General features: G+C 50.2%; 49 protein-coding genes. 36 read left to right on the forward strand and 13 right to left on the reverse strand.

The window, feature by feature from the left end; translation table 11 throughout:
* Nucleotides 1-740: RNA-guided endonuclease InsQ/TnpB family protein (locus FD07_RS01105; protein ID WP_156403278.1), on the forward strand; the 740-nt coding region annotated here is incomplete at its 5' end.
* Nucleotides 741-1,571: 831 nt separating this feature from the next.
* Here the strand turns inward: FD07_RS01105 and FD07_RS01110 are convergent.
* Together FD07_RS01110 and FD07_RS01115 are read right to left on the reverse strand one after the other, a co-directional pair.
* Nucleotides 1,572-2,507 carry a C39 family peptidase gene (locus FD07_RS01110; protein ID WP_020088415.1) on the reverse strand — a complete coding sequence of 312 codons (936 nt, stop codon included), beginning with the start codon at nucleotides 2,505-2,507 and terminating at the stop codon, nucleotides 1,572-1,574.
* Nucleotides 2,508-2,904: 397 nt separating this feature from the next.
* Nucleotides 2,905-3,462 (reverse strand): cysteine hydrolase family protein, encoded by a 558-nt coding sequence (locus FD07_RS01115; RefSeq protein ID WP_020088416.1) that lies wholly within the window; start codon nucleotides 3,460-3,462, stop codon nucleotides 2,905-2,907.
* Nucleotides 3,463-3,721: 259 nt separating this feature from the next.
* Here FD07_RS01115 and FD07_RS01120 point away from each other — a divergent pair, with 259 nt between their 5' ends.
* From FD07_RS01120 to FD07_RS01135, 4 genes are all read left to right on the forward strand, one after another.
* The gene (locus FD07_RS01120; protein ID WP_020088417.1) at nucleotides 3,722-4,039 is read left to right on the forward strand and encodes a PadR family transcriptional regulator; all 318 of its coding nucleotides are present in this window, start codon (nucleotides 3,722-3,724) and stop codon (nucleotides 4,037-4,039) included.
* Nucleotides 4,032-4,676, forward strand: coding sequence for a DUF1700 domain-containing protein (locus FD07_RS01125; RefSeq protein ID WP_020088418.1), 645 nt, complete (start codon nucleotides 4,032-4,034; stop codon nucleotides 4,674-4,676). Before FD07_RS01120 ends, FD07_RS01125 begins: the two co-directional genes overlap by 8 nt.
* On the forward strand, nucleotides 4,673-5,644 hold the full coding sequence (locus FD07_RS01130) for a DUF4097 family beta strand repeat-containing protein (protein WP_020088419.1): 972 nt from the start codon (nucleotides 4,673-4,675) through the stop codon (nucleotides 5,642-5,644). The genes FD07_RS01125 and FD07_RS01130 overlap by 4 nt, the downstream gene beginning before the upstream one ends.
* 131 nt (nucleotides 5,645-5,775) lie before the next feature.
* Entirely contained in the window at nucleotides 5,776-6,774 is a 999-nt protein-coding gene (locus FD07_RS01135) for a tRNA dihydrouridine synthase (protein WP_020088420.1), read from the forward strand.
* Nucleotides 6,775-7,000: 226 nt separating this feature from the next.
* Here the strand turns inward: FD07_RS01135 and FD07_RS01140 are convergent, their stop codons facing one another.
* Both FD07_RS01140 and FD07_RS01145 read right to left on the reverse strand, forming a co-directional pair.
* Nucleotides 7,001-7,279 carry a hypothetical protein gene (locus FD07_RS01140; RefSeq protein ID WP_020088421.1) on the reverse strand — a complete coding sequence of 93 codons (279 nt, stop codon included), beginning with the start codon at nucleotides 7,277-7,279 and terminating at the stop codon, nucleotides 7,001-7,003.
* A gap of 228 nt (nucleotides 7,280-7,507) precedes the next feature.
* Entirely contained in the window at nucleotides 7,508-7,780 is a 273-nt protein-coding gene (locus FD07_RS01145; protein WP_020088422.1) for a hypothetical protein, read from the reverse strand.
* A gap of 196 nt (nucleotides 7,781-7,976) precedes the next feature.
* Here FD07_RS01145 and fabV point away from each other — a divergent pair, with 196 nt between their 5' ends.
* The 8 genes from fabV to FD07_RS01185 all read left to right on the forward strand — a co-directional run bounded on the left by fabV (nucleotide 7,977) and on the right by FD07_RS01185 (nucleotide 17,409).
* A complete protein-coding gene (gene fabV / locus FD07_RS01150; RefSeq protein WP_027825880.1) occupies nucleotides 7,977-9,167 on the forward strand; it encodes an enoyl-[acyl-carrier-protein] reductase FabV in 1,191 nt (396 codons plus the stop codon).
* A gap of 272 nt (nucleotides 9,168-9,439) precedes the next feature.
* Nucleotides 9,440-9,886, forward strand: a complete 447-nt coding sequence (locus FD07_RS01155) for a flavodoxin domain-containing protein (RefSeq protein ID WP_020088424.1) — start codon at nucleotides 9,440-9,442, stop codon at nucleotides 9,884-9,886.
* A 28-nt stretch (nucleotides 9,887-9,914) separates the two neighbouring features.
* Entirely contained in the window at nucleotides 9,915-10,433 is a 519-nt protein-coding gene (locus FD07_RS01160; RefSeq protein WP_020088425.1) for a GNAT family N-acetyltransferase, read from the forward strand.
* 303 nt (nucleotides 10,434-10,736) lie between these two features.
* Nucleotides 10,737-12,107, forward strand: coding sequence for an amino acid permease (locus tag FD07_RS01165; protein ID WP_027825881.1), 1,371 nt, complete (start codon nucleotides 10,737-10,739; stop codon nucleotides 12,105-12,107).
* A gap of 504 nt (nucleotides 12,108-12,611) precedes the next feature.
* Entirely contained in the window at nucleotides 12,612-13,274 is a 663-nt protein-coding gene (locus FD07_RS01170) for a hypothetical protein (RefSeq protein ID WP_020088427.1), read from the forward strand.
* A gap of 250 nt (nucleotides 13,275-13,524) precedes the next feature.
* Entirely contained in the window at nucleotides 13,525-14,166 is a 642-nt protein-coding gene (locus FD07_RS01175) for a WxL domain-containing protein (protein WP_020088428.1), read from the forward strand.
* 57 nt (nucleotides 14,167-14,223) lie between these two features.
* Nucleotides 14,224-15,258, forward strand: a complete 1,035-nt coding sequence (locus FD07_RS01180) for a DUF916 and DUF3324 domain-containing protein (protein ID WP_020088429.1) — start codon at nucleotides 14,224-14,226, stop codon at nucleotides 15,256-15,258.
* Nucleotides 15,259-15,270: 12 nt separating this feature from the next.
* Nucleotides 15,271-17,409 (forward strand): WxL domain-containing protein, encoded by a 2,139-nt coding sequence (locus tag FD07_RS01185; RefSeq protein WP_020088430.1) that lies wholly within the window; start codon nucleotides 15,271-15,273, stop codon nucleotides 17,407-17,409.
* Between the two features lie 1,264 nt (nucleotides 17,410-18,673).
* Here the strand turns inward: FD07_RS01185 and FD07_RS01190 are convergent.
* Entirely contained in the window at nucleotides 18,674-19,909 is a 1,236-nt protein-coding gene (locus FD07_RS01190; protein ID WP_020088431.1) for an ArgE/DapE family deacylase, read from the reverse strand.
* 181 nt (nucleotides 19,910-20,090) lie between these two features.
* Entirely contained in the window at nucleotides 20,091-20,900 is an 810-nt protein-coding gene (locus FD07_RS01195; protein WP_020088432.1) for a MerR family transcriptional regulator, read from the reverse strand.
* Between the two features lie 100 nt (nucleotides 20,901-21,000).
* Between FD07_RS01195 and FD07_RS01200 the strand changes: the two genes are divergently transcribed.
* Complete coding sequence (locus FD07_RS01200; RefSeq protein WP_020088433.1) at nucleotides 21,001-21,945, forward strand: zinc-binding dehydrogenase; 945 nt, start codon at nucleotides 21,001-21,003, stop codon at nucleotides 21,943-21,945.
* Here the strand turns inward: FD07_RS01200 and FD07_RS01205 are convergent.
* Nucleotides 21,942-22,361: an Lrp/AsnC family transcriptional regulator gene (locus FD07_RS01205; protein WP_020088434.1), complete on the reverse strand. Its 420-nt coding sequence runs from the start codon at nucleotides 22,359-22,361 to the stop codon at nucleotides 21,942-21,944. The genes FD07_RS01200 and FD07_RS01205 overlap by 4 nt on opposite strands.
* A gap of 441 nt (nucleotides 22,362-22,802) precedes the next feature.
* Here FD07_RS01205 and FD07_RS01210 point away from each other — a divergent pair, with 441 nt between their 5' ends.
* The 5 genes from FD07_RS01210 (at nucleotide 22,803) to FD07_RS01230 (ending at nucleotide 28,610) form a co-directional block, all read left to right on the forward strand.
* Nucleotides 22,803-23,735, forward strand: a complete 933-nt coding sequence (locus FD07_RS01210; protein WP_020088436.1) for an ABC transporter ATP-binding protein — start codon at nucleotides 22,803-22,805, stop codon at nucleotides 23,733-23,735.
* Nucleotide 23,736: 1 nt separating this feature from the next.
* Nucleotides 23,737-25,257 (forward strand): ABC transporter permease/substrate-binding protein, encoded by a 1,521-nt coding sequence (locus FD07_RS01215; protein ID WP_020088437.1) that lies wholly within the window; start codon nucleotides 23,737-23,739, stop codon nucleotides 25,255-25,257.
* A 19-nt stretch (nucleotides 25,258-25,276) separates the two neighbouring features.
* Nucleotides 25,277-26,227: a zinc-binding dehydrogenase gene (locus tag FD07_RS01220; RefSeq protein ID WP_020088438.1), complete on the forward strand. Its 951-nt coding sequence runs from the start codon at nucleotides 25,277-25,279 to the stop codon at nucleotides 26,225-26,227.
* A 365-nt stretch (nucleotides 26,228-26,592) separates the two neighbouring features.
* The gene (locus FD07_RS01225) at nucleotides 26,593-27,717 is read left to right on the forward strand and encodes a vitamin B12 independent methionine synthase (protein ID WP_020088439.1); all 1,125 of its coding nucleotides are present in this window, start codon (nucleotides 26,593-26,595) and stop codon (nucleotides 27,715-27,717) included.
* Between the two features lie 206 nt (nucleotides 27,718-27,923).
* Nucleotides 27,924-28,610 carry a glycerophosphodiester phosphodiesterase gene (locus FD07_RS01230; RefSeq protein ID WP_020088440.1) on the forward strand — a complete coding sequence of 229 codons (687 nt, stop codon included), beginning with the start codon at nucleotides 27,924-27,926 and terminating at the stop codon, nucleotides 28,608-28,610.
* Between the two features lie 89 nt (nucleotides 28,611-28,699).
* Here FD07_RS01230 and FD07_RS01235 read toward each other — a convergent pair whose 3' ends face one another.
* Nucleotides 28,700-29,254: an NADPH-dependent FMN reductase gene (locus FD07_RS01235; protein ID WP_020088441.1), complete on the reverse strand. Its 555-nt coding sequence runs from the start codon at nucleotides 29,252-29,254 to the stop codon at nucleotides 28,700-28,702.
* A 79-nt stretch (nucleotides 29,255-29,333) separates the two neighbouring features.
* On the opposite strand from FD07_RS01235, the gene FD07_RS01240 reads away from it, so the two are divergent.
* The 13 genes from FD07_RS01240 to FD07_RS01300 all read left to right on the forward strand — a co-directional run bounded on the left by FD07_RS01240 (nucleotide 29,334) and on the right by FD07_RS01300 (nucleotide 43,917).
* Nucleotides 29,334-29,780 (forward strand): MarR family winged helix-turn-helix transcriptional regulator, encoded by a 447-nt coding sequence (locus FD07_RS01240; RefSeq protein ID WP_020088442.1) that lies wholly within the window; start codon nucleotides 29,334-29,336, stop codon nucleotides 29,778-29,780.
* A gap of 535 nt (nucleotides 29,781-30,315) precedes the next feature.
* Complete coding sequence (locus FD07_RS01245; protein ID WP_020088443.1) at nucleotides 30,316-31,164, forward strand: aldo/keto reductase; 849 nt, start codon at nucleotides 30,316-30,318, stop codon at nucleotides 31,162-31,164.
* Between the two features lie 319 nt (nucleotides 31,165-31,483).
* A complete protein-coding gene (locus tag FD07_RS01250; protein WP_020088444.1) occupies nucleotides 31,484-32,431 on the forward strand; it encodes a phosphate/phosphite/phosphonate ABC transporter substrate-binding protein in 948 nt (315 codons plus the stop codon).
* A 90-nt stretch (nucleotides 32,432-32,521) separates the two neighbouring features.
* Entirely contained in the window at nucleotides 32,522-33,274 is a 753-nt protein-coding gene (gene phnC, locus FD07_RS01255) for a phosphonate ABC transporter ATP-binding protein (RefSeq protein ID WP_020088445.1), read from the forward strand.
* A 10-nt stretch (nucleotides 33,275-33,284) separates the two neighbouring features.
* The gene (gene phnE / locus FD07_RS01260; protein WP_020088446.1) at nucleotides 33,285-34,079 is read left to right on the forward strand and encodes a phosphonate ABC transporter, permease protein PhnE; all 795 of its coding nucleotides are present in this window, start codon (nucleotides 33,285-33,287) and stop codon (nucleotides 34,077-34,079) included.
* A gap of 1 nt (nucleotide 34,080) precedes the next feature.
* Nucleotides 34,081-34,893 carry a phosphonate ABC transporter, permease protein PhnE gene (gene phnE / locus FD07_RS01265; RefSeq protein ID WP_020088447.1) on the forward strand — a complete coding sequence of 271 codons (813 nt, stop codon included), beginning with the start codon at nucleotides 34,081-34,083 and terminating at the stop codon, nucleotides 34,891-34,893.
* 2 nt (nucleotides 34,894-34,895) lie between these two features.
* Complete coding sequence (locus FD07_RS01270) at nucleotides 34,896-36,452, forward strand: bifunctional metallophosphatase/5'-nucleotidase (protein ID WP_027825884.1); 1,557 nt, start codon at nucleotides 34,896-34,898, stop codon at nucleotides 36,450-36,452.
* A 282-nt stretch (nucleotides 36,453-36,734) separates the two neighbouring features.
* The gene (locus FD07_RS01275) at nucleotides 36,735-37,019 is read left to right on the forward strand and encodes a type II toxin-antitoxin system RelB/DinJ family antitoxin (RefSeq protein ID WP_020088449.1); all 285 of its coding nucleotides are present in this window, start codon (nucleotides 36,735-36,737) and stop codon (nucleotides 37,017-37,019) included.
* Nucleotides 37,009-37,347: a type II toxin-antitoxin system PemK/MazF family toxin gene (locus FD07_RS01280; protein ID WP_020088450.1), complete on the forward strand. Its 339-nt coding sequence runs from the start codon at nucleotides 37,009-37,011 to the stop codon at nucleotides 37,345-37,347. Before FD07_RS01275 ends, FD07_RS01280 begins: the two co-directional genes overlap by 11 nt.
* Nucleotides 37,348-37,590: 243 nt before the next feature.
* Entirely contained in the window at nucleotides 37,591-40,341 is a 2,751-nt protein-coding gene (locus FD07_RS01285; RefSeq protein WP_020088451.1) for an HAD-IC family P-type ATPase, read from the forward strand.
* Between the two features lie 284 nt (nucleotides 40,342-40,625).
* Entirely contained in the window at nucleotides 40,626-42,044 is a 1,419-nt protein-coding gene (locus tag FD07_RS01290; protein ID WP_020088452.1) for a C69 family dipeptidase, read from the forward strand.
* 162 nt (nucleotides 42,045-42,206) lie between these two features.
* Nucleotides 42,207-43,205, forward strand: coding sequence for a GW dipeptide domain-containing protein (locus tag FD07_RS01295; protein WP_020088453.1), 999 nt, complete (start codon nucleotides 42,207-42,209; stop codon nucleotides 43,203-43,205).
* 100 nt (nucleotides 43,206-43,305) lie between these two features.
* Nucleotides 43,306-43,917 carry a sugar O-acetyltransferase gene (locus FD07_RS01300; protein WP_020088454.1) on the forward strand — a complete coding sequence of 204 codons (612 nt, stop codon included), beginning with the start codon at nucleotides 43,306-43,308 and terminating at the stop codon, nucleotides 43,915-43,917.
* A 54-nt stretch (nucleotides 43,918-43,971) separates the two neighbouring features.
* Here the strand turns inward: FD07_RS01300 and FD07_RS01305 are convergent, their stop codons facing one another.
* Nucleotides 43,972-44,541: a sugar O-acetyltransferase gene (locus FD07_RS01305; protein ID WP_020088455.1), complete on the reverse strand. Its 570-nt coding sequence runs from the start codon at nucleotides 44,539-44,541 to the stop codon at nucleotides 43,972-43,974.
* Nucleotides 44,542-45,101: 560 nt separating this feature from the next.
* On the opposite strand from FD07_RS01305, the gene FD07_RS01310 reads away from it, so the two are divergent.
* Nucleotides 45,102-46,031: a DMT family transporter gene (locus FD07_RS01310; RefSeq protein WP_020088456.1), complete on the forward strand. Its 930-nt coding sequence runs from the start codon at nucleotides 45,102-45,104 to the stop codon at nucleotides 46,029-46,031.
* Nucleotides 46,032-46,569: 538 nt separating this feature from the next.
* Nucleotides 46,570-47,217 (forward strand): FusB/FusC family EF-G-binding protein, encoded by a 648-nt coding sequence (locus FD07_RS01315; protein ID WP_020088457.1) that lies wholly within the window; start codon nucleotides 46,570-46,572, stop codon nucleotides 47,215-47,217.
* Nucleotides 47,218-47,613: 396 nt separating this feature from the next.
* On the opposite strand, the gene FD07_RS01320 is transcribed toward FD07_RS01315, so the two are convergent.
* Together FD07_RS01320 and FD07_RS01325 are read right to left on the reverse strand one after the other, a co-directional pair.
* A complete protein-coding gene (locus FD07_RS01320) occupies nucleotides 47,614-49,629 on the reverse strand; it encodes a heavy metal translocating P-type ATPase (RefSeq protein WP_373878999.1) in 2,016 nt (671 codons plus the stop codon).
* Between the two features lie 137 nt (nucleotides 49,630-49,766).
* Entirely contained in the window at nucleotides 49,767-50,216 is a 450-nt protein-coding gene (locus FD07_RS01325) for a CopY/TcrY family copper transport repressor (protein ID WP_020088459.1), read from the reverse strand.
* A gap of 215 nt (nucleotides 50,217-50,431) precedes the next feature.
* On the opposite strand from FD07_RS01325, the gene FD07_RS01330 reads away from it, so the two are divergent.
* Together FD07_RS01330 and FD07_RS01335 are read left to right on the forward strand one after the other, a co-directional pair.
* A complete protein-coding gene (locus FD07_RS01330; protein ID WP_020088460.1) occupies nucleotides 50,432-51,691 on the forward strand; it encodes a D-alanyl-D-alanine carboxypeptidase family protein in 1,260 nt (419 codons plus the stop codon).
* Nucleotides 51,692-52,480: 789 nt separating this feature from the next.
* Nucleotides 52,481-53,905 carry an MFS transporter gene (locus FD07_RS01335; RefSeq protein WP_020088461.1) on the forward strand — a complete coding sequence of 475 codons (1,425 nt, stop codon included), beginning with the start codon at nucleotides 52,481-52,483 and terminating at the stop codon, nucleotides 53,903-53,905.
* Nucleotides 53,906-54,274: 369 nt separating this feature from the next.
* On the opposite strand, the gene FD07_RS01340 is transcribed toward FD07_RS01335, so the two are convergent.
* On the reverse strand, nucleotides 54,275-56,851 hold the full coding sequence (locus FD07_RS01340) for an ABC transporter permease (RefSeq protein WP_020088462.1): 2,577 nt from the start codon (nucleotides 56,849-56,851) through the stop codon (nucleotides 54,275-54,277).
* An 8-nt stretch (nucleotides 56,852-56,859) separates the two neighbouring features.
* Nucleotides 56,860-57,561, reverse strand: coding sequence for an ABC transporter ATP-binding protein (locus FD07_RS01345; RefSeq protein ID WP_020088463.1), 702 nt, complete (start codon nucleotides 57,559-57,561; stop codon nucleotides 56,860-56,862).
* Between the last annotated feature and the right edge of the window lie 110 nt (nucleotides 57,562-57,671).

The following is a 57,671-nucleotide window of genomic DNA, read 5'->3' on the forward strand; positions in this document are numbered from 1 at the left end:
TGCCACCGAAGATTTTAGTTCAAGCTGATGATATTAGAATTGGGACCACAACAGTTTCAATGGATGCTGTCGGCCATTACTTTGTGTCCTTGCAGATGGGTTCGGAACACCCTTTCGTTTCAAAACAATCAGTCGTTGAATCTAAAGTCGGCATCGATTTGAACCTTGATAATTTTCTGACGGACTCCAATGGGCAGGTAATTGATAACCCACGTTACTACCGGACTATCAGAGGAAAATTAGCAGAAGCCCAGCGGAAACTGTCACGTCGGGATAGACGAGCTAAGAAGAGCCAACGATGCTTATCAGAATCAAAGAATTATCAAAAGCAACGGTCATTAGTGGCTAAATTGCAGCTTAAAGTCGCTAACCAACGCAAGAACTTCCTGCACCATGTCTCTACGGCCTTGATCAAAAACCACGATTTAGTCGTAGCTGAAGAACTGCGGAGTAAAAATATGTTGCGAAACCACGCTTTGGCAATGAGTATCGCGGACGTTGGCTGGCGAACTTTACTGGGTATGCTGTCCTACAAAGCTGATTTTTACGGTCGGAGATTTTTGACTGTCAACCCTCGAAACACAACGCAAACTTGTAGCCATTGTGGGTACATCATGACTGGTAAGAACAAGTTGACGTTGACTGATCGTAAGTGGACATGTCTTAGTTGTTGCACGTTTCATATGCGTGATCATAACGCGGCTAAAAACATTTTAGCAAAAGGTTTAGCAACACTATAAGGAATGAGTCCGCCTGGCAACCTGCGGACCTAAAAGGCTTTGGTAATTAGCGGATAAGTCCTATTCGTAGGCAATCGTTGTATCTAAGCAAATTGTGGTCACCATGCCATGGGGTGTGGTTCTCACAAGCGTCCGTTTTTAAACGGGCGTGGTTGACGCAGGCTTTCTGGTCCGGCCACACACCCAAAACGCGGAAGTTGACCTGTCCGGTTTGTGGGGAGACTAATTACTGTGTGGAGGTCCTGGGGAGAGTTAAGTAGCGGTAAGTGCAATGTGGTTCACAATAGTCTAGTTTGTTCAAAAGAAATATCCTGGTCAGCGGGGAAACTGACCAGGATATTTCGCATTTAGAGGAAGAGTGGTACTTTCAAAATAAAGAGGAGAAGAACCTGAACATGAGTCGTTTGCACTTGACCGTTGGAAATACCCGAGTTTGGTGAGGGGTTAGCAAACTGAAAGGCAGGTGGCCAATGCCATTCAACAGAGCTTAGTTTACAAGCAATCGTTCGGAGAAACTACGGTGTTACGGTAAGGATTAGATAAGAAATTCTTAGATTGGTAGAAGAGTGCGGAACAGGGCGTTTAGGTCCTGAGCATTAACGTCAATAAGGGAAAAATTCTGGGCCTGGATTTTTCCTTACTGGGGTTAAGCGCAGGGACCTGCCTTGTGGAACACGTTTCGACAGCGTGAAATTAGAGGGAGAATCTTTGAATAAGTAGAAAAGTCTCAACGCTACAGTTAAGGAAGAAAACTGCAGCACAAAAAGCCGCTACACAACAGTCATCCGATGTGTAGCGGCTAATAGAATATTTTTAGTTGATCACAACCAATTAATAGATCGTGATAGCTTGCTTGCCATATTCCTTGTTGAAGTGAGAAACAGATTCCCAGCTAATAGCACCGTGGTCGTACTTCATGTTCTTACCACCGGTACCGGCCTTAGCAGTTGAGCTGTAGTAGAGGGGATCGTTAACCTTGAACTTACCATTCTTGTAGCCAACGATAACCTTGCAATGGTTCCGCTTCTTGTCGGCATTCTTTTGGTAGGAAGAGTAACCGTAGAACAAGACAGGGTAACCACCTTGAACGTACATTTTGATGGTGTTGGCGTTAGCTTTGGAAATGTTTGCGGTCCGCTTCGTCCAGTGGTGAGAGTACTTGGTTAATGCAGCAGCGGTAATAACGTGGCCGAAGCCAGCACCGGTGTAGACATTACCCTTTTGACCACCTTTGGTTGGAACCATTGGTAAATGATTCTGTGCGTAACGTAAGTTAACTTTCACACCACGGTAACGGAGTAGCATGGTCATCGCAGCTGAAGCACAACCCCAAGGTGCAAAGACGGGTTTATATTGACTGACATAAGGAACTTTCATAACCTTGCTTGCCTTGCTAGTGGCTACAGCGTGAGCGTTAACGTAACCTAAGTAATTTTTCTTTGAGTTGTAGAGCCGGTAATAAGTCCGACCATTACTCAATTTATATTTGCCGTTTGCTTTGTAGGCCTTGTGGAAAAGCTTATTTGAAGATGAAACAGCATGCCACTTGTTTTGATAGACCTTATAACCCTTCTTAACAAAGTGAATTTCGTGCTTATATGATTTCCAGGACTTGCTGGTTTGTTCTGGAACCGTTTTCGTGGCGGCGTTGGCGGTAACTGATGCGGGTGCTGTCAATGGGATGTTGACAGTGCTGCCAACCGTAATGATAGCGAGTAGGGCTGCCCCATTGCGGAGTAGTCTTTTGCTTAGACTAGTTTTAACCATTGTGATTCCTCCTGTATGTATGTTTGTCACAGCCTTGATTATACATCAAAAATGTTTCGAGCGATGACATTATATATATAAAACTTTAAGTTAAGCTTGTAAGGAATTTTGCACTATAGAATTCCTTACAAGATTTTTATCTTTTTTAATTGCGAAAACGTTGTGGTATAAGGGAATGTAGAGAAGATAAGAAACAAAAAGGCTCTAGGATAAAGAAAAAAGTAATATTATAATTTCATTATTCTGATATATTTTGTAAGCACTGATACCGGCTAACATTGAGATGCTTTAGATTGAAAACGATAATTGGCAGAAAGATGAGTGTATACGATAGCACAAAGGCTGCATTCTCATGGTTTAGAGAATGCAGCCTATCGTCTTACTTTTCAAAATTTAGTTAATCCACAATCTTCGCACCCAGCGCCGTCTCAAAGTGGGTTAGCGCCCAGTCGTGTCCGACCTGGTTGAAGCTAGCCACAGCATTGCGGTGGATCACCAGCTGATAGCCCAGATTATAGGCGTCGACCGCCGTGTGAAGCACGCAGATGTCCGTGCAGACACCGGTTAAATGAAGAGTATCTACGTGACGTTCACGTAGACGCAGATCGAGGTCGGTGCCAGCAAAGGCGCTGTAGCGGGTCTTGTCGAACAGCCAGACATTGTCATCTGCGGCATGCTGATCGACCCAATTCTTGACCGGACCAAAGAGTTCTCGGCCCCAAGTGTTGCGGACATTGTGGGGTGGGAAGAGCTTGGTCTCGGGGTGGTAGGGATCGTTGGGCGTGTGGACGTCCGTGGGCAAGAGCACCCAGTCGCCAGCCTGATGCATCTGATCCGCCAACGCAACGATTGCGGGAGCTAGTTTTTGTCCAGGCTCACCACAAGTCAGGGCGCCCTTATCCGCCACGAAGTCGTTGGTGTAGTCGATAATTAACAATGCTTGATGATTGGTCATATCTGATCGTCTCCTTACCTTGTTTGGGCTAGTATGCCGAGCAAGACCGGCGTTGTCAATAAGGTTGGTCATTAGTAAATTAATAACTAAGTCGAATTCATTAATAATGTCGGATGATCAGTAGGATGGTAGCGGACTTACGACAAGGCCTACTATTTATAAAATAACTGTCAGAAAATATTGACACACAGCCAGGAGTTTCGTATACTGTTGGTGAATTTATATTATATCGCGTATAATATTATGAGGAGGAAAATATATGGCCATTCAGGTACCGACCGAGCTTCTTGATGGTAGTGTGTTGGGCCTGCTGACACAGCAGGATCACTACGGTTACACGCTGACCCAGGAAGTACGGCAACTCTTGCCAATCTCGGAATCAACCCTATACCCTGTGTTGCGGCGGCTGAAGAAAAATGGCTGGCTAGACACTTACGACGAACCCTTTCAGGGGCGTAATCGGCGGTACTATCGGTTGACGGATAGTGGTCGGGAGCGTTTAGCAGAAATTCAAGGGGACTGGCAGGACTTCAACCAGGCAATCTCACAGTTATTGGAGGGAAATACGCATGAATGATTACATTCAGGCCATTGAAAAGTTGCTGGGCCAGCTAACGACGGCGGAGCAACAGGACGTGGTGGAATACTATCGCGAGTACTTATTAGATGCCGGAATTGAAACGTATCAGCAGGCTGTCGACGAGTTGGGGACACCCAAGTCACTGGCACGCAAAGTCTTGGCGGATTATTCAATTCGAATGAGTGAACAAGGGACTAAGGAAACGGGCGCAACGGGACAATCACGGTCCAATGTGCAGGCGACTAAGAATAACGTGAGAACAGTCTGGCTGATTGTCTTAGCATTGTTGTCAACGCCAGTCACGATTCCAATTTTGATTGTGATAGCAGCTTTATTATTTGCGATGGTGGCCGTGCTGGGGAGTTTGGTCGTCGCTGTAATCGCAATTGTGTTTAGTGTGATGGCCGTCGGGGTAGTAGGTGTTGTTGCAGGACTCTTCGTCATTTGGCAGACGCCGTGGACGGGACTTTTTTACCTAGGAATCGGGTTATTTTCGCTAGGAGCCTGCATCATCGGGTGGTTAATTTTGAAATGGTTCGGGAGTAAAGTTGTTTGGGCACTGTCATGGGCGGCGAAGGGGATCTACCGTCGCTTCATTCCGCGGAGTCGAGCAGAACGGGGGCGTAAGCTATGAAACGAAGCTTAAAAATCGGGTTAACATTAATGGTCTTGGGGGCCGCCTTATTCGGCATTGGTTGGATGAATCACGGCGATAAAGCCGTCGTCTGGAATAGGTCAACGCGGGGATTTAAAACAATTCAGAAAGTCAAACGTAGCTATCATCCAGGAGATTACCAACGGATCGTGGTAGATTCGCGAGCGCCGGTCACAATTAAGGATGGCGATACCAATCGCGTGACTGTTAGCTACATTGATGGCGCTTCTGGCTTGCCTAAGGCCAGTGTGACCAAAGGGACACTGCACATCAAGGGTGGTGTCTCGTCTCAACGCTTGAACGTCTCAATCTTTAGCGTGTCGGACCGGACGGCGACCAGTGGCGGCGTGCTGATCACCGTGCCGCGAGATAAAAAGTTAGACAGCATTGTCGTGAAGACGGGCAGCGGCAGTCTCTCTCTGCGCCAGTTGCGGGTCAAGCAAGTGGCCATTGAAAACACGGATGACGTCAACCTCTACGCACTGCGGGTCGATCGGAACGTTACAGTCTATTCAACCGATGGTGACATTTACGCGGATCAAGTGCGGGCCAAACAGTTGCGAGTCAACGCTGACGACGGGGATATGGGCATCTCGAATAGCCAGTTAACGGCAAATGATAATCAGTTTACCTCGACCGACGGCGACGTGCGGTTGTCGACCAGTCAGCTGGGAGGTGGCCGTATCGATTCGAACGATGGGGACATCAGCCTCCAAAGTAATCGAATCGCGCAGAAGCTCAAGGCGCGCACGAACGATGGGGATATTCACGCGGATATTGCCAAGTCAGCGGGTGCTAAAGTCTTCTCACAGGATGCCGATATGAGCGACATCACAGTTCTCGGCAAACACCGCCACAGCGGTTACTGGTTACGGCGGGAAGCCAAGTCGCAGTATCAATTAACGGCGGGCGACGGCGATGTGCGGGTTTCAGATGAAGCGGATTAAGCAGTATTAAGAAGGGCTGTGCCTTGCGCACAACTCTTTTTTTCTGGCTTCTGGGGCGAAACGTGGTAGAATGTAATGACTGCTTTATACCGGATTAAACATCAAATACAAGTACTAGAGGAGATTTTATCGTGTCTGATTCATCATCTTACTGGCAAAATATCGCGGATCATGCCAAGGCCGAAGACCGGCCCTTCTTCAGTTTGGCACCAATGGAAGCTGTCACGAACGCCATCTTTCGGCGCGTCGTGGCCCGGGCGGCCGCACCCGACGTCTTCTTTACGGAATTTACCAACGCCATCAGTGTGACCCATCCCAAGGCCAAATTCACGGTTGCTGGCCGGCTCTACGTGGCACCTGAAGAGGCCCACATGCCGGTTGCCCAGTTGTGGGGTAACGACGAAGAAGCCTTTGCCCGTGCGGCAGAGAACGTGAAGGAACGGGGCTACGAAGCCATCGATATCAACATGGGTTGCCCGGATTCAACTGTCATCAAAAATCACGGTGGGAGTGATCTGATTCGCAACTTTGATAGCGCGGCGGCCGTGATTGCCGGTGCCAAGACGGCCGGCTTGCCCGTAAGCGTGAAGACGCGGTTGGGCTACAGTCGCTTGGATGAGTGGCGTGATTGGCTGACCTTCCTGTTCAAGCAGGATATTCCGTTACTGACGATTCACCTGCGGACGAAGAAGGAAATGAGTCGTGTGCCCGCCCATTTCGAACTGATCGATGACATCGTGAAGTTACGTGATGAGGTAGCGCCCCATACCCTGCTACAGTTAAATGGGGATATTGAAAACTACCAAGAGGGTCTGGCTTTGGCCAAGGCACATCCCGGCGTGGACGGTATCATGATTGGCCGTGGCATCTTCACGAGTCCGTTTGCCTTTGAGAAGACGCCGCAACACCATGACGTCAAGGAATTACTCGGGCTGTTGGATTACCAACTCGACCTCTACGATGAATTCGAGCAACGGTTCGACACGTCGCGGTTTGCCTCACTCAAGCGTTTCTTCAAGATTTACGTGCGGAGTGAACCCAACGCCGCTAGCTTGCGGAACGCAATGATGGAGACCCACACGACCGATGAAGTACGGCAGTTGCTAGCGGATTCGGAATTTACGAAATAGCATTGACTGACAAAAGGTCCTGGGGAATTTTTCCTCGGGACCTTTGTTTTAACAAAATTAGTTGATTGCTTGAATGAATCGTGAATTGGCGGTGATGTAGTAGCCACCGGCGACTGATCACCCGCACGAGAGGTGAACCTAACACTCCTGATAGAGATGTGTAAAATTAAAGGGCGCTAACTCATCACGAGTTGGCGCCCTTAAACAATAGCTGATGTAATTAGTCTTAACGTGCCCGGTAGATACTGCTAGTGAAGCCAGTTGAGGCAGCGGCTTCGTCGTTAGCAGCTTGAACCAGTTTCTTTTGCGTGTCGGTGAGGCGACTGTCGCTCCACTTGCGAACGGCGGCGTTCTTGGCGTCTTCAGACTTGTATGTCTTGCCGTTGAACGTGTAATCACCGGAAGCTTCGACGTTATTGGCGCCGATAGCGGCTGGAATGGCAATGGCAACGATGACCACTGCAACTAAAGCGATAATGGATTTTGCGAGTTTACTCTTAAACATATTGAAAATTCCCCTTTACTTATGCCTGATTTCCGCTGAACTCTGATGAGCAGCTCAACCATCATACCGTAAGTTAGTTGGTCTATGCAACTAGTAATTTTCGCCGGTATGACGGGCGATTAGCGCAGAATACTGATGGCAAAATAAAGGCATCGCTTCCATAATATTGTAAAAAATAAAGCGATAGCGCTCCATGGGGAGTGGCTACCGCTGTTTTCAAGAATCAAGTTAGTTACTGAAGCTGTGGCTGAGGCGGGTAGACGTTGCGGCCTCGCGGTTGGCAGCTTGGACCAATTGCTTTTGCGTTTCGGTTAGGCGTTGGCTTTGCCAATGCTTGGCTGCCCGTTGCTTAGCCGTCGCAGATTTGTAGGCTTGACCGTTGAAGGTATAGTTGCCTGAAGCCTGAGCGTTGTTCGCGCCCAGAGCGGTGGGAATGGCGATGGCCACGATGATTGCGGCGACTAGAACGGTCAGTGACTTGGTGAGTTTACTTTTAAACATGTTTGAATTTCTCCCTTGAATTGCTGAGGTATAGGACATAACTTGTTTATCATACCCAAGTTGGTTGAGCGATACAACTATTAAATCGCCTCCCGAGAGTCGCCCAGTCAGTGGCAAAGAGTGGTGAGTCAACCAAGGTATCGCTTTCATCAAAAGAGTGCTAAATTAGAGAAAAATGGAAGGTTCGGTGACCAACATGCAACTATCCGAAAAGATTACGGGCAACGTTTCCCGTTCGGTCAATCCGCATGGCTTAGAACGGATGATGGCCCAGCAGATTGAAACGGTGCGGCAGCGGGGAGCCTACGCCGGGGCAAAACGCGCGTTGATTCTTGGTGGGTCGGCCAGTTACGGCTTAGGTAGTCGACTGACAGCGGCGTTTGGACAGGGCGCTACCACGATTTCAGTCGGGTATGCGCGACCACCCCACGATGATTTTCTCGGAGCGGCTGGCTGGTGGAATCAGGTGTATTTCAAACAGGCTGCGGAACGGGCCGGCCTCGTTGCGCAGAACTTCAATGCCAATGTCTTTCTAAATAGTACGAAACAACTGGTGATTGACTACGTTCGGCAGCGTTTGGATGGGCCAATCGACCTGTTGGTGTATTCGATTGCGGCGCCCAAGCGGATCAATCCTGAAAATCCGGATGAGGTCTGGCGTTCCGTGATTAAGCCGATTGGTGCACCAGTTACCGATTTTTCAGTTGATTTGGAACGTGAAGAGTTGGTGAAACAAACAATAACGCCCGCAACCCCGGAAGAGATTGCAGCAACCACCCACGTCATGGGTGGTGAGGACTGGGAATTGTGGGTGACGGCGCTCAGGTCAGCTGGTGTTCTGGCACCCAATTGTAAGACAATTCTATTCTCCTATGAAGGACCGACAGCGACTGCGGCGATTTATCACGATGGGACGTTGGGGCAGGCAAAACGCGCGGCTGAAGCCAGTGCACGGCGGTTGCAGGCGAAGCTGGGTCCGACCGGTGGGGAGGCCCTGATCAGCGTGAACCGTTCAGCAACGACTAAGGCTGCGGCGGTCATTCCGGGATTCTCGCGGTATTGCTTAGCGTTGTTACAAGCAGAACAGGTCACTGGCACCCATGAAACAACCGTAGAACACCAAGATCGGCTGTTTCGGGACATGGTTTACGGTCGGCAGCGTCAGGTCGATGAATTGGGTCGGTTACGGCCGGATGCTTGGGAACTCGCGGCCATGACGCAAGATCAAGTTGCCCGTATTCTGCCCAAGATTACGCCCGCGACTTTCACACGAAATTTACCAGGTTACCAACAATATCGGCGGGAGTTCCGCCAGTTGAGCGGCTTTGATGTTCCGGGAGTGACCGCTGATTTTGATCTGACCGAGCTGAACCAATGGCATGACTAGGTGTTCCATAAGCCCGTCATAATGCCTTTTTAGCACTAACCTTATGTAAGCGAAGCCAAATTATAATTTTCTGAGAGTCGTTGCTTTTTGCTAGGGAATCGACGAAAAAAGGTCTATAATACTCAGCAGTCTATGGCGGCTTCCATTGCGAATGCGATGAGGGTGCTACATCATTTGACCGTCGATCTATGCAGTTAGTGTGGCTTAACCGCTAACCGAATCACAGACGCGTCACAATCTAATGCTTAAAATTAAGGAGAACTTACACAACTATGACCCCAAATATTCAAATCGTTTTTGCCAGCATGTCAGGCCGTAACCGCGCCATTGCTGGTCACCTACAAGCACAATTGGCTTCTAAATCCCAAACTCTCGTGACCGAAATTTCTCAGGCGGATGCCTTTGAATTGCCCCAAGCGGATGCCGTCATCGTGGTGAGTTACACTTATCATGATGGTGATTTACCCGATGAGGCTCAGGATTTCTTTGAAGACCTCAAGGAAATTGACCTGGAACGCACCAAGTTCGCAGTTCTGGGTTCTAGTTCTAAAAAACACATCCACTTTGGTCGGGCCGTGGATTACTTAACGATGCAATTAAACTCCAGTAACGGCGAACAGGTAGCGGACTCCGTCAAGATCGACCAAGATCCCGATGACGCTGACTGGGCACGTGTTGATCAACTCGCACAACGCGTTTTAAAGAGCGTCGAAGATTAATCGGAAAATTTAACGAGGTGAAACCAGTATGTACTTACGTAAAGCAAAACCAGAAGAAATCGATTTAGTGTGTGACATCATTGAAGATGGCAAGAAGCAACTCGCTGATGCCGGAATCGACCAATGGCAAAATAACTATCCCAACCGCGCCGTCATCAAAGGTGACATTGAGGACGGTCGGGCCGTTATTTATAACAGTGATGACCACGAAACGTTAGGGGTCGCCGCTGTGATCGAAGCACCGGACCACGCCTACGACACGATGAAGGGAGAATGGCTTTCCGACACCAAGGCATACGTCACGGTTCATCGGGTCGCTATCTTCTCGCATCATCAGGGTAACGGCTACGCCTCGCAGCTCTTCCGGGACCTCTTCGACTACATCGACGAGCACCATCCCGCGGCACGGAGCATCCGAATTGATACCCACCGGGACAACTTGAAGATGCAACACTTGATCGAAAAGTTTGGTTTCAAAAAGGTTGGCCAAATCGACGGCGTCTACCACCCAGACGATGTCTGCTTCGTTTACGAAAAGCTTATCTAGGTAGGGTTGGCGGGAAACCGTTAGTCACCAAACGAACCGGGCTTAACAAAATATTTATACGAAAAAATAATTTTAACGGAAGCCGTTACCGGTCTAGTGCCGGCGGTGGCTTCTTTTTTTATACATCAAGTTTGAATAAACGCCGCCGTTGCGGCATAATTGGGATTGGAATTTGTGAATACTTTCCTGGGAGCTTAAAAAGCAGTTGCTTAATTGCTCAGAACCAGGTAGCATATTCTCATATACTTTTAATCTTTAAACTGAATAATCCCTGATAATAGGGGATAGAAAGAAGGAATTAGATTGCAAAGAAGACTAAGCGCACGCCAAATGCAGATGATTGCGTTGGGCGGAACGATCGGCGTTGGATTATTTATGGGGTCTGGTTCCACAATCAAGTGGACGGGACCTTCCGTCCTCATCGCCTATATTATCTCCGGTGTTTTCTTATACTTAATTATGCGGGCCTTGGGGGAAATGCTCTACGTTCACCCCACAACCGGGTCCTTCTCAACTTTTGCTTCCGAATACATGCACCCAGTTTTTGGGTATCTCACGGCTTGGAGTAATATCTTCCAATTCATTGTCGTTGGGATGAGTGAAATGATTGCTTTGGGCGGTTACTTCCGTTTCTGGTGGCCGAACTTGCCGGACTGGATTCCTGGTCTAGTGGCGATTACCTTTCTATGTATCGCTAACTTGATTTCGGTCAAGATGTTTGGGGAGTTGGAATTCTGGTTCGCCCTGATCAAAGTGGTCACGATTGTGCTGATGATCATTGCTGGCCTAGGGGTCATCCTCTTTGGTTTTGGGAATGGCGGTCACGCGGTCGGTATCAGTAACCTGTGGACGCATGGTGGTTTCTTCACCGGTGGCGCCAAAGGGTTTATCTTCGCGTTGGCTATTGTGCTAGCGTCGTATCAGGGGATTGAGTTGATCGGGGTCACGGCTGGTGAAGCCGAGAACCCCCAGCACACGCTGGTGACGGCGATTCGGTCAACGGTTGCCCGAATCCTGATCTTTTACGTGGGGGCCATCTTCGTTATCGTCAGCATTTACCCATGGAACCAATTGAATCAGATTGGGTCACCCTTCGTGCAGACGTTTGCTAAGATTGGGATCACTGCAGCTGCTTCGATCATTAACTTCGTGGTGATCACGGCCGCACTGTCCGGGTCGAACTCCGGGATTTACAGTGCCAGTCGGATGGCGTTTACCTTGGCGGAAAAGCAACAGTTGCCACGAAAAGTGACGCTGCTGAATCGTCATGGGGTGCCCGTATATGCCGTTATCGCGATTTCTATCGGGATCGGTATCGGGGTCGTGTTGAACGTGGTCTTACCGATGTTCTTCAAGGATGCCAGCCAGATTTTCGTTATGGTTTACAGTTCCAGTGTTCTACCCGGTATGGTGCCGTGGTTTGTGATTCTGATCAGTGAGATTGAATTCCGTAAGCAAAATCCAAAGGAAATGGCTACCCATCCGTTCAAGATGCCGTTTGCGCCGTGGTCGAACTACGTAACGCTGGTCTTCCTGGCGATTACGCTGATCTTTATGTTCCTGAATCCTGAGACGCGGGTATCGATCCTGGTTGGGGTGGTCTTCCTGGCTATCATGACCATCATCTACTTCAGAAAGTACCAACCCCGCGAAAACGAGGAAAAGACTTTATAACTGACCAACAATCGTCGCCTGCGGCTGCCAGAATTCTGCCTGCTGTGGGGACCGGTCCAAGCCAAAGGGCGGTCTTGAACCTCGACTTGAAGCCGTCAAAGTTCAGCCGTCTTCAAGCTCGTCCCATGACCTAACCTGGCCTAAAACGCCAGCTAAGGTCATCGTCACGGCCGGCGCCATCCTGTCCTCCTCCGGCGGGACAGTCGTTAGTCAGGTAATTGTCTGTCATCGCTGGGGAATTGCATCGTTTTTTAATAATCGTAAATCATCAATAGTCAGCTAGTCGTGACACAATTTGTGTTGGATTAGCTGGCTATTTTTAGTTGAAAATGACTATAATATCTTTAGCGTGTTTCAATTGATCTTGAAGTTGAACGGATACTTACCCGAAATGAACGGTCAGTTTTCGTTGGTAGAGCGTCCAAATTTGCACGGATTTTAGGTGTGATTTTATCCAAATTTGGCAGGATTTACCGTCAAAAATCGAAGGAAATGGGGCAAATTATGAGTCGTCCAGGGAATTATGGTAAGTCGAGTCGTCTCAAACAGTTGCGGCAAATTCGGCGGCGTAAACAGCAACAAACCAGTCGCACCATTGGCTGGGACCAGGTTGAGGACTTTTTGCTCGGCCGCTATCACTTGGTGCAGGGGAGCAAGCTCCCGCCAATCGTTGATGCCACCGTCCAGCGCTTCTTCAGTGAATGGCTCCAGACGGCGCTGGCTCAGGGTGAAGGCCAGGTTCAGTGGGACGTCACAGCCCTAACGGCGACAACCCTACAACGTATCGGCAATCAGGTGCCGTGGCAGTTCTACGGGCTACTGGCCGGACAGGCGCTGCGGTGGCAACGGCTGCTCGTACGTGAAGGCCCAGTCGTACCGTTAGCGACGCCACGTCAGATCATCTCACCGCTCAGCGAAGCCGCATGGCAACAGCTTTTGGCCGACCAATTGGCGGTGAACTTATTAACGGTCAGCGCGGTCTCTGTGACCGTCAAACAACGCCAGCAATTGGCAGGTAGCTTTCTAGTCGCCAATCAGCTCCAATGGCCTGCCGTAGCGGCGCTATTTGCGCCCTTAGGTTTCCAGGTAACGCCGGGAACCGATCAAAAGACTACTCAGTGGCTTAATGATTTAAGGGGCTTAACGGTGGGCGATTTCCATCACTAAGTGACTAGGTACGAAAGGTCGGCGAAAAGCTGGCCTTTTTATTTACCACCGGGTATCATCATCTAGTGAATCAAGCATGTAGAGACAAGTAAGACACGGCTTCGGACAGACGGCTGGTGAACAAGGTGGCCAGCACGGAATAATTTAGTCTGTAACGTCACGGGTGGCTTAGCCATTACCGGGGCCATCCATGTTTGCTAAAACGGGTAATCGGGAGGTATAAATTTAGCAAATATGAGGAGTGAGTATCATGACTCGAAAGTTAATGAAGGCTACATTGCTATGTGGTGTTGCAGCCTTAGCACTGGGCATCGGTGCGGTACCAGCCTATGCGGTAACGACCGACACGTCGAGTAGCGACAGTGATAGCAGTAGTAGTGTAGGTCCAACCTCACAAACGACTACGACCACGGCTGAATTCGATACGAGTTCCACCGCAGCGATTGCACTGGACTCGGCACCTAATATCGGATTTGGCGCCAACGCCACCCCAAACGGCAAAATTGATATGACGTATAACGCAACAACGGCGGACAATCCAGTTGAAGTATCCAACCCTGGGTTACCAAGTGGGTGGAATGTTCAAGTGAAGAATACGCCGTTTACGGACGCTGGTGGGGACACTCTGAAGGGCGCCGTCCTTTCATTGGGTGAACCTGACATCGCGGCTGCCAACACGGGCAACCCATCCACGGCACCAACGGCTTCAGCATTTAAGCTGGACGGTACCGGAACTAACGAACTTATCTACAGCGCTGTTGCTAAGGGCGGTTTAGGAATCTGGGATGCCAACTACGGTTTGGCTGAAGTTTCATTGGCGGTACCAGCAGGGCAACTTGGTGGGGTCTACACGTCAACGATGACTTGGCAGCTAAACGATACGCCACAATGAGTTAGTCGTTGATTTGTGTCGTTAGCGTGTCATTGTGTGATGAGGGGGGCGTATGTGATGAAGCGTGGATGGAAGATCTTACTGACAATTAGTCTCGCGTTAGTTGCGATGATTTGGAGTTTGCCCACGGCACAAGCTGCCAAGACGGCGGAAAATAATGTGGGTTATACAGTCCGGCCGGTATTACCGGCGAATCAGATCACGAAAAAGGTGTCGTATTTTGATTTACGGGTCAAGCCGGGTCAAACACAACACCTACAGGTCGTGGTCGCCAACACCAGTAACCGGACGCAGAAGTTTCGCATCAGCGTGAATCAGGCAGTCACTAATAATAATGGGGTCATCGATTATAGTCAGCTTAGCCCGAAGCGGGATTCGTCCTTGAAGGTGGGCATTGCCGATGTCTTTACCAAGAACGCCACCCAAACCGTGACGGTTCCGGCAAATGGACAGAAGCAGGTCAGTCTGAGCTATACGATGCCCGCAAAGAAGATTCGTGGCGTTATTTTGGGCGGCATTTATATCGCCCAATTGAATCCTGAGAACGCGAAGTCTGACGGTCAGATCATGATCAAGAATGCATTTGCGTATGCTATTGGGTTGTCCCTGCAAGAGGGGGCGACCGTGAAGCCCGATCTCCGGTTAGATCGGGTCGCAACTGCGCAGATCAACGCCCGGAATTACGTGACGGCCAACCTGCAGAATTTTCAACCCGGAATTCTACAGAAGTTGACCGTTAACGCCCGGGTGACCAAGGCGGGCAGTAACCAGACCCTGCTGTCACAGAAGCAGGGACAGATGGGGATGGCGCCGAACAGTAATTTTAACTTTGGGATTCCTTGGGGTAACGAGGCCTTAGTTGCTGGCAACTATACGTTGTACTTGACGGCGAAATCCGGTGATCAACAGTGGCAGTTCGTCCGCAACTTCGCGATCAACGGTCCAACCATCAAGCGGCTGAACCGGCACGCCTTAACTCCGACCCAACCAAATTACCTGTTGTACCTGTTACTGGTACTCTTGATCGTCATCCTGTTAGCCATTATTGGCTATCTCATCTATCGTAACCGACACACACCCGACACGAAGTAAGGAGGAATTACGTTGCACAAACGGTGGTTGAGCGCCGGCTTGATTCTACTAGCAGTGACCCTAAGCAATGGGCTAACGGCCCATGCCGATAGTGATTACACGAACGCGTTGGCAACGGCGCCGCAAGGAATTCTATTGGACAAGACGGATGCTATTATGACCTTAGGGACAGCTAGCATGAGCTCTGCTGCTGTAGTTGATACAACGAATCCGGCCGCTCCGAATACGCAAGCAGCACGTCTGACTAATGGCTCAAATCAATTTGGCGCGATTTGGTCGACGGATGATAACTACTTTAATTTAAAAGAGGACGAAACAGTCTCAATGTGGATGTACTTTGGCGATAAGGGTACGAAGGCGGCTGATGGCATGGCCTTCGTCTTGCAAAATGATTCAGAAGGCATTGGTGCGAGTCCCAAATTTGGCCGATTTGGCGTTATTGGGGAAACACTGGGTGCCTGGGGAATCGACAAGAACCCCGTCCAAAGTTCCAGCGCGGGAATCGCTAAAACGGCAATCCAGAATAGTTGGGCAGTTGAATTCGACACGGCGTTTAATAACCAAACTGGTGGACACGCTGCCGGTCAGGGAAATTCGTTCGATATCGGCTTCCCAGCAGCCCACATCGCGTCATCATATCCAGGTCTAGCCACGACGTATCATCAGTACGTGGATCCTGGCACGTGGGGCATTACGAAAACCAATTACTACTATTCCCTCCAACACAACGGACTGATCACCAACTCTAAGAATCCTGGGTTCTTGGCGAACGGGCAGTGGCATCACGTCACCATTCATTGGAATGATCTGGCGGAGACCATGACCTACACGTTTAATGACAAGAATCCACAAACTGGGGAACGACAGCCGGGGGTCAGTCGAACGGTTCGGCTGAACCAGAAGGCTATTGATCCCACGGGCTCGAATCGGGTTCGCTGGGGGATTACCGGTGCCACGGGTTCTAGGTGGAGTAACAACCTGGTCGTCTTCGAAGACACGCCGGGAAACGTTAAGGCGGATACAAGGACCACCTTGACTGACCTGACGCGTGAACGGGAGATTCAGGATCACGGGACGACGGTCGCTAACGACCAAGTTCGTCTCGACTACCACTTGGACTATCGTGACGGTCGGCAACCCTGGTCAAGCATTATCGCCAAATTAAATCTTCCTAAGTCCATTGATTTCGAGGAAGCCAAGATCACCTATAGTGGTGATCGTCTTCCCGAGACACTGGACGTCAGCAAAATCAAGGACAACCAGCTGCTTACCGAGTTGGGTTACGCGATGGATAGCGCATACCCCTCCGCAACCATCAGCCTGACTGGGCGGGTGGCGCCGGTATCCAAGACAACAAAGGTGGCACGCACATCAAGTACTTTCTCGTCTAACGCCTTGATTAGAACGGTCGAGACGCCGACGTTTACGATTAATCCGAGCGTCGACTTGAACTTGGCCGTTACCAGTGGGCAGACGGTAAACTTGAAGGCACAAGAGGGGACCACTGTTACTGGGAAGGTTGATATGGTGACGAGTGCTGAAACCGCGCCGCTAGCCAAACTCGCGGTGACCCTGAACAAGGCAAAGTTACCGGATGTTGCACTCAACGCCGATGGGACGTTTACCCTGCCGGTGACCAGTGAAATGCTACGTCAGGGTAAAAATACCTTGAATCTCAGGGCCGTCACGGCGGATGGTGATAAGTCCAATCTGGTTACCGTGACCATCACGGTGACTGGTGAATTGAAGTTTAGTTATATTTCGCCAAATGAAAGTTTTCAGAACAGTACACTGACGGATAAAAATCAGTTGGTGCACCGGGATGGTGATTGGCAATTGGTGGTTCAGGATACCCGGGGGACGGGTTCTCAGTGGACGCTGATGGCACAAGCATCGCCGTTCGTTAGCGAAACTGGTGTCAAGTTAGGCGGCGGTCCCGTGTATATCAGCAAGCGGGGGGTAACGCCAATTGGCGCAAGCCCAACGCCGGTGCTGACCCACACGACGAACGATGCCAACCTCGACGGTAAGTTCAACGTTTCAGCACATTGGGAAAAGAAGTCTGGGGTCTTACTCGCAGTGGATTCAGGAACGGTTCCTGGTAATTATTCCGGGAGCATTACTTGGACGCTGGAGGATGCACCACAGTAGTAAGAGTGCGAGGGCGGGCGTTTGACCCTGAGCATTAACGTGGATAAGTGCCAGCTTGGCGGAGCCGAGCCGGTGCTTATCCGGGTTAAGCGGAGGGGTCAGCCCAACCGAGCACGTTTCGGAGGCCGCCAGGATCAGAATATTCGATTGGGGCTGTGCTTCTCGGAGCAGTGTTACTTCAGGCAAGTGAGTCACTTAGGTTGCTAAGCGCAGGAACCTGCCTTGGGTAGCACGTTTCGGAAGCCGCCAGAATCGGGATACTCGATGCGAGACGCGTCTTCTGAAGCACTTACTGTTCGAGTATTCAGAACCGAATCTGTTGACCGGGGATGCAGTCTAACCGAAGCTAGACCGTATTCAGTTGTTAGGTGGGCAGGTCAAATGTCAGTCAATTTGGGAGATTAAAGACGAATCACCCTACCACAGAAGCTAATATGCAACGATTTTATCGCTAACAGATTAACTAAGTTTCATCAAAGCCACGAAATGGCGCCTAGGTCTAAAGCCCGGGCGCCATTTTGTATACGGCTGATACCAGCGCCTGCGGCTGGCAGAGGTTCCACCTGCTGTGAGGACCGGTAAAAGCCAAAGAGCGGTCTTTTACCTCGACTTTGAATCTCACCAAGACCGTGAACTTCAAAGGTCGTCCATGGTGTAAGAACGGATAAAATCAAGTGCCCGTTCTAACGCCATTTTCACGGCTGGTTCCACCTCTACCCACCTCCGGCTAGTTTTTAGCCATTGTGAAAAATGGCTACAGCATATGTGTTCATTCTAGCTTGACTGAATTAAGTCATATTTTTTCAATTGATTTAACTTTCTCAAAACCCTTGATATATCAGTGTTCTTCGAATAGAAATAACAGGTATTGTGTTTGCTTGTCAAAAAAAGTGAGACAAATTCAATCAAAATTACATTAGTAGTAAGTAAAGGGGAAAATTAACCGATATATGCCGTATAGAAAAAAGACCGCATTAACTCGCCCCTTTTCAAGTCGAGTTAATGCAGTCTATATGGAACGTAATTGTTTAATTAGAGCTTAAAAGTTAGTCTAGCCGGAGGAGGGCAGGGATGGCGCCAGCCGTGACGACGGTGTTAGACCGGGCGTTTGATTCTTCCCGGCCTTACAGCGTGGGACGCGTTTGGAAACTCGCCTGAACTTGGCGAGGTTTCGAACCGAGCCGGAAGCCCGTACTTTGGCTGGAGGCGGTCCCCACAGCGGCAGAATCCCTGACAGCCGTAGGCGATAACGTTTAATGTCTAGTTACTTCAATAACTTCGTGACCATTTGCTCGTAAATCGTGATGAAGCGGTGGTACATGTCCAAGTCAACGTATTCGTTAACCTGGTGCGCTGTAATGTTACCCGGTCCAAAGATGACAACGTCAATGTCAGGATTGGCGGCCAGGAAGGAGGAGGCGTCAGTGCCACCCGGAACACCAATTAATGGCAACTTCTGGTCCAGGTTGCTTTCCCCAACTTCACGGGCAACCGTGACTAATTGGGCGTCTTCCATGGTGTGCATTGGCCGCAAGTCGCTCAGAATATCCAAGGTCAGGTCGGCCCCGGCGGCGTTTAAGTCAGCGATGATTTCCTTGATGGCGACCGTCATATCGGCATTTGGCAATTCTGGGATCGTCCGAATCTTAACGGATAAGTCGGCACTGGCGGGAACTGTGTTGATCTGTTCCCCACCACGAATCATTGTGACGACGGGCGTTACCGCACCTAGAACGGGGTTACGGTAGTTTTTGATGGAGGCGAAGTATTCCTCTTCCTTTTGGTAGAAGGCCATTAAAGGCGTAATGGCGTTCTTACCGATTTCAGGCATGGAACTGTGCGCAGCGACTCCGTTAGAGTGCACCGTGTAGGTCAAGGATCCCTTGTGGGCCAGTTCGATGAAGTGTTGTTCACCGGTCTGGTTGGCATCGGATAACTTCTGGGCAGCGGCTTGGTCGGCTTGCAGCATGTATTGAATCTGTTTTTGCATCAGTAGTTGCTTGGCGACCCCGCTAGGTTCACCGACGATCAGTGTGTCGAGATCCTTGGCGTAACCGGATTCGGCGAGTTGCTTGGCGCCGTATTGCCCGTATTCTTCACCAACCGTTGTCATCAAGCGCAACGTTCCGTGTAGGGGAATGTGATTGTCTTGTAAATGAATCATTGCCCAAACGCCAGCCATTAAGCCAGACTTCATGTCGGAAGTCCCCCGGCCAATCATCAAGTTGTCCTTGATGGTAGCGGAGAGGGCATCGACTTTCCATTTGTCAGCGTCGCCTAGGGCAACCACGTCGGCGTGACCATCGAATCCCACAACGGGACCGTTGCCGTCACCGATCTCGGCGACCAGACTGGCCCGCCCAGGAGCGTATTCAACTAATTTACTTTCAATATTGTGCTTTGCCAGGAGGGCAGCGATGTAGTCTGCTACTTGCCCCTCAGCACCATTAACGGTATTCATCTTAACGATATCGCTCAGCGCTTGAACAACTTCATCCATGTTCTTCCACCTCATTTTAAATATGGCCACCCGGTTTTTACGAAATTAGGGTGATAACTAACTTGATTACAGCACTTTTTGTAGGGGTGGTCAAGAAACACGCGACTGTCAGAAGAAATTGATAGAAAAAAGAGAACACCATGGAAGATGATGTTCTCTAGAGAGTTGAGCCATTTGAATATTACGCCTGGATCTGATACTGTAACCGCACCAGATTGGAAGCGCCCTTGCTCGTGAAGTTTTCGTCCAGGTTCATCTGCCAGAGATGGTCGTTGATCTGAATATGGTTCTTGGCGATGTATTCGGCTAGAATTCGCAGACCAATGCAGATGTGTTTAGTATCATTAGTGGTGTTGATGGAGATGTAGTCGCCGGCTGGTTTCTCCAAACGAGGTAAGTCACCGGTATCCATCGTCGCCGTGATCGCCTTCAGAATACAGAAGGAGGCGTCGGGATAACGGTTGGCATCGCTATCCGGTAACTGCGTACGGAAGCCGGAGTCCTGCTTGTTGACCAAATTAAGCTTGCCGAGGCGGTCGTAGAAGTCGGCATAAATTTCAGCAATCTCCTCTTCAGTACAGGCCACGGACTGCCTTGAGTGACAGAACAGCGCTGCGGGAGCTGTTTCGACGAACGGTTGGTTGCGTACGCTGGTCGTCGCCTCGGTAGGTTGATTGAAGCGGGTATTGAGCGTTGCCCGTAGAACATTTAGATTGTCTATCTGGGTATTGATTTTCGTCAGAACGTCTTTAAGGTTCTCATTCAATGCGTGTGAATCTGTGGCAGAATTCAGCGTCTTGATTTCTGAAATCGACAGCCCTAATTGCCGCAACTCCAAAATAAAGGTGGCTTCATAAAGTTGATCATAGTCGTAGTAGCGGTAGCCATTGGCGGCAACTTCCTTCGGCTTGAACAAATCCTTTTCATCGTAGAAAATCAGCGTCCGGCGAGTCGTACCGGCTAGCTTGGCGAATTTTTGAATAGTTAACATGGGACATCTCCAGTTCGTTTGCTTGACTGTAACGTTACGGTACACCTTATACTAAGAGCGTTGAATAAGCAAATTCGAAAATAGAATGGAGTAATTAATTATGCGAGCAGTTGTCATTAACGAACCAGGGGATACCAGCGTCATGAATATGGTTGAGCGGCCCATCCAAAAGGCCACGAAGACGCAATCGGTTATGCGGATTCATGCTTTTGGCGTGCACCGTTACGAAGTATTGACCCGTGCCGGTGGGTCACCCGATGTGAAGTTTCCCCGGGTAATCGGTGTGGAGGCCGTGGGTGAAATTCACGAGGCAGCTGCGGACGGCAAATTTAAAGTAGGCCAAAAGGTCATCACCATGATGGGTGGTCTGGGACGTGAAGTCGATGGGAGTTATGAGGAGTATGCGCTGATCGATGACGCCAACTTATTCCCCGTCGACTATGCTGGTGACTGGGTAACGTTGGCGCAGTATCCTGAAAACTTCTACACGGCACTGGGGTCCATCAAGTCGCTGTCGCTCAAAGCTGGTCAAACGTTGCTAGTGCGTGGCGGAACGAGTGCGGTTGGCTTGTCGGCCATTAAACTGGCCAAGGTGTTGGGCCTGACCGTGACCGCCACGAGTAGACGGGAAGAAATGTTACCGGAGTTGGTCAAAAATGGTGCGGACAAGGCCGTCCTCGACCGGGACAACGCACTGGTGACGACGGAAACGTACGATGGCATCATCGACATGGTCGGAACGGTCACGATGGCCGATTCGATTGCGCATCTCAGTAAGGGGGGCGTGGTCACATTGATTGGTTTGTTGGCGGGCGAATGGGTCGCTAAGGAATTCAGCCCATTCACGCTGTCGGATAAGTACCTGACATTCTTTGACTCGACCGATGTGCAACAAGATTTGGTAGACGAAATGTTCAGTTTGATTGCCAAGCATCATTTAGAGATTCCAATCGCTAAGGTCTTCAAGCTTGCCGATATCCGCGAGGCTCACGACTACGTGATGGCAAGTCGGGACATGGGCCAGGTTATCGTGGACAACGACTAGATTAACTGGTCGATGACGTCGCTCACCTTGTAGGTCGCAACCGTTCCTAGTTCTAGGAGAAATTCGTTGAGCTCAGCGCGTGAATGAAAGGCACCTTCGATTAAGTAAGGCATGTCGCCAGTTACACGGTAGTGGTGGCGAATGGCGTTACGATAACGTTTGATCAGTGCACTGTATTCAGCGCGTTGCTGGGCGTCCTTCATGGCGGCGCGGATAAAGATCTGCCGGTCGTAACCTAATTTTTCGGTATCAACCTCGATGGTGTATCGTTTAATGATGCCGGTATCCTCAAGGCGCTTGATCCGCGCAGTCACGGCGGGTGCAGTTAAATGTACGTGTTGGGCGAGGTGGTTTATCTTGATACGACAATTTTTCGTCAGTTCTTTTAGGATTTGAGTATCAGTTTGATCGAGCACAGGACAACACCTTACTTTGTAAGTATTTTTGGACGAAACTCTTTACTATTAATATTAACAGTCGCGTCAAAAAACTGTAAAGTAGACACTACTACAACGAAGAACTTGTGAGGCGTTTTCCTAGGTAATTCAAAGAACATTAGTATAATTAGGCAATATAGGGCTTGCTTGGTGCTGGTCAAGGACATCGTCTGAATAGGTGGTGAATGAGACTGGTATGGGCGAGCTTTTGATTTGGCGGGAATGCCAGTTGGCAGTTGTGGTTAAAAGCTAGCTTAGCCGGAGGAGGCTGGGGATGGCGCCGGCCGATCCGGAAGCCAGAACTTTGGCTGTAGGCGTTCCCCACAGCAGGTGGAACCTCTGGCAGCCGCAGACGACAATTTTCGACCACAAAAGCGAAGCAAGGCATGGAGAGAATAAGTAAAAGGTACGGAGGTCAGCATGATAGAATTTAAAAATGTGAGCAAGCAGTACGAGAACAACCTGGCGCTGGATAAACTAAATTTAACGATTCCTAGTCAGGATTTTTTTGTGCTGGTGGGACCGAGTGGGAGTGGTAAGACGACCACTCTTAAGATGCTGAACCGGCTGATCGAACCGACCGATGGCAACATCTACTTTGACGATAAACGGATTATTGATTATGACTTGAAACAATTGCGGCTGCAGATGGGCTATGTGCTCCAGAACATTGCCCTCTTTCCCAATCTAAATATTCAGGAAAATATTGCCATTCAGGCGGAGTCCCTGGGGTGGTCACGCAAGGATCGTATTGCGCGGGCCCGGCATCTGCTATCTCAGGTCGATCTCGATCCCGACCAGTACGCTACTCGGATGCCCAGCGAACTGTCCGGTGGGGAACAGCAACGAGTCGGTATTATTCGGGCGTTGGCCATCAAGCCCAAAGTGGTTTTGATGGACGAGCCGTTTAGCGCGTTGGACCCAATCTCACGTAAGCAGTTGCAGGACCTGGTCTTGCGTCTGCACCGCGAGCTCAAGATGACCTTTATTTTTGTGACCCATGACATGCACGAAGCCCTACGCCTCGGGCAACACATCGCGGTGATGCGGTTGGGCCACATTCAACAGATTGGGACGGGCGATGAGATTATGCAGCACCCGGCCAATGATTTTGTGCGCGGCTTTTTCCAAAATGAGCATGCACCACGGCCCACGACGGTTCAGTCGTTGTTGGATGCGGGGTATGGCGAGGCAACAACGGCCGCCGCAACGTTGACCGCTGACGCCTCAGTTAGTGCATTAGCGGCGGCATTGAAACAGACGACGCCGGTAGTTGTCACGACGGTGCAAGGGCCACGTGCGCTCAGTACGCCGGACCTGTTGGACTATTTAGCAGCGAAGGAGGCGGACTAAGTTGCAGGCAATTATTCATATTTTAAAGACGCAGGGCGACGACATTGTCCGCTCTATTGGGCAACACATTGGGCTGTCCCTGATTTCGTTGTTGATTGCGGCGGTGATTGCCATCCCATTGGCGATCCTACTGATGAACCACAAGCGCTCGGCTAACGTGATGTTGCAGATTACCAGCGTTCTCCAGACGATTCCTAGTCTGGCGCTACTGGGGATTCTGATTCCCATTGTAGGGATTGGGACCGTGCCGTCGATCATTGCGTTAGTGATCTACGCGGTGATGCCGATCTTTCAAAATACTTATGCTGGGTTGACCACAATCGACCCGAACCTAGAAGAAGCCGCAACGGCATTCGGTCTGTCGCGTCGAATGAAGTTGTTTCGGATTGAGTTGCCGTTGGCCATGCCAATGATTATTTCCGGTATTCGAATCGCGATGGTCATGATCATTGGGACCGCCACGTTGGCCGCCTTGATTGGTGCCGGTGGGTTGGGGACGTACATCCTGTTGGGAATCGAAACCAACAACAATGCCCTCCTGATCATCGGGGCTGTCCTGTCAGCTATTCTGGCGTTGGTTTTTGGTGCCGGCATCGACTGGCTGGGTAAGTTGTCGTTTAAGAAGGCCGGGCTTGTTTTGCTTACCCTGATTGTCCTGATTGGGGGCTTTGCGGGCTACCGCAAGATTGCCAGTCCGGCGACCGACATTACCATTGCCGGCAAGATGGGGAGCGAGCCGGAAATCTTGATTAATATGTATAAGGACCTGATTGAGCATGACCATCCGAATATGCAGGTGACGACTAAGGCGAACTTTGGGGGGACTTCCTTCCTGTTCAAAGCGTTGAAGTCGGGGTCCGTAGATATTTATCCCGAATTTACCGGGACGGTGTTGGAATCGTTGGTTACCGGTCAGAAGTCGGCGAGTCATAATCCAAAGACAACCTACAAGGTAGCCAAGAACGCGCTGAAGTCGCAGTATCAGATGGCTTATTTGAAGCCGATGCAGTATCAAAATGGGTACGATTTGGCGGTCACTAAACCATTTGCTAAGAAATACAATCTGAAAACAATTTCCGACTTGATTGCAGTTGAAGACCAGATCCATGCTGGGTTTGATCCGGATTTCCATCAACTCAAGGACGGCTATCCTGGGCTCAGCAAGACTTACGGCTTGAAGTTTGCGAGTGCTAAGACGATGGAACCGTCGATTCGCTACAAGGCGATTGCAAATGGCAAGGTCAATCTGGTCGATGGGTATACGACCGACCCCGAGGTTCAGGAGTACCATTTGGTCGTGTTGAAGGATGACAAGCATTTCTTCCCACCGTACCAGGGGGCACCGTTGATGACTGAAAAGTTGTTGACGGACCATCCCGAATTGCGGACCACGTTGAATAAGCTGGCTGGCAAGGTGTCAACGACCGATATGCAGAAGATGAACTACAAAGTGACCGTCAAGCACGAGAAGGCAGCGGCCGTGGCGCGGGAGTATTTGAAGAGTCATGGCTTGTTGGACTAATCGAAGGGAAGTTAGCGGAATGCAAGCAGTTGTCGTGCGTCATCCGGGAGAACCGGCGGTATTGGAAAATATGACGGTTCCCACGCCCAAGGTCAAGCCGGGCTGGTCGTTGATTCAAGTCAAGGGTCGCGGGGTCAATCATTCGGAGGTCTTTACGCGTGAGGGCAAGTCACCTAGCGTCGCGTTTCCACGAATCCTGGGGATCGAAGCGGTCGGCACAATCACCGAATCGACTGCGGCAACGCGACTGCCTGTGGGTCAGACGGTTATTACCTTTATGGGTGAAATGGGTCGGGCCTACGATGGGAGTTATGCGGAGTACGTGCTCGTCCCCAATGCGCAAATCTTCCCGGTAACCACTGAGTTGCCGTGGGCTTCGTTGGCAGCGGTGCCTGAGACGTACTACACGGCTTACGGGGCGCTGCTAGGGTTGCGCTTGCAGGCCGGTGATCAGCTGTTAGTCCGTGGTGGAACCAGTGGTGTCGGTGTTGCAGCAGCCAAGTTAGCGCACGCGATGGCGGACGTGACCGTGACGGCAACGACCCGTCAACTTGGTAAGACGGATCAGCTGAAGGCGGCCGGTTTTGATGCGGTCGTTGAAGAACGCGAGGGTCAGCTACTGACTTCGGCGACATTTGACCGGGTGCTGGATCTGATTGGACCCGCAACGGTTGCCGATTCCCTAACGCATCTGAATCCCGGGGGTATTGTGAGTTCGACCGGACAGTTAGGTGGGCAATGGACGCTGACGGATTTTGATCCAATTATGAGAATTCCCAACGACTGTTACCTGACGTCATTTTATTCTGGGGATGTGCAGGTGACACGGATTCAAAATCTCTTGCAGTTAATTGCCAGCCAAGATATCGATGTCACGCCCGTCAAAACCTTTCCGCTGAGCGACATGCGAGCGGCCCATGAATATTTGGCAAGTCACCATAGTTTTGGCAAAGTCGTGGTGCTTTCCTAAAAAAGTTGCTTGACAGGGGTCACTGAGAGGACTAAACTATCATTAATTTCTAATCGATTTGTCATAAAAGCTAGGAGAAGAGTAGTGGTGACGGCGTTGTTCAGTGAGCCCGGTAAGTGAGAACGGGTCAACGCTTAGCCATGAAGATGAACTCCTGATAGCTATCAAGCGGTTCACGCTGCTTGATCGGTAGGAACCGTTAACTTTCCGGGTATCAATAGGTACCGTTGAGGCAAGGTCTGCGAGGGCTTTGTAAACTAGGGTGGTAAAACGACGCATTCGTCCCTTGAACTAAGCAATTAGTTCAGGGACGAATGCGTTTTTTATATCCCATGACAAATCACAAAATATAGGAGGAATTTATCATGACGACAACGACTTTAAAAGCATTTCCTTACCGGTATGACGTTGTAGGTAGTCTCTTACGGCCAGCAAACTTGAAGGACGCCCGGGCAAAATTTGCGGCTGGTGAGATTACGGCGGACGAATTGAAGGCGGTTCAGCGGACTGAAACGAAGCGTGTCGTGGCTGAACAGGTCAACCTCGGCTTGAAGGCAGTCACCGATGGCGAATTCAACCGTAGCTGGTGGCATCTGGACTTCCTATGGGGTCTGACGGGGGTGGGCCACTACGACTATCAGCAGAGTTATAAATTTCACGGCAGTAAGACCAGAACGGACAATGCGGACTTGGTCGGCAAGATTGCCTTTAACCCGGACCATCCCTTCTTTGAGAGCTTCGCGTACTTACAGAGTTTGGTACCAGATGGTGTGGTCGTGAAGCAGACGATCCCTTCACCAACGATGTTATTCCGGGACAACCGAAGTGATAACTGGCACCAATTCTACGAAACCTGGGACACTTACTTAGATGACTTGGCCAAGGCCTATCACGAAACGATTTTGCATTTCTACGACCTAGGTTGCCGGTACTTACAGCTGGATGATACGACTTGGGCCTTCCTGATAAGCAAGCTTAACGAGACGGCTGACGATGCCACCGCACACCAAAAGTACGTTGGTCTAGCTGAGGATGCCGTTCACGTCATCAATAGTCTGTTGGCAGGTTTACCAGACGATCTGACGGTTACGACCCACATTTGCCGGGGAAACTTCAAGTCGACCTACCTATTCTCCGGCGGGTACGACGACGTGGCGGCCTATCTGGGTCAGCTGCACTATGACGGGCTGTTCCTGGAATACGACAGTGATCGGGCTGGAAGCTTTGCGCCATTGAAGAAAATCTGGAACGGCGATGCTGGCAAGCGGCTAGTCTTAGGATTAATTACGTCCAAGTTCCCCGATCTGGAGGATGAGGCTGTCGTGAAGGCGCGGATCGCGGATGCCGCCAAACAGGTACCGTTGGCTAACCTGGCTCTTTCCACGCAGTGTGGTTTTGCCTCGACTGAAGAAGGGAACCAGTTGACGGAGGATCAGCAGTGGGCCAAGCTGAAGTTGGTCAAACGGATTTCGGATAGTGTTTGGGGATAATCAGGGTATCAAGTGGTGGCTCAACGGCAGTGCATGCCGGGGAGCCACCTTTCCCATGCAATGATTGATAGAATTAACCACTATGTTCGCCAATGTGTTTACCAGGTCTTTACCAAAACCTCAGTAATTCTTTACAAACATCACGTAAAATAAGAGGTATCCTAATGACAGTAACCGAGACTGAAAATAGGGAGTGACTGGTAACGATGACAACGACCGTATTTGGCCACCGGGGATATCCGGCGCGTTTTCCGGAAAATTCACTGGCGGGATTCAGCTATGCCTTGGATCATGGAATCGAAGGTTTAGAGTTTGATGTGCATTTGACCAGGGACCGTGTGCCGGTGATTATGCATGACGAGCGAATTGACCGAACCACGGATGGTAGCGGCTTGATTGAGAGTTATACCTACGCGCAACTGCGGCATTTTCGGCTGGCCAATCAGGAAACGATTCCGTCACTGGCGGAGTTCCTAGCGCTGGTCACTGACCGCGATGTGCAACTCAATCTGGAGTTGAAGACCGATAAGATTCAGTATTCGGGGATTGAAGCCATCGTCATGCAGATGGTGCACGCGACCAATCTACGGCGTCCCGTGATTTTCTCATCGTTTCACTTGCCGACCTTGAAGACCTGTCAGCAGATTGCGCCCAACGAGAGTTATTGTTGGTTGACGGACAAGCCGGTGGCTCAGCCGGCAATGCTGGTAGCGAAGGAACATCTGAGCGGCTTGCACCTGAGTCACTTTCAATCAGGTCTACCCATCACCGAACGTATCTGGACGGTCGACAATCCGACCGTGGCTGCGGATCTCATGAAGCAGCACGTCGCCGGGATCTTCACGGATGATTTTGAGATGATGATGCAGGTGAAACAACAGATTGCAAATTAAAACAAGCGCCCCGTTCCGATGACAGAACGGGGCGCTTGTTAGATTTTCAAAGGAGGCGTGGAGTATTGGAGAAGCCATCCAATGATAAGTTATTTATTGAGTAAATTCTGGAACTCAGCCCCCAACTGTTGCGCGTTAAATGCATAGGGTGCCAGGGCTTGGTCAACATCGATGAAGTGACCTTGGTCGTCCATGGCATCACGGTGCAAGCTAATCTGCAGATTGTTGTTCAACGGCTGCATCTTGAGACCACGAATGATGAGGTTCACACCCTGGGCCGCTTGGAAGCCGCCGTGTCCACCGTATGAGACCATGCTAACGGGCTTACCGGCCCATTCTTTGTAGAGGTAATCTAAAGCATTCTTCAAGGGTGCCGGATAGCCCCAATTGTATTGTGGAAAGAGCAGGATGAAGCCATCGTAACCCTGAATCAGTTGGCTCCAACGTTGCGTGTGAGCCTCGTTGTAGATTCCCGTTGACGGCTGGGCGACTTCGTCCAGGAAGGGCAGGTTGATCTTAGCGAGGTCGATGAGGTCAACGGTTAGGTTAGGCTGGGCAACGGCCTTTTGAAGCCATGCTGCGATGTCGGGACTGATCCGGGAGGGACGCGTGGAGCCGATGATGATGCCGATTTTAGATGTCATGAGTTAGAACGCTCCTTAAATTTAAATTTATCCGTGCACTATGCACACATCTTAACAGCATTCTGGTATACTAGCAAGTATGGATAATGAAATTTTTGAAGCACTATTTGAAATTGTGACGTTTTTTAACCAACCACAACAGGACCGCCATCTGCTCCAACAGGCCGATGTACCGTTGGAATCGGCGGCACTGCCTATCGTGGTTCGAGTTGGTCGGCAGCCGGGGATTAGCATCGGTGAGCTGGCCGATCAGATTGGTCGCAACCACTCGTCCATTAGTCGGCAGGTCGATAAGTTAATGACAGCTGGTTGGCTAGCGGAGGCGGAGCGTCGAGATCAACGCGTCCGCCAGGTGACGCTAACATCGCAAGGACAACGGGGACTAATACAAATAAAGCTCGCTCGGGAGGCCGCATTACGTGAAAAATTAGCGAGCTATTCCAATACCGATCGTGCCGAGTTGGCGCGAGTCCTGCAACAGTTAGCAGATACGTTGACGGGGAACAAGGAAGATTATCATGAATAAGTATGCATGTCGCGCTGAGCAGCTATTTTAGTGACGACTGGTTGATGGAAGTAAGTTGGGTGAATCAACGCTGGTTGGTGTTATCCGTAAACTAAAGTTGACGGTGAGCTGTGGTGTGATTCGCTGAATTTGGCGCACGCTAAAATCGGCGTAGTTAGTCAGTCTGGTCGCAAAAAAAGTGTAAAAAAATTAACCTCATTGAATCGAACTGGGATTTAGTCTGATTCAATGAGGCTAATATTTAATTTGGACAATCAATTGTTGAGGCATTTTCCGGGTACCTTAACAATTGTTACCAAAAAAGCTTTAGTTTGTCGTCTGGTTGTTAAGCAATTGTTTTACGACATCTTTATAATAACAGAGAAATCAAGGGTTTTGGGTAATTCTCGTGATTTGTAATATTACAAATTCATGGAAGCGAAATTTTCCTGAAATCTAAATGAAATTCCGAACAAATCTGAAAGCCAATTTGACCTTACGTGTGTAAAGAAAGCGTATACTTATACCAGTTACTGAATAAATTGGAGGGTCAAATATGTCAGTTTTAACGGATACTTTTCGTTTGGCTAATGGGTCGCAGATTCCACAAGTTGGATTTGGTACTTGGCAGATTCCGGGTGGTGACACGGCGTATGATGCGGTGGCTAACGCATTGAAGGCTGGTTACCGGCACATTGATACGGCGAAGGCTTATGCTAATGAATCTAGTGTTGGCAAGGCGATTCGCGATTCTGGGATTCCACGAGAAGAGATTTTTGTGACCACGAAGTTGCCAGCTGAAGTCAAGACCTATCAAGGCGCGCTGGATGCCTTTGACACGACCATGGCGAACTTGGACGTTGGTTACGTTGACCTATACTTGATTCACGCACCGTGGCCATGGGGCGAAATCGGCAAGGATTGTGATGCCGGTAACCTTGATGTTTGGCGCGCGATGGAAAAAATTTATGCCAGCGGTAAAGCGAAGGCCATTGGGGTCTCGAACTTCAACAGTCACGATTTGCAAAACGTCTTAAATCATGCTGAGGTGGCACCGATGGTTGATCAAATTCAATATTACGTTGGCTACACGGAACCCAAGATCACGAAGTTTGCGCAGGACCACGATATGTTGGTTGAAGCCTATTCACCATTGGCAACGGGGGATATGTTGGCCAATGAGGCGGTTAAAGAGATGGCCAATAAATACCACGTTTCGGCGGCACAGCTCGCTCTGCGATTTGTCTTAGAGAATGGCGTATTGCCTCTGCCTAAGGCGACGAGTCAGGCCCATATTACGGCTAATGCGCAGCTGGACTTCTCAATTGCCGCGAGTGACATGGCTAAGTTAAACGCGATGAGCGATACGGCCAAGAATCATGAGCATAATGGGACGCAGGGTTAAATTCGGTGAAAATAAAACGGTTGGTTGCACGAATAAAGTGTGATCAGCCGTTTTTTTGCTGCCTGTAATCATCATTTGGGCGGGTGATTACACTGAAAATTGGTTGGTCAGCTCATTAGATTCGCCAACAAGATACTTTTATCGAAAAATAAATATATAGTTCGAGTTTTACGATTTACTTATTGAAAATAGGCACTTTTCTCATCATTAATATATTTATAAACCGGCATATTTTCAGAAAACAATTGTAAAAGTTCGGGTTTCTGCTAGTATTAGGAGTGGTCAAAGAGGACTACTACATAACTGAGGAGTGAGCTAGATGCACTTGAGTAAGAAGGTAAAATGGCTCTTAGTTTTCACCGCATTACTGGTCTTGCCAGCAACGTTGGCGGGCTGTGGGAAGACCACGGCATCCACGTCTGGATCGAAGGGGTATGCCCCTAAGAAGTTGACGGTGGAATTTGTGCCATCATCCAATGCGGGGACGATTGAGGCTAAGGCTAAGCCGCTGGAAGGGTTGCTGAAGAAGCAATTGGGGATTCCAGTCACGGTCAGTGTTTCAACCGACTACAATACCATTGTCGAAGCGATGGGATCTAAGAAGGTTGATGTGGGCTTCCTGCCACCTGATGCCTACGTTTTGGCTCATAAGCAGTACCATGACAAGGTCTTATTGCAAGCACAACGACACGGGCTCACGGAACCGGGAGACAAAGCCAATACTGAGCTGGTCGACTACTACCGTTCCCAAATTCTGGTACGCAAGGATAGTGGCATCAAGTCGGTGAAGGATTTGAAGGGCAAGAAGATTGCCGTCCAAGATACGACATCTACGGCCGGCTGGATCTATCCAGCAGTTGAAATGTTGGACCAAGGTGTCAACATCAACAAGGATGGCATTCAAACGGTTACGGTCAAGGGCCATGATCAAGGGGTCTTATCCGTTTACAACAAGAACACGGATGCTGCCTTTGTCTTCCAAGGCGCGCGGAACCTGGTGAAGAAGGACGAGAAGGACATTATGAGTAAGGTCGTTCCAATCTACACCACAGGGAAGATTCCAAACGATACCATTACGGTCCGTGGGGACATGACCGGTAAGTGGCAAAAGAAGATTGCGACGGCGTTCAAACAGATTGCCAAGACTAAGAAGGGTCACGCCATCATTTCCAGCGTTTACACGCATGAAGGCTACACGGACTCAAAAGATAGCAACTTTAACATTATTCGTCAGTACGACAAGAAGGCTAAGGCCCTCGACAAGTAAAATTAAATTGATGTAACGACGGTAAGAGTAGCAGGGGGAGCGATAGTATCGGCGCCTTCGCTGCTCTTTTACATAGGGGGAATCAGACGGATGGACAAGACACCCATTATTTCATTTAAGAACGTTAATAAAGTTTACGACAACGGCACGGTTGGTCTGAAGAACATTAACTTTGAGATTCCACAGGGTGAATTCTTAGTGGTCGTCGGCCTATCTGGTGCGGGGAAAAGCACCTTACTGAGGACCATCAACCGGATGCATGAGATTACGTCCGGTGAGATTCGGGTTGAAGGCGAATCAATCAAGGCTTATAAGGGTCGGTCACTACGCCTGTTGCGGCGAAAAATCGGGATGATCTTTCAAAACTTTAACTTAGTGAAACGGTCGAGCGTGGCTAAGAATGTGCTCTCGGGCCGGGTGAGTTATTACGCAACCTGGCAGAGTATCTTAGGCTTGTTTAGCGCCACGGACAAGCAGAAGGCTGTACAGGCCTTGCAACGGGTCAGTCTGGCGGAAAAGCTATATGCCCGTGCCGATGAGCTGTCTGGTGGTCAACAACAGCGAGTTGCAATTGCGCGGACGCTGATGCAAGATCCTAAGATTATTTTGGCTGATGAACCGATTGCCTCGTTGGATCCTCTGACGACTAAGACGGTCATGGATATTTTAAAGCGTCTGAATCAAGAGGATGGCATTACGGTGATTGTCAACTTACATTCCGTGGCGTTAGCTCGGGAGTATGCCGACCGGATCGTGGGATTGCGCGCCGGTGAGGTGGTCTACGATGAGCCGATTGCGGATGTGACCGAGGCAGACCTGAACCGGGTCTACCAGACGGTCTAGGGGGGCGAAAATGATGACAACACAAGTACCTCGGCGACCATGGCTACAACGCTGGCACGTGAAACCAATTGGCTGGACGCTCGTCATTCTCATTTTGCTGGTGGCTTCGTCACGGATGACTGGTGTTGATGTGGGGATGTTCTTCAACAACCTGGGCCAGTTTACGGATCTGCTTGTGCGGATGTCGCAGCCGGCTTGGGACTATCTCCCAGTCATTCTCCATCCCCTATACGAGACCATTCAGATGGCCATTTTGGGAACCACGATTGGGGCTACCTTCGCTGTTCCCTTTGCCGTGCTGGCAGCCAGTAATTTGGTTCACAACCGCTGGCTCAGAGGTATTATTCGCTTGATGCTCGACCTTGTCCGCACACTGCCGGACCTGCTCCTAGCAGCTATTTTTGTGGCAATCTTTGGGATCGGGTCAACAGCGGGGGTTGTGACGCTAGCCATCTTCTCGTTTGGGATGGTTTCCAAGCTCTTCTATGAAGTTATTGAGACGATTGATATGGGTCCGCTGGAAGCCTTAGAGTCTGTGGGGGCCAACAAATTAACCATTATCTGGTACGCCGTTTTGCCGCAGATCATGAATCAATTCGTGAGCTATTTTCTCTACACCTTAGAGTTCAACGTGCGGGCCTCAACGGTACTGGGATATTTAGGTGCCGGTGGGATTGGGGTATTTCTACAGCGGTCACTTAATGAGTTCAACTATAGTCAGACGGCGGTGATTATTTTGGCAACGCTGGTGGTGGTCATGGCCATTGACGGCATCAGCAATCACTTAAGGAGGGTGCTACTCTAATATGCAAACGACTATTTCAAAAAAGCCCGCTACGTTGACTTTGTGGCGACGATGGAACTGGCTCCTGTGGATTGCAATCGTGGCGGTTATCTATACTTGGGCGATTACGGGACTGCATTTCACTGGTCTGCAGGAATCGGCGGCATCTGTATCTCGCTCGATTGTGCATGGCCTGGTTCAGCCGGACTGGCCGTACGTTTATAACGGCAGCGGCGAAGATCTCGTGTCTTTGATTCTGCAGACGTTGGCGATTGCCTTTTTGGGAACGATTATCTCGTCACTGATCAGTGTACCCTTTGCCTTTTGGGCGGCGCGCGGTGGTAAGGAATGGCTTCACGTCCGTTCGGGAAGTGGCAAGGTCGTATTGACTTTGATTCGGACTTTTCCTGAGATTGTCCTTGCCATTATGTTCATCAAGGCAGTTGGCCCGGGGTCATACGCTGGGGTCCTAGCGGTCAGCATTCATTCGATTGGGATGTTGGGTAAGCTGTTCAGTGAAGCCATTGAGAACATGGATCGGGGTGCCGATGAGGCCATCACAAGTGCTGGGGGCAATAGTGCACAGATTTTTATGCTAGCAACTTTGCCGACAATCATGCCAGAATTTATTTCCTATACCCTCTATCGCTTTGAGATCGCGGTTCGTTCAGCCTCGATTCTGGGGATGGTTGGTGCTGGTGGAATTGGGACTCCCATGATCTTTGCCATTCAGACGCGTAACTGGCCGCGAGTCGGCATCATCTTATTAGGGATTGTCCTGATGGTTCTGTTGATTGATACCCTGTCGGAACAATTACGAAAGAGGTTGATTTAGTGGTGAAAGTTAAGATTCTCGCGACTAGCGATGTTCACGGCTACGTCTACCCAACGAAATACCTGAACGCGGCGGATAATCAGCCGCTGGGCTTGCTCAAGGCAGCAACCGTGATTGAAGAGATTCGTCAAAATGCCGCACCAGATGAAGTGGTGATTACCATTGAAAATGGGGATTGGATTCAGGGATCCCCGTTGACTACGTACTTGGCTAAACATTCCGAGGCACCGAGTGAGCTTTTGAGCCAGCTGACCACAACACTGAACTACGATGCTGGCGTGTTAGGTAACCATGAATTCAACTATGGCTTGGACTACCTGCGAACCTGTGAGCGCGACCGGGACTATCCTTTGTTGGGTGCCAACATTGATGGTGGGGAAGCTCAAAAGATAGTTGACGCACCGTATACTATTATTGAACGGCAAGGCGTGCGGGTGGCAATCCTTGGGTTAACGACCAGTTACATTCCGGTGTGGGAGACGGCTGACCATATCGTGGGATTGCAGTTCGACTCCATCGTCACGACGGCTAGACGCTGGGTTCCTCGGTTACGTAAGCAAGCAGATGTTGTGGTCGTTGCCTATCACGGTGGCTTCGAGGCCGACCCGACCACTGGTAAGTTGACTGAACGTGCGACTGGTGAGAATGAAGGGTATCGGCTCTTAACGGAGGTTCCCGGAATAGACGCTTTGATCACCGGTCATCAGCACCGGCAATTGGCAGACATTTATCAGGGCGTTCCTACAATCCAGCCCGGTGAGAAGGGCGTTGCGGTGGGGATGATTGATCTGGTGTTGGATAAAAGCAAGCAAGTCATCGATCACGATGCCCGCCTGCTGACCACGGCGAATGCGCAACCGGCGGATTGGCTGGCAACGTTGGCGGACGAGACTGAAAGTCACGTCCAGCGCTGGTTAGACCAACCAATTGGTAAACTAAGCGGTGACAGCCTAAGCGTGACAGATGCAATGGTCGCTCGGCGACATGGACACCCGTATCTTGAGTTCGTGAATACTGTTGAAATGGCCGCGGGGGGGACTGACATTGCCGCAACTAGTCTCTTCAACGATGATGTTCGGGGACTAAGCACGCAACCCACGATTCGACAACTCTTGAATAGTTACAGCTATCCCAATACACTCGTGGTGGAGCAACTTTCGGGCCAAGATATTCGGGATGCCTTGGAGCGGTGCGCTAGTTTCTGGCTGTTGAATGCTGAGGGAAAGATTACCGTGAACTCGGCGTTTACGACACCCAAATTGCAACTCTATAACTATGACTTTTACAGCGGGCTAGACTACACATTCGACTTACACCAACCGATTGGCCAGCGGGTTGTGCGGCTGGATTATCACGGGGCCCCCGTTCAACCAGATCAAATGCTTAGCGTAGCGGTTAATCAGTACCGCGGCAATGGTGGCGGTGATTATCCGATGTTTAGTGCGAAGAAAATCACGCGGGAAGTAAATGTAGATTTACCCGAATTAATCATGACATACTTTGAACAACACCCCGTGGTTTTGGGACAACAGCCAACTAATTTTAAAATTATCAGCTAAAAAAGTACCAGAGCCATCACGATTTAGGATGTGCTCTGGTACTTTCGGGTTAGAGTCCTTTTGGATCAACCGGTTTTAGATGGTGACGACAATTTTACCCAGTTGTTCACCATGTTCTAGCAGCAGTAGCGCCGTTTGCGCTTGGTCAAAAGAGAGCATGGACCCAATCATAGGATTGATTGGTATATAGATGGATAGCTCGCTGTCAGCCTCAAATGAGAGCGTATCAATAGCTAAATTGAGTTTATTGTAGTATGATTCTTTAAAACTAGGAGGGGTAATATGCAAACGGCAAAGCAGAATCAAAGTAAACGGGTTCAGGCGCTAGTTGATGCGGAAGTTGCTGATCAGGCCGAAAAGATTTTGAGTGATCTCGGTGTGACACCGACTAACGCAATTAATATGTTCTATCGTCAGATTATTATCCATGGTGGATTACCATTTGGTGTTGTTCTATCGGAACGGCAACGAGCAACACATGAATTGTTGGAAGCAACGAAAAATCAACCCGTTCAGGAAATTAAAACGCAAGCAGACTTAGAAAAGTTCATTGCCAATGGAGACTAATGAGATTGCAATTGTCTATTTAGCATTTACACAATCCTCTGGGGGAAAGCGCCGTCCGGTAATCGTAATTGATGATTTCTCAAAAGACTTACTTTGTTATCCTGTGACCACTAAATACGCTGAGAAATCGACACGCATTAGAAAAAACTACCTAGAGATAGTGGATTGGCAAGCGGCAAATTTGGATAAGCCATCTTGGATTGATGTGGGAACGATGTATCGTCTTGATAAGACACTTCAAATGAAAATCAAAAAAATTGGTAAGCTTTCAGTGGCTGACATTTGGCGACTCGCCATGTTTACCCGAGAGCACGAATCAGGAATGTAATAGGCAACGATTCAGCAAGCGACTGAATCGTTGCCTATTTTAATTATCACTACAACTTTTTCACCCTATATGTTAAATTTACATTGCAAACAGCTGAAAGAGATGCAATTTTCATGAAAACTTGGTAAAATTAACTAATCAAAAATTTAGATTTGGAGGTGGACGTCTTGCACTACCGGAATATTGCATTACCGATTCCCGACCGTTAAAATTTTTCAATTTAGAAAGGATGAACCTTAATATATGGCACAAGATCCAGAAGCAACTGTAACACCAACTGAAGTAGCAGAAAGTACTGACCCTGGACCCAGCCAGGAGCTGCCGCTCTGGCAGCGAACGACTGAGTCCTTACTTGCAGACTATGCCACGGATAGAGATGATGGTTTGAGTACCGGTGAGGCGCAACAACGCCTACGGACCAATGGCCCTAACGAACTGACCGTGAAGAAGCAATCCAATTTATTGCGGTTCTTAAAGCAGTTCAACAACAGTATCATCTATATTCTGGCGGGCGCCGCCTTGCTCACGTTCTTTATGCACCACTACTCCGACTCAATCGTTATCGGATTGGTGATCATCGCGAACGCCTTTATCGGTTACTTTCAGGAAAAATCTGCGGATAACGCGCTGGACCGGATCAAGGCCCTCTTAGTCAACGAAGCAGTTGTGATCCGCGATGGGCAAAAAATTAACTTGCCAGCCCGGGAGCTGGTTACTGGGGATATCGTGCAGCTTGAAGCTGGGGATACCGTTCCGGCCGATTTGCGACTGATCGATGCCGATAACCTGAAGATTCAGGAGTCTGCGTTGACCGGTGAAACTGACTCCGTCTTGAAGGGGGAAGACCCCTTAACGGCGCCAGATTTACCGTTGGCTGAACGATCGAACCAAGCGTTTGCCTCTACGGCCGTGACTAATGGTTCCGGTCGCGGGATCGTGACGGTGACCGGAGTGGATACCGAGATTGGGCACATCCAACAGAATGTGGCTGAAGTTAAGCAGCAACGGACGCCGTTGATGAAGAACTTAAACAGTCTGGGTCTGGGTCTGTCGATTGCTATTTTAGTGGTGGCGGCCTTGCTCTTCATTCTGGGGATGATTACCCACGTGTACAGTTTGCCAACCTTACTGATCGCCGTTATCACGATGGTTGTGGGATCTATGCCAGAAGGCTTGCCCGCTAGTACGTCGGTGGTCTTGGCCATGGGAACACAGGCAATGACTAAGCAAAATGTGATCGTCAAGACGCTGCCAGCCGTTGAAACGCTGGGAGCTGTCGACATCGTGAACACCGACAAGACCGGGACGCTGACGAAAAACGAAATGACCGTGACCGATGTCCTGACCGCCGCCGATACCTATACCGTATCCGGCATTGGCTACGATGCGACTGGTCAGATTGAAAACGACGAGGGCCAGACGGTGCCGTGGCAACACGACGCTGACCTCGAATGGTTGGTCCAAATTGCCGGTCAGACCTCCGATGCCGAATTCCATGAGGAAGACGGTCAGTGGGTCCTGACGGGTGAACCGACCGATGGTGCGTTGACGGCGCTCTATCATAAATTAGTGGGAACGGAACCTGACCCTCAAGAGATCGATTCGTTACCTTTCGACTCCGCGATTCGTTATTCCGCACGATTGGTGGACCACGATGGTCAGCGCGTGTTGCTGGTCAAAGGGGCGCCGCAGACGTTGATGCGGATGATGAGCGAACAGGGTCAACCTGTCGATCAGGCAGCTTGGCAAACACGTTTGTCCCAGTTGACGCAACAGGGGAAACGCGTGGTGGCCTTGGGCTACCAACCAGTTGCCGCTGACGTGACCGATGTGGCCAACGTTACTGTCGGTCAGAATTTCCACTTGGCGGGGATGGCCGGCATCATTGATCCACCGCGTCCTGGTGTCGCCGATGCCGTGAAACAGTTACGGTACGCGGGGATCAAGGTTAAAATGATTACTGGTGACGACCCCGAAACGGCGGCCGCTATCGCGCAACAACTGAACTTGTCCGAAAAGGCACGGGCCATTACCGGGCCTGAACTGGCGCAATTGAGTGATGAAGAATTGGCCGCTAAGATTGACCAATATACCGTCTTCGCCCGGACTACGCCCGCCGATAAGTTGCGGATCGTTAAGGCCCAACAGCAACGCGGTCACGTGGTCTCGATGACCGGTGATGGGGTCAACGACGCGCCCGCACTGAAGCAAGCCGACATTGGGGTGGCCATGGGGATTCGGGGAACCGATGTCGCCAAGGACTCCGCCGATATGGTGCTGGCCGATGATGACTTCACGTCGATTCTGCGGGCCGTGCGGGAAGGGCGTCACGTCTTTGATAACATTCGAAAGACAATCCGGTTCCTCCTACCGACGAGTTTCGCCGAAGGACTGATCGTGGTCTTGAGTATTCTGATGGACCAAGAATTACCGTTGTTCCCGACCCAATTGTTGTGGATCAACATGGTTTCTGCCCTGACGATTCAGTTCGCGTTCATCTTCGAACCGGCCGAAAGCGGCATTATGAAACGAGGTCCGCGAGACGTGACGCGGGGGATTCTGTCCAAGCTGGACGTCTTCGAAGTGACCTACGTGTCGTTGCTGATTTCTGGACTCGGGATGTTTGCCTACGACTTCCTAACGAACCAAGGCTTATCTGCCGTAATCGGTAGCACCATGACGTTAAACGTGATCATCTTCGGGAAGGTCTTCTACCTCTTTAACTTGCAGAATGACCACCCGGTACTGTCGAAGTACTTCTTCCGGAACAAGATGAGTTTCGTGATCGTCGCGATTCTGCTGGTCTTACAGGCCGGGATCATTTACTGGCCAGCCATGCAGAGTGTGTTCCACACCACATCCGTCAACTTCTTCTACGGCTGGTGGATTCCGATTATCGCTGGGTTTGTGGTTCTGGTGGTTACCGAAATTGCGAAGGCCATTCGCCACCGTATTGACAATCAGACCGTGGCGCGTGAACAGCGTAACTTCTAAGCTACTTTGATGAGTGTCGGCGGTAAAGTTTGCCCTCTCGTCAGATGTTGCCGTTACGATGAATTGCGTTAGATTTAACCAATGAAATTGAATACGAGTGCATCCCCTCCATATCTAGGAGCGGGGTGCGCTTTTTTTACAGTTTTGAGTGAAACGTCGTCACTAATTGCGTGTTATTTCAGCGCGTCTGCAGCTGGTCACCAGTTATTTCGCAAAATTTATCGAAATCCCTAGCCCTTAGCACCCGATAATCCTATACTGGTAAGCAAAGGAGGCGGAACACTGTGAAGAAAAGTTCCGATTGTACCGAGATTTTAGTGGGTAAAGCCGCCAGCATGGATGGCTCCACGATTGTAGCGCGTAACGAGGATGGCTATGGGCCAATTAATCCCATCAAGTTTGTGGTGCATCCCGCCACGGACCAAAAGCAAGCAACGTTTACTTCGGCAGTTACTGGCGTCAACGTGCCCTTGCCCGACCACGCTTACCGCTACACGGGCACTCCGCAAGCCGATCAAAGTGACGGCCAATACGAAGAAGCTGGGATCAACGAGTTTAACGTGGGGATGAGCGCAACCGAAACGACGGCGACCAACGCGCGCGTCCTGGGTTACGACCCATTAGTTAACGATGGCATCAACGAAGAGGCCATGATCACACTGGTTCTGCCGTACGTGAAGACTGCCAAGGAAGGTGCCCAACGTTTGGGAGCCTTATTGGAAAAGTACGGAACCGGCGAAAGCAACAGTATTGCCTTCAATGATAAGAACGAAATTTGGTATTTGGAAACGGCCGGGGGTCATCATTGGGCAGCCATGCGGTTACCTGAAGATAGCTACGCCATTGCGCCAAACCAAACTTTGATGCAGGAAGTCAACTTGGACGATTCTGACAACTTCTTAGTGGCGACCGACCTCGTCGACTTTGTCACCAAGTATCACTTGAATCCAACGCCAGGCACGTTTAACTTCCGCGAGATCTTCGGGACTCACGGGGAAGACGATGCTTACTACAACACGCCACGGACTTGGTACGGCCAGAAGTTGTTCAATCCGGAAGTTACGGATCAACAACCGACCGACCAAGATATGCCGTTTACCCGCCAACCAAGCAAGAAGATTGCGATTGAAGACGTTGAATTCTTCTTGTCTTCTCACTACAATGGTACGCCATACGATCCGTTCGGGACGTTTGCTTCCGGCTCAGCCGATGACCAGAGAAAGTACCGGCCAATCGCTATGGACCGGAACCAATGCTCCTCAATCCTCCAGATCAGAAATGACGTTGACGATGACCACGCGGCCATTCAATGGATTGCCATGGGCTTCTTCGCCTACGCGCCATACGTGCCATTCTTCACCAACATCAACGACACGCCAGAAGACTACAAGAACACCACGACCGAAGTTTCCGTGGACAACGTGTACTGGTTGAACAAGACCTTATCCGTCCTGATTGAACCCCACTTCCACGAATTCGTGGAGAGCGTCAATGCCTTCCGCGAGGGTTGTCAATCTTACGGTCGGGCACGGGTCGCCGCTACCGATGCTAACCTTACCGGGGATGCTACGACCTTCCTAACCAAGAGTAATGCCGAGACCGCCGGCGAAGTTTCCAAGCGGACCCATGCGTTATTCAACGACTTGGTTAAGCAGGGCTTACTACTCTCCAAGACGGCGTGGGAAAAGGGTCAGAACCTTTAACTTATCAGTCGAAAGTTGTGGCTAGCAATTATTTTATGCTGGAATTGATTCTAATTGGTTGATTATTAGCTAGAATTAAGTAAAATGGTTAGAAATGAGCTAAGAGTGAAAGAGTTTTGATTCAGAAGAGTAAGAGTTGAGGACAGACTAGGAGGACCACGCATGAAATGGATGAAGTTCGCTTTAGCCGGAAGCCTGGGATTGGCTTTATGGGGAGCAACGACGACGGCTCAAGCCGCCAAGAAGGTTACGTTACCAGCGTATCCGCAGCACCGGGTATTTACGTTTAAGGCTAAGGGAACCAAGGTTTACAGCTACCCCCGCGCCGCGTACGCGCACAGCAAGGTTTTGGGGACCAATCTGAGCACGAAGAAACATTGGACCGTGGATAAAGTGGTGACCATTAATGGCAAACGCTACGTACGGTTGGCCAATGTGACGGCCACAAAGCTTCAGCACGGTCAAGTGGCGGAATCTAAGGGGGCTGCAGCTACGAAGATTACCGGGGGTTACGTTGCCCTGAGTAAGCTAAAATTCCACCAGCAGATCGTTCAGATGAAGTCAATTAAGAAGACGGCCTACTGGACGCCAACGACGACCCATGATTTCTGGAACATGCCAGCGAAGACGTTGGGTATCACGGCTGCCAACCACTTTGGCAGTAGCTATGGCTACAAGACGATCTACGCTGTGCAGTCGTTGACGACCACGACCAAGAAGCACTACTTGTACTTCGAAACGGCCGCGGGCAAGGCCATTGGCTGGTTACCGACTAGCGCCGTTGTTAAGGGAACTTACCCAGACAACATGAAGCGCGAGATGAGCCGCGATGGTTTAACGGCGACCAAGAAGGTGGCCACGCTCGATAAGAGTGGTCACATCAAGATTGGTATCGCCACGGCGAACAATCAGATTCAGCGGGTCGTCATGCTGAAGCAAAACAGCCAGACCATGACTTACGCCTATGAGAACGGTAAGGCCGTTCGCAAGATTACACGGAGTGCCACGGGTAAGCTGTTATCCAGCAAAGCCATCACGCCAGTGGCTACTTTGAAGTTTAAGTTAGTTGCGACGTTTGATCTTCAGGGGCAAACTTACCAGGGGACCATTTCACCTCAAGGTAAGATCGATATTCCGGTTTATCTCGGGTGGATCGCATAATTAAAAACTAAGATTAAGGGGTCATCCAGAGCATTCTGGGTGACCCTTTTGATTTTGAGGCTTAGTTTTAAGTGTTAAGCTAAGGGTGAGGTGAAGGTTAATGGCAAAATCTGAAATTGAAAAGTTGGATGCAGGCGAGCCTTACCATTTTCTCGATAAGGCGGTCGCTGAACGGAAGGCGCGGGCAGCTGAACTCTGTCAGGAATTCAACAGCATTCCAGCAACTGACCCGGCAGCCCAGACCGCCAAGATCAAGGAAATCCTGGGTAGCCATGGGAAACGCGTCTCGGTTCAGGCCACATTCAATTGCGACAATGGCCGCAACATTCACGTGGGCGAGGACTTTCTGAGCAACTATAATCTGACAATTCTGGACATTGCGCCAGTGACTATCGGTCGCAACGTGATGATTGGCCCCAACGTGGATATCTATACCGTTAATCATCCACTAGCGGCGACCGATCGTCGAAGCCACACGGCTCAGGCCAGCCCAGTAACCATTGGCGATGACGTCTGGATTGGTGGCAAGGTGGCCGTCATGCCCGGTGTCACGATTGGGAGCAATGTGGTTGTTGCTGCCGGGGCGATTGTGACGAAGGATGTGCCGGACAACGTCTTAGTTGGTGGTGTGCCAGCTCAGGTAATTAAACGCCTGCCGCCCATTGGCGCTTCGCAGGCTAAGCGGGACGATGTGGCCCGACTACTACGTTAATTTTGATAAAAATAGGGACTGGCCGATTGGCTAGTCCCTTTCGCATGAGCTAATTTAGTTTTCAGTTGGAACGTTTTCACGAATAACGCGGGCGGGGCTTCCGGCTAAGACAACGTTATCGCCGAAGGATTTCGTGACGGTGGAGTTGGCGCCGACGACGACATTGTTTCCTAACGTCACGCCAGGCAAGATGACGGAACCGCCACCGATCCAGACGTGGTCGCCAATCGTCACGGGCTTGCCGAGACCAACGAAAGCATCGCGGCCGGCTGGGTCCAAGGGGTGATAGGCGGAGTAAATCTGAACGTGGGGTGCGATCATACAATGGTCGCCGATGGTGACGGGAGCGACGTCCAGGATAACACAGTCGTAGTTGCACATGAAGGCGTCACCGACGTGGATGTTATAACCAAAGTCGCAGCGGAAGTTAGGTTGCACCCAGGGCGTCTTGCCAACGGAACCGAAGAGCTGCCGAATAACATGTTCCTTCTCGGTAGCGGCCGTGTCATCTAGTTCGTTCATGATCTTACAGAGTCGCCGGGCTTTGGTCTCCTCAGCTGCAAGCTCGGGGTCCATGATGTTGTAGGGCTCGCCCGCCATAAACTTTTCTTTTTCGGTTTTCATAGGATATAGCCTCCAGGTCTTTTCGATTATTGTAGCATAAATAAGAATATTTGTACGGATTAATTGCAAACGCTAACATTTATCTGGCAAGTAGAATTGTCCGCCGTTAAAAATATCTAGGTAGCGGATGATTATTGGGCGTAGTAGTGGTGGGATTTAATTTCTTCGCTAAGCTAACTGGGACCTTTGACGGGGTGTTCTATGGCGAGATGGCATACAATAATCGTCAAAGCTGCGGAGAAGCTTGTCTTCCGGAGTTTGTGCTCAGCTAAAAATATAAAACGGATAATGTCGGGCGGCTACCATCATGGTCAATGCTGATAACTATTCGTGGCTGGGTCAGCGAGGCTTCCGCGAAGGCGGGAGCCTTTTTAGTCAGTTTCTAATAGGACCGTTAGAGTGAAGCGATTCCAAATTATAATCGTGTGAGTAAACGTACTTTCCTTAGAGGTCCTGCAAAACCCTTTGCTATAATGGGCAGTGGACGATTAATTTTACGTGAATAAGAGGGATTAGGGAATGTTTAATTTAAATTCAGTTACTAACGGGAAGTGGCCACGATGAACCGTCAACATCATTTACGCGGCGTGCTTTTGGCTAGTGTAGCGTGTATCCTCTGGGGAATCTCAGGGGTAGCGGCCAGCAGTTTGTTTATGCTGAACCCTCACATCACCGCTCTATGGCTGACTCAAGTCAGAATGATCTCGGCCGGGATGATTCTGCTAGTCTTCGGTCAGTTTGCGGGGGTAAAACCGTTTGCCATCTGGCGTCAACGGGCGACAGCCTTACGAGTGGTCAGCTATGGCTTACTGGGGTTGGTGCCGGTCCAGCTCTGTTACTTTGAGGCCGTGAAGTTTGGGAACGCACCGATTGCGACCATCATCCAGTATCTGGGACCGTTCATCATCAGTATCTATTTTCTTCTATTTAAACATGTCACGCCAACGCGGCCGGAAGCCTTGGGGATGATCATGGCCTTCTTCGGGACGTTATTGATTGTGACCCACGGCCATTTGAATAGTTTGGCCATTTCGCCAGTCGTCTTGTTCTGGGGCGGGTTATCCGCTATCGGAGTGGCGACGAACACGTTACTGCCACGGCCCTTATTGCCCAAATTTGGCGCGGTTTCCGTGACCGGGTGGGGACTGCTGGTTGCGGGTATTTGTCTGAACGTCTTTGGCCCGGTTTGGCAGGATCACGTGACCTTGACTGGCGCGGAGTTGGCTCTGATTTTAGTGATCATCATTCTGGGGACGGTAATTCCGTTCTTGATGTTCGCTCACGCGCTGGGCTATATCTTGCCGACCACGGCTAGCTTGCTGGATGCCTTCGAACCGTTAGCAGCAACGGTCTTTTCCGTGGCATTCCTCAACGTTCAGCTGACCAACTACGACTTGTTTGGCGGTATGCTGATTATCCTCGCAGTCATGGCGTTGTCCTTGAATGGCCGGAAGATGATCAACTTCCTCCGCAGTTTCCGGACTGAGTAACTTAACATCGAGACTATCAGTTGTCGCCTGTGGCGGTCAGGACTCCGCCTGCTGTGGGGACCGCCTGCAGCCCCAAAATGGGCTTCCGGCTCGGTTTGAAACCTCACGAAGTTCATGTGAGTTTTCAAACGCGTCCCACGGTGTAGCCCCGGGAAGGTCCAATCGCCCGGGATAACACCGTCGTCACAGCTGTCTGCGTCCTGACTGCCTTCGGCTAGTTACTACTCTTGACTTTAAGTTGAGGTAAGGGATTTTTGAAATTTTAAAAAGTGGGTCACGCAGAAGATACTGCGTGGCCTTTTTTGATGCGGAAATTGATAAGTTGGGGTTGATTGCGAAAACAGATGAAAATGAATCTTGCTTTTCCACAACGGGTTCGGTATACTTATGAACAATTCAGCTAAATTGCTGAATACAAGGAGATGATCGACGATGATGGCATCGTTATTTGTACGGAAGAGTGCTGGCTGTTAGCGACACTTTTCTGCAAAACCTTTCAGAGAAGTGTCTGGTTTAAATCTGGAAGGAAGAAATAGTTATGGAACCAACAATCACCGCTTACGAATATAGTTATATCACCCAGCAAGTCAACGCCCTCGTCAGTGCCTACCTGTCCGTTAATGACAAACGTATGCGCCGAGTCGTCCGCGATACCACGGTTGAGAATATCGCGAGTCACTTGCCGGCAGATGAGCCCATCGCGCAAGACTTTTTACAGCAACTACAGCCCGACCGCTTAACGCGTGAGGCCGCAGCTAAACTACTACCGACCATCGAGCCGCTGGTAGTGCCGTTCCCAAGTCTGAGCCAAAAACAGCTGAGCAAGCTATTCCGTAAGGTGAAGAAATTAAAGCAACCGGAATGGGCTGGTGTTGATTTACACGAACTGACCTATCTCGGTTGGAATGATGGGGGCAGCCAGAAAAAGTATCTGGTAGCGCCGTATCAGGACCGACTCATTGGGATTCAGGGAGACATGGGCCCCAAGACCGTTAAAGGCGTCTGTGCCATTTGCCAAACAATCGGCAATGTTTCCCTGTTCGTCTCAACGACCAAGAAGTCTGGTCTGGGGACCTTCACACGAAATGGTAATTACATCTGCCGCGACAGCGCCCAGTGTAACCGCCAACTGATCGACCCACAACCACTCGCTGATTTCCTAGAAATCGTGCGACCGAAACGCTAAACGTTAACTTCCGAGAGGACTGCCAATGGTGGTCCTCTTTTAAATTAAAAGTACCGCAATTCCCAGTGCTTAGGGAATTGCGGTACTTGGTGTTGGTTTAAATGTTGAAGGTAACCAACGATATTATATAGGAAATTTGGTGACCTATTCAGACTGAGTGACTCTGGAGTTAAACGGCCAAGATGATAAAAATCAATCTTAGTCGGAGGTGGCTAGGGATGGAGCCAGCCGTGGAGGTGGTGTAAACTGGCGTTTCTTGCCAGTTTACAGCACGGGCGATCTTGAAGACACGTGATTCTTCGTGGCTTCAAGTCGAGTTGGAAGCCCGTTTCTCAGGCTGGAACGTCCCCACAGCGGCGGAATCCCTGGCTACCGCAGACGATCATGACTAACCATCTAAGCGACCGTTTTAATCTTGAGAGTCATGGCGTTGATGGCGACGATGATCGTACTCAATGACATCACAACCGCCCCCGCCATTGGGTTCAGCAGGAAACCAATTGGTGCCAACACGCCGGCTGCCAGTGGAATGGCAATCAGGTTGTAGCCAGCTCCCCACCACAGGTTTTCAGTCATCTTACGGTGGGTTGCCCGTGCCAAGTCTAAGAACTGAATGACATCGGCAGGATCGCTGGAGACCAAGATGATGTCGGCGGATTCAATTGCCACGTCGGTTCCGGAACCAATGGCGGTTCCAATATCAGCGCGCGCTAGACTAGGTGCATCGTTGACGCCATCTCCAATGAAGAGGACCTTGCCATCCTTTTGATACTGTTGGACCAGTCGTTCCTTATCCTCTGGTAGTAGGCGGGCCTGGACGTCGTCAATCCCAACGGAGGCCGCAACCTTGGTGGCCGTTTCCTGATTATCACCGGTCAACATAACTGGTGTGATTCCTTGCTGCTTCAGCGAAGCCACCAGAGTTGCGGCGGCTGGCTTGATCTGATCACCCTGTGCGACTAAGCCGAGAACGGCATCGCCAGCAACCAAGTAGCTGATGGAGTTACCTTCGGCGGCAAATTTCGTAAATTGCTCATGGTCGTAGTCGAGGTGATGTTGGTCGAGGTAGTTCACAGAGACGACGCCATAGGTGGTATCGGCAATCGTTCCGAATTGTCCCATGCCAGTTTCTTGGCGAGTATCGGTCGCAGCAGCGAAGGTCAGATCCTTGCCCTTAGCGGCAGTTAAGATCCCGGTAGCGAGCGGGTGACTTGAACCCTTTTCCAGGCTGGCCATCAGGCTCAAAACGTCGTCCTCACTGTGTTGAGCATCGAAGCTGACCAAGTGGTTGACCTTGAATTCACCCATTGTCAGCGTTCCAGTCTTGTCCATTAGAGCAAACTTGATCTTCTTCACTTGTTCCATAGCGTTTCGGTTACGAATCAACAGGCCATTTTGTGCGGCCAAGGCAGTACTCCGTGAAACAACCAGGGGTACAGCCAAGCCCAGTGCGTGGGGGCAGGCGATGACGAAGACGGCGACAGCAACTGGCAGAGCAACCGCTAAGTCAGCGACGGTCAGCCAAACAATGAAGGCGAGAATCCCGGCAAAGAGGGCAGCGTAGAAGAGCCAACCGGCCACGCGGTCCGCAAGATTCTCGGACTTGGACTTGGAATTCTGAGCGTCCTTGATGAGCTTCATCACTTGAGCCAGGTAGCCGGAGTCCCCGGTCCCTGTGACCTTGGCCGTGATCGTTCCGGTGCCGTTGACGGACCCGCCGATAACCCGATCGCCGATGGTTTTACGGATAGCTTTAGATTCACCGGTTACCAGTGATTCGTTGATGTCCGAGCTACCATCTAAGATTAAAGCATCGGCTGGCACCTGTTCACCAGCGCGAATCGCCACCGTTTGCCCAACTTGCAGGTCGCTCAGTTGGACGTCAGTCGTGTTACCTTGGTTGTCGACGACGTGCGCATCCTGTGGCAAAAGTTTGCCAAGCGCCTCAACAGCGGAACCAGCATTCATGACCGTATTCATTTCAATCCAGTGACCCAACAGCATAATGACGATCAACGTGGAGAGTTCCCAGAAAAAGTTATTGACGGTTGGTGTTACATGAAAGAGGTTGTTAGCGATGACGGCGTAGATACTGTAGATGTAGGCCACGCCGACCCCCATGCTGATCAGGGTCATCATGGCGGGGCGCTTCATCTGAATCTCGGCCTTGGCACCGCTGAAGAAGGGTGCGCCACCGTAAATGAAGAGGACCGTGCCAAGAATGGCGACGACCCAATCGCTACCCGGAAAAATCCATTGGAAGGGCAACGTCATCCCCATCATCGGGGGCATCAGGATCACGGGAATCGTGAGAATCAGGGAGACCCAGAACTTGCGTTTCAGATTACCCATGTGCATCATGTGCCCATCGCCCATGTCCATATCCATATGGCTCATATCCATGTTGCTCATATCCTGGTGATCGTGGCCGGGGCCCATCGCCATGCCAGCCATGTCATGGTGGGACATCTGACTGTGATCCATGCCCTTCATGTCATGGTCCATATTCATGTGGGTCATCCCCAAGTGTCGTTCATTTTCTTTCATCGTTAACAACTCCCTTTGTAACCATCTGGCAGGCAGTCACACGCAATCATGGTGGGTGCTGTGGCCAGTTTCTCTTGCAAATGCGTAATTAATTCTTGGATATCTGCTTGGCTCAATTCAGTCTGATCAATGGCGTGGACGAAGGCTTGGCCTCGACACATCGCGCACATCTGATCGAGTTGCCCGGTGAGTGCCGCATCCATGGCGGTCTGCTCCGGGATGAGCGGGGTGTAAATAAATTGCCGCCCATTCTTCGTGGTAGCGAGCGCGCCCTTCTTGACGAGCCGGCCAATCAGGGTTTTAATCGTTGCGGCTTTCCAGTCGTGTTGCTGACTGACTAAGTCGATGATGGTGTGGCTGTCGGCTTCGTCCAGCGTCCAGACGATGCGCATCACACACCACTCGGCGTTGGTAATGGTTTCGGTAACTTCGGTATTTTCGGTAATTGCCATGATGAGTCACTCCTTTGTTTACGGTTGTAGTTTTAATTGATGATTAGAGTTTACATCTGTAAACGTAAAGTGTCAAGAACGAAGTTTCTATTCGATTACAAATTCACTAATAAGTAATTAAAATTTGTGGAAGTTTCCCAATAATCGTGGTGTTAGCGCCGAGACTTTGTATAATTGAAAGATAAGTTTAGTTCACGAAGGGAGCTTATTTACCTGTGGTTCTTTTAAAACGCTGGTTACGCGGCATTGCGATCATCGGCCTGATTGCCACTATCTTGGCGCCAACGCCAGCCCAAGCGGCAAGTAAGACGGTCAGTAAGGTACCGGCGCGCGCCGCTTACGTCATGGATGCCAACAGTGGCCAGGTTCTTTACCAGCAAAATGCTGATAAACGGTACCCAATTGCCTCATTATCTAAATTATTAACGGTTTACCTCACCGTCAAAGCAATTAATGAAGGAAAACTCAGCTGGGATGAAGAGGTTACGATGCCGTCAAACCTTTTAAAATTAAGTCATAGTTACGCTTATTCCTCGTTACGGATGAAGGCGGGAGAAAAATTTACGGTCAAGCAACTAGTTGCTGCGGCGATGATTGCTTCATCTAATAGTGCGGCTACGGAATTGGGCGAGATCGTCGCTGGCAACAATGCGAAGTTTATCGCGCTGATGAATCAGCAGAGTGAGGACTGGGGGCTAGAAGCCCACTTTATCAGTTCATCCGGACTGGATAACTCTGACCTTAAGGATTTCGACCTCGTGTTGCCCGATACCGGGAAGAATGAACAGAACCTGGTTTCCGCCAAGGCCATCACGAAGGTCGCCCAGCAATTGTTGAAGGCTGACCCGGATATCACCAAGATTGCCAGTCAAACGGAGGCTAGCATCAATGGGACGAAGATTTTCAATGAAAACAGTTGTCTGCCCGGGAAGTCTCAGTATAAGAAGGACAGTGGCATCGATGGGCTGAAGACCGGGTATACTGAGAATGCCAAGCTATGCTTTACGGCGACCTATACAGTTAATGGCCAACGCATGGTGGCAACGATTCTGGGTGGGGACACGACGTTCTCGGCCATGAATAAGCTAATTAAGCAACTAAAGCAGAAGTATAGTTTGGAGACGACCTCCTTGACCGCACAACGGATTGCGTTGGCCAATGGCCTAGCCACGACCGTAACGGCGACACCGATGGCTTCACAGGCCGGTGTCTGGTATCAGGACAAGACGACCAATTTAGAAACGAAGGTTGAGACCAAATTGACACCGGCGCAGCTGAGTTCGGGAACGGTCAATGTTGGTGATCCGGTGGCTCAGGCCACGGTCACCGATACGCAGACCGGGGCCGCCCAACAGATTACGTATCGTGCCGACCAAACGGCGACTTTATTTGCTGAGCGGGTCGTGTTCACAGCGAAGTCAACGACTGATCAACTTCTGACGGCGTTGAAGCAACCGGTGGCAAGTTTGTTTTAACGGTTAAACCAACTCAATATGATCAAGTGGAATCGGGACGGTTGTCTCGGTTCTTTTTTGATGGCGTTACTTATAGGAAGAAAAATATTATCATCTAACCTGTTGATGGTATCTAGTGGGTCATTGAACGGTCTGATTTATCCCGGATATGCAGAATTCGTCCGGACTACTTTATGATGAAATTCATGGGAGAGATATGGTGGATTTTCAGAAAAAATGGACTGCTTTTTCCAAAAAAACTGTGAATAAAGCGGGTAGGACGTCAGGGTTGTTAGGGAAGCTTCAACGATAATGCAATAGTTACTAGAACTGGCGGTCAATCTGGCTTCATCCGACGGTGGACTAGTCGGTAGCTAAGTGTTGGGGGAGACAGTTAGTAGTCATTCCGAATTTTGAAGCGGTGATTACGACCTAAAAAATGTCATAGCCGGTCGATTTAAGACTTAGGTGGTATATCAGAAAGAAAATCCGGCTGAATCTTGGCTTTTAGTGAAAGCGGAAACATTTTTATTTTGAAATTTATCACAAGTGCACGCATCATGATAAACGTTGATGTATCAGTATATGAAGGCACATAAACTGGTGGTGAATCGACTACCAATTCACATAATTTTTTTAATTTGTGCTTGAAAGCGATTTCTACACGTGGTACGCTGAACCTAACTTGTATATTAGTTATACAAGAAGAGCGTTACCGTAAAAACCCTAGCTAGGATTACCACAGCGTTCAGTTAAGCCCTTATTTCGCACGTTTAGACTATATATAATTTTTAGGAAGTGTCAGGAAAATTGGATAAAACACAAAAAACGGTTACCATCGATGCCGCGCCTTTCAATATAAAAGACCGTATCGGTTATATGTTTGGTGATATTGGGAATAACTTCTCATTTAACGTTATCAACTCGTTCTTAATGATTTTCTACACCAACGTCCTCGGTTTAACTGGGGCTCAAGTTGGTATCTTGTTCTTGACTGCTCGGTTCGTCGATGCCTTTGCCGATATCATGGTTGGGCGATTCGTCGATAACAGTAAGTTACATAAGAGTGGCCGGTTCCAGCCTTGGATGAACCGGATGAAGTACCCATTGATGATTGCCTTCATCTTGACATTCGTGCCAATCGTTAAGGATTGGGCAATGCCAGCACGTTTGGCTTACGTCTTCATCACGTACTTATCATGGGGGATCTTCTACTCCTCAGTTAACATCCCTTATGGGTCCATGGCTTCCGCAATTAGTGGGGATCCTAACGATAAGACTTCACTGTCGACGTTCCGTGCCATCGGTTCTGCCGTTGGTAGTGCGCTGACTAGTTACGTCTTACCACTGATCATTTACGTTGGGGCTTCCCAAAAGATTTCTGGGAACCGCTTCTTCTGGGTCGTTGTTGGCTGTGCCTTCATCGCTTGGGCTTGCTACACGTTAACGACTGCTTTAACGACTGAACGTGTGCGGACTGAAAAGTCTGAAAAGGTGCCATTAGCACGTTTGGTTAAGGGTTTGTTTGAAAACAAGGCTTTGATTGTCTTAGTTCTTGTTGATATCTTAATCGTTATCAACCAAAACTTATCAGGGACGCTGTTAACGTACCTGTTCAACGACTACTTCAAGGATACGAAGGCCTTGAGTATCGCGTTGGTCTTCAACTTTGCGACAGTTATTCTGTTAGCCCCATTCAGTAACTGGATGACGCGGACGTTTGGTCGTAAGGAATGTTCTATCGTTGCCTTGTTCATCGGTGCCGCAATTTACGGGGCCTTAATGATGATTCGGACACAAAGCGCCGGGTTCTACCTGGTAATGCTGTTCTTCGGTTCCTTAGGTGCCGGGGTCTTCAACCTGATGGTTTGGGCCTTCATCACCGATGTTATCGATAATCACGAAGTCTTAACGGGTGTCCGTGAAGATGGTGTGGTTTATGGTGTTAACTCGTTTGCTCGTAAGGTTGCCCAAGCTATCGCCGGTGGTTTCGGTGGGTTCATGTTGACCTTCATCGGTTACAAGTCCTCTACTGGTGGTGGTGCACAACAGACCACGACCGTTGTTAACCACATCTACACGTTAGCGACTGGGGTACCAACCTTCTGTCTGTTACTGGCCGGCTTGGTCTTACTGTTCTTCTACCCATTGAGTAAGAAGCGCGTGAACGCCAACGCTGCCAAATTAGCTGAAATTCACTCTGAAAACGCTGAAGAGGAAGAAGAAGCTAAGTAAGCAGATCGGTTTAAAAAAGTAAATAAGTCTAAAGAAGTCGTGCTCGCCATTCTGTTTTGAATGGTAGGCACGACTTTTTCTGTGGTTTGAAGTTTTGTGAGTTGTGATGTTGGTTGCATAGAAGTAAAACTAGTCAGCAGATTGGAAAATAGACGGGTTAACCAAGCGTAGTCGCAGGAGGGCAGGGTGTAGCCAGCCGTGACGATGGTGTTAGGACGGGCGTTTGGTTCTTCCCGTGCTTACACCATGGGACGAGCTTGGAAACTCGCCGATTTATGCGAGGTTTCAAGTCGAGGTCCAAGACCGCACTTTGGCTTGGACCGATCCCCACAGCAGGCGGAATCCCTGCCAGCCGGAGGCGAAACTTAGTTAGTCCACTGATTTCAAAGCATCTAGCATGTTGATGCGCTTCAGCTTACGGTGCATCAGCCACATCACCAGCAAGCTAAAGGCCAGCGTCAGAAGCGCCGAGTACCCGTAACTCACGGGGTGAATGTCCGGCGAGAACATCAGGCTGTCAATCTCCGCCGTATTCAGGATGTAACTGTGGAGCCAGTCGCCCATGAAGCAACCAAAGAAGATGCCCATGACCGTTAGAATCAGATTTTCTCTGAAGATGTACATCGTGACCTCGCTGTCGTAGAAGCCCAACACTTTAATCGTCGAGAGCTCCCGAATCCGTTCAGAAACGTTGATGTTGGTCAGATTGTAGAGAACGACCAGCGCCAATGCCCCGGCAGCGACCACGAAGATGACGACAACTAGATCCATGGTATCCAGCATCTGGAAGTTGTTTTTCTTCTCGGTACTCAGTAGGCTAACGTTGAGCATCCCCTTGGTCTTCAGGAGGTCACTAGCAAATTGGTTCTGGGCCGTTTGCCCGTGATGCTTGAACTGAACCAGATTGCCGTTGTAGACGGGGTGTTGCCCGAAAATATGGTGATAAGCTTGTGGCGACAGATAAATGAAGTGATTGACGTAGTTCTCCGCGATGGCCGCCACTCGAACATGCTTGATGGCGTGATCGCCCAGCTTGAGCGGCAGTTGGTCGCCGACTTTGACATCGTAGAGTTTGGCCAACTTTTCATCGATGATGGCGCCCTGGCCGTTGAGAGTGTAAGCGTGGTGACTCTGGCGGTTACGCAGGACGACGAACTTCTTCAGTTGTTGCGGCCGTTGGGGGACGCTCAACGTGGCCGTTTGGTTAGCCACGCCCGCACGTTCCACGGTCACTTGTGATTGCTTGAGGACTAGGTCGTTCTTGTATAACGACTGGCGGTGCAGGGCGCGGCGTTGCTGAGTCGTTTGGGTGCCGTTACGCACGACGATGGCGTCGTAGTGCCAGAGTTGATTGAACTGTTTAACGCTGATGTCGCCAATGGAATCCTTTAAACCAAAGCCGGTGATCATCATCGCCATGCAGCCAGCAATGCCCAGCACCGTCATCAGCAGGCGCTGCTTATAACGAAAGAGATTTCGCAGCGTGACCTTATGATTGAAGCTCAAACGCCGCCAGAGACCGTGCCAATGTTCCAGCCACAGGGTCTTGCCGGCCTTGGGTGCCTTGGGTTGCATCAACGTGGCGGGGGTGCTGTGGAGGTCAACGCGCAGAACGATGGCGGCACTCCCCATGGTGCAGGCCAGCGCGATGACTAGTGCAATCAGGATGTCCGTCCAGAGGTACTGAACGTTGATGGCGGGGAGATTGTACATGCTGCCATAGGCTTGTGCGATGAACCGGGGGAAGAAATTGACCCCGAAGCCTACGCCCAGGAGCGTTCCCAGCAGGCTGGCTAATCCACCATAGAGCATAAACTCACTGCCAATGGCGAGATTGCTGTAGCCGAGGGCTTTGAGCGTCCCCATTTGAATCCGCAGTTCAGTAACCATTCGCGTCATGGTCGTTAGGCAGATCAGCGCGGCGATGGCAATGAAAAAGAGTGGAAAGACCGTGGACAGGGCCACGACCCGTTGCGTATTTTCGTGATATTCGCTGTAACCGGGATTAGCGGATCGACCGGTGTAGAAGTAGGTGGGCTGGCCAATCGCAGCAATCTTTGTCTGCGCCTGCTTGATCTGCGCCTGAGCTTTGATCAGGATTGGCGAGTTGGCTGGGAGTTGTTGGCTTAGCTGACTGACCCGCCGGACCTGTGGCGCCAACTGTGCGCGGGCCTGTCGCTGAAGCTGGGCTTGGCGTTTCGCTGCTTGGGGTTTGAGCCAGGATTTTAGTTTCGCCGTGTTGACCCGTTGACGGTGCTTGTACGTTGCGGAGTAGGGGGCAACGGCCGCAAGGTTCTTGAACTGAACGTCGATGCGGCTGGCGACCTTCTGTGTTAGCGTCCCCGGTTTGACCAGGGCAAAATAGTCCAGCGTGCCCTTGCCAACGGTCGTAACGCCCCGAGTCGTCTTCTCGATGTAGCGAGGAGAGTTAACGAAGCCAACGACCGTAAATGTCCGCCGGTTAAAGGACCTGTTCAACTTAGCGGTAGTGGCGATCTTGTAGGTCGACCCTAATTTTAAATGGGGCTGGAGGGTCCGGGCCTGCTGGTCAAGGACGATCTCGTTGGCCTTGCGCGGCAGGTGACCGCTGACCACCGTTAGCCGGTTGACCCGTTGCTTGGCGGGCACCTCGGCCACCCGGACGGTTTGGTTGTTATTGAGCTGATTGATGTCGAGGTACTTCACGGCCTGGTAGGCAATCTGGCTACGATGCTGGTGTAAGACGGCCAAATCTTGTTTGGTGAGACCAGCCGTGGACTGGACACTGTTCGACGCTAGTTTTTGGGTGGCGTAGTAGTCATCGGCGGCCTGCAGCATGTCCGGCCCGGTCGCTCGGATACCGGTATAGAAGGCGACACCGAGAAAGATGATCAACATAATCGAGAGAAAACGCGCCTTGGAGCGACCAATCTCTCGGAACATGGCTTTGACATAACTTTTTGTCATAGCGGCACCTACCATTCAATCTCGGCAACCGGTGTGGGATGTGGGTTGCGTTGGGCGGATTGGACCTGAGCGTCATTGATGTGGATGACCTGATCGCCCATCTTGGCAATGGCGCTATTGTGGGTGACGATGATGACGGTCATATTGGTCCGCCGGGCGCCGTCCTGAATGACTTGGAGCACCTGTTTGCCGGTCTGATAGTCCAAGGCACCAGTCGGTTCGTCACACAGCAGGAGCTTGGGATTCTTGGCAATGGCCCGGGCGATGGCGACCCGCTGCTGTTCACCCCCGGAGAGTTGGGCGGGAAAGTTGGCGGCTCGGTCGGTCAGGCCAACCAGTCCCAGCGTCTCGCTGACGTCGTGGGCATCCGCAGTAATTTGCGAGGCCAGTTCGACATTTTCTCTGGCGGTCAGGTTGGGGACGAGGTTGTAGAACTGAAAAACGAAGCCGACGTCCTGGCGCCGGTAGGTCGTGAGTTGTTTAGCAGTCAGTTGGGCAATGTCTTGGCCATCAATCAGGACTTGGCCGCTGGTGGGACTGTCCATGCCTCCGAGGATGTTGAGTAGCGTAGATTTACCAGCACCACTGGGCCCCAGAATGGTGACGACCTCTCCCTGCTCGACACTAAAGGAGATGTCGTGGTTGGCGGTGGTGATCTGGTCACCTTGAGTAAATTGGCGCGTTTCGTTGCGAACTTCTATGTAAGCCATACTTGGATTCTCCTTGTCTTCTATTTTGTTGGTAACAGTTGTTGTCGCCTGCGGCTGCCAGGGATTCCGCTAATCAATAAGATTGGTAAGAGATTCTGAACAGGGTAGGT

This window comes from Levilactobacillus parabrevis ATCC 53295, assembly GCF_001434055.1.
GTDB classification, from domain to species: Bacteria; Bacillota; Bacilli; order Lactobacillales; family Lactobacillaceae; genus Levilactobacillus; species Levilactobacillus parabrevis.

Bases quoted from the DNA above. Each gene is read 5' to 3' on its own strand.
- FD07_RS01110 (WP_020088415.1), bottom strand. From the start codon at position 2,507: ATGGTTAAAACTAGTCTAAGCAAAAGACTACTCCGCAATGGGGCAGCC.
- FD07_RS01115 (WP_020088416.1), bottom strand. From the start codon at position 3,462: ATGACCAATCATCAAGCATTGTTAATTATCGACTACACCAACGACTTC.
- FD07_RS01120 (WP_020088417.1), top strand. From the start codon at position 3,722: ATGGCCATTCAGGTACCGACCGAGCTTCTTGATGGTAGTGTGTTGGGC.
- FD07_RS01125 (WP_020088418.1), top strand. From the start codon at position 4,032: ATGAATGATTACATTCAGGCCATTGAAAAGTTGCTGGGCCAGCTAACG.
- FD07_RS01130 (WP_020088419.1), top strand. From the start codon at position 4,673: ATGAAACGAAGCTTAAAAATCGGGTTAACATTAATGGTCTTGGGGGCC.
- FD07_RS01140 (WP_020088421.1), bottom strand. From the start codon at position 7,279: ATGTTTAAGAGTAAACTCGCAAAATCCATTATCGCTTTAGTTGCAGTG.
- FD07_RS01145 (WP_020088422.1), bottom strand. From the start codon at position 7,780: ATGTTTAAAAGTAAACTCACCAAGTCACTGACCGTTCTAGTCGCCGCA.
- fabV (WP_027825880.1), top strand. From the start codon at position 7,977: ATGCAACTATCCGAAAAGATTACGGGCAACGTTTCCCGTTCGGTCAAT.
- FD07_RS01155 (WP_020088424.1), top strand. From the start codon at position 9,440: ATGACCCCAAATATTCAAATCGTTTTTGCCAGCATGTCAGGCCGTAAC.
- FD07_RS01160 (WP_020088425.1), top strand. From the start codon at position 9,915: ATGTACTTACGTAAAGCAAAACCAGAAGAAATCGATTTAGTGTGTGAC.
- FD07_RS01170 (WP_020088427.1), top strand. From the start codon at position 12,612: ATGAGTCGTCCAGGGAATTATGGTAAGTCGAGTCGTCTCAAACAGTTG.
- FD07_RS01175 (WP_020088428.1), top strand. From the start codon at position 13,525: ATGACTCGAAAGTTAATGAAGGCTACATTGCTATGTGGTGTTGCAGCC.
- FD07_RS01180 (WP_020088429.1), top strand. From the start codon at position 14,224: ATGAAGCGTGGATGGAAGATCTTACTGACAATTAGTCTCGCGTTAGTT.
- FD07_RS01190 (WP_020088431.1), bottom strand. From the start codon at position 19,909: ATGGATGAAGTTGTTCAAGCGCTGAGCGATATCGTTAAGATGAATACC.
- FD07_RS01195 (WP_020088432.1), bottom strand. From the start codon at position 20,900: ATGTTAACTATTCAAAAATTCGCCAAGCTAGCCGGTACGACTCGCCGG.
- FD07_RS01200 (WP_020088433.1), top strand. From the start codon at position 21,001: ATGCGAGCAGTTGTCATTAACGAACCAGGGGATACCAGCGTCATGAAT.
- FD07_RS01210 (WP_020088436.1), top strand. From the start codon at position 22,803: ATGATAGAATTTAAAAATGTGAGCAAGCAGTACGAGAACAACCTGGCG.
- FD07_RS01220 (WP_020088438.1), top strand. From the start codon at position 25,277: ATGCAAGCAGTTGTCGTGCGTCATCCGGGAGAACCGGCGGTATTGGAA.
- FD07_RS01225 (WP_020088439.1), top strand. From the start codon at position 26,593: ATGACGACAACGACTTTAAAAGCATTTCCTTACCGGTATGACGTTGTA.
- FD07_RS01230 (WP_020088440.1), top strand. From the start codon at position 27,924: ATGACAACGACCGTATTTGGCCACCGGGGATATCCGGCGCGTTTTCCG.
- FD07_RS01235 (WP_020088441.1), bottom strand. From the start codon at position 29,254: ATGACATCTAAAATCGGCATCATCATCGGCTCCACGCGTCCCTCCCGG.
- FD07_RS01240 (WP_020088442.1), top strand. From the start codon at position 29,334: ATGGATAATGAAATTTTTGAAGCACTATTTGAAATTGTGACGTTTTTT.
- FD07_RS01245 (WP_020088443.1), top strand. From the start codon at position 30,316: ATGTCAGTTTTAACGGATACTTTTCGTTTGGCTAATGGGTCGCAGATT.
- FD07_RS01250 (WP_020088444.1), top strand. From the start codon at position 31,484: ATGCACTTGAGTAAGAAGGTAAAATGGCTCTTAGTTTTCACCGCATTA.
- phnC (WP_020088445.1), top strand. From the start codon at position 32,522: ATGGACAAGACACCCATTATTTCATTTAAGAACGTTAATAAAGTTTAC.
- phnE (WP_020088446.1), top strand. From the start codon at position 33,285: ATGATGACAACACAAGTACCTCGGCGACCATGGCTACAACGCTGGCAC.
- phnE (WP_020088447.1), top strand. From the start codon at position 34,081: ATGCAAACGACTATTTCAAAAAAGCCCGCTACGTTGACTTTGTGGCGA.
- FD07_RS01275 (WP_020088449.1), top strand. From the start codon at position 36,735: ATGCAAACGGCAAAGCAGAATCAAAGTAAACGGGTTCAGGCGCTAGTT.
- FD07_RS01280 (WP_020088450.1), top strand. From the start codon at position 37,009: ATGGAGACTAATGAGATTGCAATTGTCTATTTAGCATTTACACAATCC.
- FD07_RS01285 (WP_020088451.1), top strand. From the start codon at position 37,591: ATGGCACAAGATCCAGAAGCAACTGTAACACCAACTGAAGTAGCAGAA.
- FD07_RS01295 (WP_020088453.1), top strand. From the start codon at position 42,207: ATGAAATGGATGAAGTTCGCTTTAGCCGGAAGCCTGGGATTGGCTTTA.
- FD07_RS01300 (WP_020088454.1), top strand. From the start codon at position 43,306: ATGGCAAAATCTGAAATTGAAAAGTTGGATGCAGGCGAGCCTTACCAT.
- FD07_RS01305 (WP_020088455.1), bottom strand. From the start codon at position 44,541: ATGAAAACCGAAAAAGAAAAGTTTATGGCGGGCGAGCCCTACAACATC.
- FD07_RS01310 (WP_020088456.1), top strand. From the start codon at position 45,102: ATGAACCGTCAACATCATTTACGCGGCGTGCTTTTGGCTAGTGTAGCG.
- FD07_RS01315 (WP_020088457.1), top strand. From the start codon at position 46,570: ATGGAACCAACAATCACCGCTTACGAATATAGTTATATCACCCAGCAA.
- FD07_RS01320 (WP_373878999.1), bottom strand. From the start codon at position 49,629: ATGAGCAACATGGATATGAGCCATATGGATATGGACATGGGCGATGGG.
- FD07_RS01325 (WP_020088459.1), bottom strand. From the start codon at position 50,216: ATGGCAATTACCGAAAATACCGAAGTTACCGAAACCATTACCAACGCC.
- FD07_RS01340 (WP_020088462.1), bottom strand. From the start codon at position 56,851: ATGACAAAAAGTTATGTCAAAGCCATGTTCCGAGAGATTGGTCGCTCC.
- FD07_RS01345 (WP_020088463.1), bottom strand. From the start codon at position 57,561: ATGGCTTACATAGAAGTTCGCAACGAAACGCGCCAATTTACTCAAGGT.